This window comes from Geobacillus zalihae (assembly GCF_030414215.1).
In the GTDB taxonomy this organism is placed as follows: Bacteria; Bacillota; Bacilli; order Bacillales; family Anoxybacillaceae; genus Geobacillus; species Geobacillus zalihae.
This window is the reverse complement of the sequence record NZ_CP129217.1, coordinates 1,088,922-1,145,572: the sequence shown is the minus strand read 5'-3', so window position 1 is coordinate 1,145,572 and position 56,651 is coordinate 1,088,922. Positions and strand designations below refer to the sequence as shown.

Sequence of the window (56,651 nt, the reverse complement as noted above, 5' to 3'; positions counted from 1 at the left end):
TGTTATTCGCCTATTGATTCGTTTTTTGCGCAAATTTGAGCCATAGCTCGACTTCCGTTTTCCCTTTGCCGAGCTGTTTGGCAATTTCCTCGACTGTCTCTCCTTCCGCATATAGGCGGCGAGCAAGCTCACTCGCGTCGGCCGGTCGGGCGTGTGAAAGTTCGAGCACATCCTTGACCGCTTCGATGTCTGGGAAATAGCCCGGAGCGGCGCTTGGACGGCTTGTTTTGGCGCGTTTTTCGGTTTCTCCCCGCTCCGCCGGCTCGTTTTCCCCCTTTTTTGCTTCCGCTGTTCGCTTTTCGAACCCCGCTCCGATTTCACCGCCTCCTGCCCCCGGCATGGACGCCGTCTCTTTCCCGTTCGCGCCCCGTTGCCCACTGGGCGCATCGTTCGTTTCCGGTGCAGAAACGAATGGAGCCGCTCCGCTGCCAAGCAACGAGTCAAGTTCAGCCAAAAAGCGCTCGTTTTCTTCCTTCCAGGCAGCGAGATAAGCGGTCATGGCTTCCTCGAGCTCCTCGGCCCGCCTCTCCGCCTCGCCAAGCCGCGACAGGCGAAGGAAAAGCACAATGATCAACCAAAACGACAAGGCGTGCAGCAGCAAACTGATCGTTAGCCAAAATGCCATCATGATGTTCACTATCCTTGAATGTCGATCGTTTTTCCTTTATAAGGGTGTCCTCCAAAACGGGACGCCTCCTGCTCAAGACGGGCGCTCGTTCGTTTATCCGTCACCCGACGGCGCGCACGCTCCGCCCGCTTTTGGCCGGCAGTTGCCATTTGCGCCTGCACGGCATAGGAATGTTGTTGCGTCGAAGCTTGAAGCCTTTCCGCGTCGGGCGCTTTCGGCATGACGCTTTGCAACGCTGGAAGCTGGATGTCCATCGCTTTTTCTCTCCCCTCATGGCTCTTTTTCAAAAAAGCGGCGCAGTTTCCAAAGCGCTTTCGCATGAATTTGCGAAATTCTTGATGTCGACAAATGCAAAAGGCTCCCGATTTCTGTAAACGTCAGCTCCTCTTTATAAAACAAACTGATGACGAGCTGCTCTTTTTCATTCAGCTGTCCGATGGCTTCAGCCAGCTTTTCGATCATTTCCTGCTTAACGATTTGCTCCTCGGGAAGCGGAGCGCGGTCGTCGCGAACCGAAAGCAGTCCTTCATCTTCGTCGACGGTCGTCTGCCCGAGCGGCAGCCAATGGGAAAAAAACGTTTCACTCGCCGCCGCCTGCACTTCCTCTTCCGTCATCCCGAGCTCAGCGGCGATCTCTTTCGCCGTCACCGATCGCATGTGCCGCTGTTCAAGCCGCTCGATCGCTTCCTCAATTTTTTTTGCCTTATCGCGCATGCTGCGCGGCAGCCAGTCTTCTTTGCGCAAACCGTCTAAGATGGCGCCGCGGATGCGGAACGAGGCGTACGTGTCGAACTTCAAATCACGCGATGGGTCAAATTTCTCCAACGCATCGTATAAGCCGACGAGTCCAAGGCTGACGAGCTCATCCTTCGGCACGGAGCTCGGCAGCGTCGCCGAAAGCCGCTGCACGTGGTAGAAAACAAGCGGCATATAGCGCTGCACCAGCTCCTCGGCCGCGTGACGGTCGCGGCCATGGATCCATTCATCCCAGTATTTCCGTTCTTCTCCTTTTAGCGCGCTTCCCATTATTCTCCCCCTTGCCTTGCGGAAACGGCGCATCCCGGTCATATATCCTTGATTTCTTGAGCGGCGGTGCGGATGGAGAGCACGCCCGTCTGCGGATTAAATTCGATCGTGCGGCCGCTATGGCCCCCGACATCTTCGGCGACGACCGGAATGTGAAGCCGCTCGAGCTGCTTTTTCACTTCCTCCACATTGCGCGCGCCAATGCGCATCATATCGCCGCCAACTGTCGAAAACGAAAACATTTGCGCCCCGCCGGCCAGCTTCGCTTTCAGCATCCCTTTCCGCCCGCCAGCGGCAATGACAAGCTGAACGAGCGCCTCGACCGCCGTATCAGCGTATTTGGCCGCATTGATGACTCCGCCGCGCGCCATCGAGGAATGCGGAAGCATGACATGCGCCATGCCGGCAACCGCCTTGCCTGCATCGTAAATGACGACACCGACGCACGACCCAAGCCCGCACGTGCGGATGACATTCGGCGCTATGACGACCTCCATTTCCGCAATGCCGATTTTGACAGCCTGCGCTGTGCTCATAGACCATCCACACCTAACGCTCGAAAGATGGTGGAAAACGACTCGGGGTCAGGTAGAAGAAAGAAATGGCCGTTGATGCTTTCGTCCGGGCGCCGTTCATCGTAAATGGCAGTGTCAATCAAAATGGCGTAATCGCCAACACGCGACAGCTCAAGCAATCCGAACGACAGCACAGCTCCAATCATGTCGATGGCCAATGCCGGCACGGACGGGTGCAAGTTGAGCCGCGTAAAGTCAGCCAATGCCGACAAATACGAACCGGCTAAAATATTGCCGAGCTCCTGAAGCGCCGAGCAGCCAAGCTCATGGGCTTCTCCTTGAAACGAAAATGAGTCATCGCCAATCATCCGGCGGACAAACCGCTCAGCCTGTTCCGGCGGCAGCACGAAAAACATGTTTCCCGGCGCTTCTCCTTCGATGCGCAAATAGACGCACGCCACTACTTGTTCCGGTCCACCGATTGATTCCATCATTTCGGCAAACGTCGCAATTTGAACGCGCGGCACCGCCATTTCAATTTTTTTGTTTAGCAACGTCGACAAAGCCGTCGCCGCGTTGCCGGCGCCAATGTTGCCGATTTCGCGCAAAATGTCAATATGCATCCCCGTCAAGTTGCGAATATCGTCCAAGGTCAATGCTCCTCTCTACAGGTTATCGGTCGAGCACTTTCGCCAAATCGAGCAAAATGAGGAGCCGATTCTCCACTTTCGCCACGCCGTCGATGTAACTTGCCTCAACGGAGCCAATTGCCTCTGGCGGCGGTTCGATGCTTTCCGCCGGCAGATCAAGGACATCATTCGCGGCATCGACGATGAGCCCAACTTCCATATCCTCAAGAGCAACGATAATGATCCGCGTCTGTTCCCCATATGGTTCGGGGGCAAACCCGAACCGCTCGCGCAAATCGATGATCGGCGTCACAACACCGCGCAAGTTGATGACCCCTTTTACATAATGGGCCGTCCCCGGCACGCGCGTGATCGGCTGCATTTTCTCGATGGAACGGACATGCTGCACCGGCAGAGCATATTCTTCTTCTTTCAGGCGAAACGCAATCACTTTCCAGTCTGCTTGCACGCTGGCCGTCATCCAATCCTCCCCCTTTTTTTCGACATGCCACTGAAAACGGCAGATCAACGCCATAGGCGCCCCCGCACCGACACGGCCATCTCCTACTTCACGAGCGCGTTGCAGTCGATAATCAGCGCCACTCGGCCGTCTCCCAAAATCGTCGCCCCCGAGATGGCGAAAACCGAAGATAAATAGTTTCCTAGCGATTTCAACACGACTTCTTGCTGCCCGATAAACGAGTCGACCGCCAGCGCCGCCAGTTTTTCCCCTTTCCGGACGATCACGACCGCCACCGCATCTCCGTCATCGGCCGCTCCGGGAACAGCAAAGACGTCTTTCAGGCGGACGAGCGGCACAATTTTGCCGCGAAAATCGATGACCGGCTGGTTGTGGGCGGAAAAAATCTCTTCTTTTTTCACCAGCGCCGTCTCAATGATCGATGACAGCGGAATCGCGTACGTTTCCTCAGCGATTTGAACGAGCAACACCGAAATGATCGACAATGTGAGCGGCAGCTGAATGGAAAAGAGCGACCCTTTTCCAGGCTGCGAATCGACCGAAACGGTGCCGCCGAGCGATTCAATCGTGCTTTTGACGACATCCAAACCGACGCCGCGGCCGGAAATGTCCGAAACTTTTTCAGCGGTCGAAAAGCCGGGAGCGAAAATAAGCTCGTAAATTTGCTGATCGTTCAAATGCTCCGCCGCCTGCGGCGAGACAATGCCGCGGCTTTTCGCCTTTTGCAGCACCTTCTCCCGGGAAATGCCGGCGCCGTCATCTTCGATTTCAATAAAGACATGGTTGCCGCTATGGTACGCTCGCAATTGAATGATCCCTTCTTCTGGCTTTCCGCGCGCCGCCCGGACGTCCGGCGCTTCGATGCCGTGGTCGAGCGCATTGCGGATCAAATGGACAAGCGGGTCGCCGATTTCATCGATCACCGTCCGGTCAAGCTCGGTATCCGCGCCGATGATGTCAAGACGCACCTTTTTGCCGAGCTCGCGGGCGAGTTGGCGCACCATGCGCGGAAAGCGGTTGAACACCGTTTCGACCGGCACCATGCGCATATTTAAAATGATCGTCTGCAAATCGCTCGAGATGCGAGACATCCGCTCGACCGTTTCCGTCAATTCGGCATGGTTCAGCTCGCGGGAAATTTGCTCAAGCCGACCGCGATCAACAACCAATTCTTCAAATAAGTTCATCAACCGATCGAGCCGTTCAATGTTGACGCGGATCGTTTTCGTCGCCTGTTTTACTGTTTGTTTTTCCGGCGCCTCTGCTTCGGCTTGAACGGCCGCGGCCTGCTCCATAGCGGCCGGTTGTTGGGGCGCAGCCGCTTTCTCACTTTCTGCCGACGGTTCATCGCTCGATAGCCTAGACACCTTGACGTCATCAATTTCCGAAATGCCCATCAGCCGCTTTTGCAACTCATCGGCTGGCGCTTTGGATACGACCGTAACGAGAAACTCCCGGTCAAACTGTTCTTCCTCCAGCATCTCGACCGGCGGCGTTGCTTTCACAATTTCTCCGACTTCATTCAGCTGTTCAAACACCATATAGACGCGCGCTGCTTTCAACAAGCAGTCATCGCGAAGCCGAACGCGGATTTCGTAGACGGAAAATCCCTGCTCCTTCGCCTGCTCGAGCACATGGTATTCAAATTCCCCATACGCATGTTCAAGGGGCGGTTCTTCCCTTGCTGCCTGCTTGTTGGGCATCTCCCCTTGCTCGATTCGTTTCAGCTGTTCGACTGTTCTCCTTACATCGCGCGTTCCGTCGCCGCCTGCAGCGATGGAACTGATCATCGCCTCCAAATGGTCGACGGCCTCAAAAATGACGTCAAGCAATTCCGGGGTAACGGAAAGCCGCCGATTGCGTATGCCATCGAGCACGTTTTCCATTTGGTGCGTCAAATTGGCCAAATCTTCAAACCCCATCGTGGCGGACATGCCTTTCAACGTATGGGCCGAACGGAAAATATCATTCACCACAGACATGTCCTCCGGCGTTTTTTCAAGTTCCAACAGCCGCTCGTTGATCGCCTGCAAATGCTCTTTGCTTTCATCAATAAATAAATCCAAATATTGGCTCATGTCCATGCCGTTTCCCCCTCACTCCCCGATCGATTGGACGATGGCAGCGGCGATGCTGTCAAGCGGTGCGATGACATCAACGACGCCAGCCTCGATCGCCGCTCTTGGCATCCCAAAGACAACGGCTGTCTCGCGCGCTTCCGCGATCGCTTTTGTGTTCCCGCTTTCCTTCAGGATTTTCAACCCTACTGTTCCGTCGCTTCCCATGCCGGTCATAATCACCGCGATTTTCCGACAGCGGCGAATGGCAGCAAGCGACTCAAATAATACGTCAACAGCCGGACGATGGCCGGCGCGCGGCGGCGATTCGTCGAAACGGGCTTTAAGCGCGCCGCCTTCTTCACGAACGATGAGATGGACGCCGCCTGGCGCGATATAGGCGGTGCCATTTTGCAGCACTTCCCCGTCTTCCGCCTCCTTGACCGTGATCGCGGCAAGCGCATCAAGCCGATTGGCGAGCGACGCCGTAAACCCTTTGGGCATATGCTGGACAGCGACGACCGGAGCGGCTAGATCGGGCGGAAGCTGCGTCAGCACCGTCTCGAGCGCGCGCGGGCCGCCGGTGGAAGTGCCGATCGCAACGATGGCCTGTTGCGGGCGCGCCGCCGCTTTGAACGATGGGCGCCAAGACGGACGTTGGCGGCGCGGAGCAGTCAAGGCAGCCACGTTCGCTTCGCTCGCGTGCAGCACTTTGCCAATCAGCTCGTCTTTCACTTTGTACAAATCGAGCGAAATCGGTCCGGACGGCTTGGCGACAAAGTCGACCGCCCCGTACTGCATGGCGGCGATCGTGTTTTCCGCCCCTTCGGTCGTCGTGCTTGACACCATGACGACCGGCACGGGATGATCCCGCATGATGCGCTGCAACGTTTCGAGCCCGTTCATGACCGGCATTTCCACATCAAGCGTCACGACATCCGGCCTTAGGGCAGCGATTTTCTCGAGCGCCTCCCGGCCGTTGCGAGCTGTTCCGATGACTTCGAGGCGCGGATGCTCGGACAAAAAATCACTGATCCATTTGCGCATAAACGCCGAGTCATCGACGACAAGCACCTTGATCGTCTTCATGTTCCGTCTCTACCTTTCTAGCAAAAGTTGACGCAGCTTCGCAAAAAAGCGGGGAGCCCGCTCCGGCTCTTTTTCTCCTCCCGCCGCATAGCGGCACGCCATTTGACGCACTGCCCGGCTCGCCTTCGCCGCCGGATCAAAGAGAACAAACGGCGTTTGCCGGACGACACAGCGCGCCACAGTCCGGTCTTCAGGAACGACGCCAAGCAAGGCGATGTCTTTATGGAAAAACCGACTGGCGGCATGCTGCAGGCGCGAAAAGACGCCATATCCTTCCCGCTCGCTGCCGGCGCGGTTGACGATGACGGAAAACGGAGCCTCGCTGCCGGCGGTGTGCATATATTTCATCATGGCGTACGCATCCATCATCGCGGTCGGCTCCGGCGTCGTGACAATAAACACATCGTCGACGGACTTTAAAAAATACAATCGTTCTTCTGAGGCACCCGCCCCCATATCGAAAATGAGATAATCATATCGCGACGCCACCGTCTGCAGCTCGGCCAACAAATAGTCGATAGCGGATCGATCGACACTCAACCATTGCGCGGCGCCCGTCCCCCCAGCAATATACGATAGATGCTCCGGTCCGCTTTTTACCAGCTCGGAAAGCGGCAACCGCGCGGAAAACCAATCCGAAAGCGTCATTGGCGACGACTGGCCGAGCAAAATGTCGATGTTGCCCATGCCGATGTCCATATCAAGCAGCAAGACGCGAAACCCGAGCTTCGAGAGCGACAGCGAAAAATTGAGCGAAAGGTTTGACTTGCCGACTCCGCCTTTCCCGCTCGTCACCGCGATGGTCCGCGGCCCCGCCGCCGGCGTCAGCCGGCGGCCCAGCTCATAGCGCAGCCGTTCTGCTTGATCGCTCACCATCGCTCCGCCCCAAACAGCAGATGAACGAGCCGGTCTGCGGACGCTTCCACCATGTCGTCCGGCACATTTTGCCCGTTCGTGAAATAGGCGGCGGCAAGCCGGCTGTCAAGCAACACATTGACGATCGTTCCAAACGAGTCCGTCTCATCGAGCTTCGTCACGATCAGCCGATCGATCGGCAGGTGGGAAAAGTGGTTGTAAATCGTTTTCATATCGTCATACTTTCCCGTGGCGGCGAATACAAGAAACGTTTCCGTTTCGCTGTCAAACTCGAGCGTTTGCTGCAGTTCATCCACGTATTGCGGATTGCGGAAGTTGCGGCCAGCCGTATCGACGAACACGAGATCGCAGCCGGCCAATTTCCGCTTCGCCGTCCGAAAATCGTCGGCATTGTAGCATACTTCCAACGGAGCGTGCAAAATGTCGGCATACGTCTTCAGTTGGTCGATGGCGGCGATCCGGTACGTGTCGGCCGTGATGAACCCGACTTTTTTCCCTTGCTCGAGGACGGCGCGCCCTGCCATTTTGGCGAGCGTCGTCGTTTTTCCAACCCCGGTCGGACCAAGCAAAATCATATACTTTTTTTGCTCCGCCGTTTTGACAAACGGAAGCGTCGACAATAGATCGCGCACCGCTTCTTTCGTCCAGGCGGAGACCGCAGCGGGCGACCGGCCGTCTTTGTCGGCATACCACCGTTCAAGCAGGCGATCCATCACTTGGCGGACGTACACATCCGCCATCCCTTGCCGAACGAGGCGCCGTTCCGCTTCCGCAAGCGGTGGAGGATACAAAAGCGAAGACGAGCGGGCGTTGAACTGACGGATGAGCGCCTTGACTTCCTCGATCTCACGGGCAAGCGAGCCGTCTTCCTCCCGCTCGGCCGCCGGCAAAGGGGCAAAGGACGCAGCAGCACTCAGCTGACGCGTCAAAGACGCGGCGGCACTCGGCTGACGCGTCAAAGACGCGGCGGCATCCGGCTGACGCGTCAAAGACGCGGCGGCATCCGGCTGACGCAGCGGCAGTGGATCCGGATCAACGCCGGCCAACACTTCGATCTTTTTTTTCGCAAACAGACCGAAAAATCCGCCGGTCTGCACGACTTTCGAGTGCAAAATGACGGCGTCGCGGCCAAGTTCGGCGCGAACCATTTTCATCGCTTCGTTCATGGACGGGGCGACAAATTTTTTCACTTTCATTCGATTTCCACCATCCCCACGCTTTGAACTTCGACATCCGTTTCAAGCTCGTTGTACGACAGCACCGGAACAGTCGGAAAATGGCGCTCGGTCAGCTGTCGGACGTACATGCGCACCGCCGGGGAGCAGAGCAAAATCGGCGTCTGGCCGGCGAACGGATAGCGTTCAAGCGCCGCGGCGACCGCTTCCACAAATGCCTGCGCCCGCGCCGGCTCGAGCGCCAAATAGCGGCCGTGTTCGGTTTGCTGCACGGCGTCGGCGATCGTTTTTTCCGCCCTGCCCGACAGCGTAATGACGCGCAGCGGCTCGCCCGGCACGGCGTACTGCGAGGTGATTTGCCGCGCCAACGCTTGGCGGACGTATTCCGTCAACAAATCGGTGTCGCTGGTCAGGCGGGCAAAATCGGCAAGCGCCTCAAAAATGAGCGGCAAGTTGCGGATCGACACTTTCTCTTTCAGCAGCTTGGCGAGCACTTTTTGCACGTCGCCGACAGACAACGGATTCGGCGTCACATCGTCGACAAGCACCGGATACGATTCTTTTAAATGATCGATCAGCTGTTTTGTTTCCTGACGCCCCAGCAGTTCGTGGGCATGGGCTTTCAGCACCTCCGTTAAGTGTGTCGAGACGACCGATGGCGGGTCGACGACTGTATAGCCAAGCATTTCCGCCCGGTCTTTGACGGTCTCGGAAATCCATTTCGCCGGCAGACCAAACGCCGGCTCGATGGTGTCAATGCCATCAATCGAATCATCGTCAACTCCGGGGCTCATCGCCAAATAATGGTCAAGCAGCAGCTCGCCGCGCGCCACTTCCTCTCCTTTCACTTTGATCCGGTATTCATTCGGCTGCAACTGGATGTTGTCGCGAATGCGCACAACCGGGATGACAATGCCAAGCTCGAGCGCGAGCTGACGGCGAATCATGACGATCCGGTCAAGCAAATCCCCGCCTTGATTGGCATCAGCGAGCGGAATGAGCGCATAGCCGAACTCAAATTCAATCGGATCAATATGCAGCAGTTGGATGACGCTTTCCGGGCTTTTCAATTCGTCGGCGGCCGCCGCCTCCTCTTCCGGAGCGGCCAATGCCGCTTCTTCTTGCTTTTGCCGCTCGATAAATCGGTAGCCGCCAAGCGCCAGCAGCCCGGCAATCGGCATCGTCAACAAGTCGTTGATCGGCGTAAACAAGCCGAGCAGGAAAATCGTTCCTGCCGTGACGTACAACATTTTCGGAAACGCGAACAGCTGGCGCATAATATCGCCGCTCAAGTTGCTGTCCGACGCCGCCCGGGTGACGATGATGCCGGTCGCCGTGGAAATCAACAGCGCCGGAATTTGGCTGACGATGCCGTCGCCGACCGTCAAAAGCGTGTAGCGCTTTGCCGCCTCCCCTATATCCATTCCTTTCTCCACAACGCCGATCACCATGCCAAACAACATGTTGATGACGACGATAATGATGCCGGCGATGGCGTCGCCTTTCACAAATTTGCTTGCCCCGTCCATCGCTCCGTAAAAGTCGGCTTCTTGCGCCACTTTTTCCCGCCGCTTTCGGGCTTCTTGCTCCGAAATCATGCCGGCGTTCAAATCGGCGTCAATGCTCATCTGTTTGCCGGGCATCGCATCGAGCGTAAAGCGGGCCGCCACTTCCGAGACGCGCTCCGCCCCTTTGGTGATGACAACAAACTGGATGATGACCAAAATCAAAAACACGACAAACCCAACGACAACATCGCCGCCAACGACGAACGTTCCGAACGTTTCAACGACGCCGCCCGCCTCCCCTTTGCTTAAAATCGAGCGGGTGGTTGACACATTCAGCCCGAGCCGAAACAGCGTCAGCACTAAAAGCAATGACGGAAAAATGGAAAACTCAAGCGGCTCTTTCGTGTTCATCGCCGTCAGCAATACAAGCAAGGCAAGGGAAATATTGATGATGATCAAGACGCTCAACAGCCATGTCTGCAGCGGGATGACGAGCATGGCGACGATGAGCACGACAAGAAACAATACGGATAAATCTTTGATTTGCGCTTGCATGGTTTTCTCTCCTTGTTGCTACACGTTTCCTTTGAGCCGATAGACGTACGCCAAAATTTCCGCCACTGCCTTAAAAAACGCCTCTGGAATCATGTCGCCGACTTCCGTCTGGCGGTAGAGCGCCTGCGCAAGCGGGCGATTTTCGACCGTCACGACGCCATGGGTTTTCGCCACTTCCTTGATTTTCAACGCCATATAATCCGCCCCTTTCGCGACGACGACTGGCGCTTCCATCTTGCCGTCTTCATACTTGAGGGCAACGGCGTAATGCGTCGGGTTGGTAATGACGACATCCGCGTTCGGCACTTCCTGCATCATCCGCCTCATCGCCATCTCACGCTGTTTTTGCTTGATGCGCGATTTGATGAGTGGATCGCCTTCCGTCTTTTTGTATTCATCTTTAATGTCCTGTTTGGACATGCGGATGCTTTTTTCAAATTCAAACCGCTGATACAAGTAATCAAACAGCGCTAAAAACAAGAGCGCCCCCGCGGCGTACAGCCCCATTTTCACCGTCAAGCCGCCGACGACAGTCAAAGCCTCACCCGGCGTCTTGGAAACGAGCGCCGCAAGCTCGCTTCGTTCGGCCAACAGCGCCGCAAACACGACCGCACCGATGATTCCAGCTTTTAACACGGATTTCAACAGCTCGACCAAGGCGCGCAACGAAAACAGCCGTTTCATTCCTTGCACGGGATTGAGGCGGTTCCCATCCATTTTTAACGGTTCAACGGTGAACAAGGCGCCGATTTGCAAAAAGTTGGCCAACCCAGCCGCCAGCACTGCGGCGGCGAACAGCGGCGCCAAAAGCAAGGATGCATGGGAAAGCCAGTCAAGAAACAGCCGGTGAAGCGAGTCAACCGTCAACGAAGGGGAGGCAGAATCGGACAAGGCGCGGGCGAACAACCGCAGCAGACCGTCCCGCTCGTACGCCCCCGCCAAGGACAAAGCAAGAAATGAAGCAAGCAACACGGAAGCGGAGACGACATCACCGCTTTTGGCCACCTGTCCTTTTTCCCGCACTTCTTGCCGTTTGCGAGGCGTCGCCTTTTCCGTTTTTTCCCCAGCGAAAAATTGCAAATCGAGCCGCCACTCGCCCATCTTATCCGCCCCCCAACAGCCGCATCAACTCGCGCAACGAGGCAAACATGAAGTGAAATACACTGCGCGCCGCAAGCAATATCGTCCCAATCCCCGCCAACAGGAGCAAAAACGCCGCTGCCGTTTTGGCGGAAAAGCCGACCGCAAAAATGTTCATTTGCGGCACCGCGCGGGCGATGATGCCAAGCGCCACGTCGACTAAAAAGAGCGATCCGACAAGCGGGGCCGCCATTTGGAAAGCGGCGGCGAACATCGCAGCAAACGCCCGCACCGCGTATTCCACCGCCCGACCGTCAGCAACGTGCGGCAGGCGGTCAAGCGGCAACCAATGATAGCTGTAAAACATGCCGTCAAGCAGCAAATGGTGGCCATCGAGAGCGAGCAAAAGCAGCAGGGCGAGCAAATGAAGATATTCGCCAAGCAGCGGGCTTTGCGCTCCAGTTTGCGGGTCGATGACGTTGGCGATGGCAAACCCGATTTGAAAATCGATCAAGCCGCCGGCGATTTGCATCGCCGCCATGAGGATCGCTGCCAGCAGCCCGAGCGCCAATCCGACGAGCGCTTCTTTTACGACAAGCAATACATACACACCGTCAAGCGCCAACACCGGTTTGGGCATCGCCAAAAACAACAGCCAGCTGAACAAAAACGCCAATCCGGCTTTATACGAAGCCGGCACGGTCCGATAGGAAAACAACGGCATCGCCGCGAAAAACGAAGCGGCGCGGACAAAGACGAGCAAAAACGCCGGAAAATAAGTCCATGCTTGTTCCATCGCCGATCAGCCTATAAACGAAGCAAGATTGTTGAAAATATCGTGCGCGTACGACACCATTTTCGAGAGCATCCACGGCCCAAAAAACACAAGTCCAAGCAAGACGGCGACGATTTTCGGCACAAACGCGAGCGTCTGCTCTTGAATTTGCGTCGCCGCCTGGAAAATGCTGACGACAAGCCCGACGGCAAGGGACAACAACAAGAGCGGCCCGCAGACGACAAGCACGATATACACGCCTTGTTCAGCAAGGCGGATGATGAAATCGGCACTCATAAACGCCACCTATCTTTATTGAAAACTTTGCAACAATGATTTGACGACCAAATGCCAGCCATCAACAAGGACAAACAATAAAATTTTAAACGGCAGCGAAATCATCACGGGCGGCAGCATCATCATCCCCATCGACATTAAGACGCTGGCGACGATCATGTCGATGACTAAAAACGGAATAAAAATCATAAAGCCCATTTGAAACGCCGTTTTCAACTCACTGATGGCAAACGCCGGCACGAGCGCGGTCATCGGGATGTCGTTGACCGTTTTCGGCTGTTTGGCGCCGCTGTATGATAAAAACAGCGCCAAATCTTCCTGCCTGGTGTATTGGCTCATAAACTGCTTCAGCGGAACAGCCGCCCGTTCATACGCCTCCTCCAAGTCAATTTTGTCGGCAAACAGCGGCTGCAATGCCTGATCGTTGATGTCTTTCCAAGTCGGCGCCATAATGAAAAACGTTAAAAACAAGGCGAGCCCGACGAGCACTTGGTTCGGCGGCATCTGCTGTGTGCCGAGCGCCGTGCGCACAAACGACAAAACGATGACGATGCGGGTAAAACATGTCATCATAATGAGAATGCCGGGTGCGATCGACAACACGGTGAGCAACAGAAGAAGCTTCACCGCTGTCGACACGTGCTCGGGAGCCATCGAATCAAACATATGGACAAATTCACTCATCGTCCGCCGTCCCTTTCTTCTTCAACCGATTGAGCCACTCGTTTCGCTTTTCGGCCATTTGCTTCATCTCCTCCGCCAACAGCGCCGAAAACGACGGCGGCAAACCGTTTTTCCGCTTTGATTTCCCCGTCCACTCGCCTCGAAGGAAGGAGCCAAGCCGGCCCAACTCCGCCATTCGCTCCAACCGTGCGCGATGTTGCTCCAACAGTTCATTCATTTCTTGTTCGTCTTCAATTTCTTTCAGAAGCTGAATCGAATCACCGACACCGATGACGAGCAGCCGACGGCCGACTTTAATGAGCTGTACAGAGCGGTTCGTCCCGACGCTCGTCCCGCCGAGATGCTCGATGACGCCCTTTTGGCTTGAAACAAACGACTGACGGCGGGACATCCACCTTAACACCGCATAAAGGAGAATGAGGACAAAGGCAGTCGCGCCGATGAGCCGAAGCACATCGGAAGCGGAAACCGCATCAGCGGCTTGATTCGCTGTTTGGTTTGTCTGCTGCCCGGAAGGAGCTGACGGCCCGCATGAATCGGGATGCTGCAGGCAGTCGGCGACCGTGGGGCTTTGGGCGGCCGATGCCGGCGTCGGCCCCAAAGCAATGGCTGCTGCCAGCAAAACGGCCGCCCAGCGCCAAATTGCCATCGTTTCCACCTCTGATCGCTCACCCGATCGTTTTGTTGATCGCTTCGATGACGCGGTCCGCTTGGAACGGCTTGACCACAAAATCTTTCGCTCCGGCTTGAATGGCATCAATCACCATTGCCTGCTGCCCCATCGCGGAGCACATAATGACTTTGGCATTGCTGTCGATTTTTTTAATTTCCTTGAGCGCCGCAATCCCATCCATCTCCGGCATCGTAATATCCATTGTCACGACATCGGGCCGCGTTTCCTTGTATTTCTCGATCGCCTGCCGTCCATCGGCCGCTTCGGCGACGACTTCATGTCCGTTTTTCGTCAAAATGTCTTTAATCATCATGCGCATAAATGCCGCATCATCAACGACAAGCACTCTTGCCATGTCCCCTAACCTCCCAAACGCCTGTTTATTTTAACTTTGTCAGCCGATCGCTTTGGCTGATGATGTCCGTGATGCGGACGCCGAAATTTTCATCGATGACGACAACCTCGCCTTTCGCGATCAGCTTGTTGTTGACAAACACATCGACCGGTTCGCCGGCCAGTTTATCGAGCTCAATGATCGATCCAGTCGACAGCTGCAAAATTTCCTGCACCGACCGCTTCGTCCGCCCGAGTTCAACCGTCACCTGCAGCGGCACATCAAACAGCAGCTCCAAATTGCGCGCCTCCGTTGCCGCAAGCGGCGGGGCATCGAACTCGACGAAATCGGCGGTTTGAATATGCCGAGCGGCTGCACCCTCCCTCTCCTTGTCCGCCCGCCCAGCCGGCGGTCCATCCGTCGAGCGGCTCGCCGCTTCTGAAGCGGCCGCACCGCCGTTTGCCTGAACGTCAATTGGAACAGGCTGCGGCTCGCGAAACGGCCGGTCGTCCGCCGACGACTTAAGGCTCACTTCCGCTGCCCCCGGCTCCTCAAGCGGCGAGCCGAGCAATTGGGCAACCAATTCTTTCGCGAAATCGATCGGCAACAGCTGCATAATGCTTGAGTCGATCAACTCGCCAATTTTGAGCCGAAATGACACTTTAATGAAAAAGTCTTCGTCCGGCAAATATTCCATCCCTTTTCCTTCCGCTAAATCAAGCAGATGGAGCGTCGGCGGGGAAATATCAACCCGCTTGCCAAAGACGGTCGACATCGACGTCGCCGCTGAACCCATCATTTGGTTCATCGCTTCTTGAACAGCGCTCAGCTGAATCTCTCCGAGCGGACCATCGGCCGCCGTTCCGTCGCCGCCAAGCATTAAATCAGCGATAATCGCCGCGTCTTGCTGTTTAATGACCAACAAGTTTGTCCCGAGCAGCCCTTCCGTATAGTTGACTTGGATGGCGACATATGGCTGCGGAAATTCATCCGCGACGCTTGTGCGCTCGATAATGGACACGCTTGGCGTCGTAATTTCCACCTTTTGGTTCAATAACATCGACAGGGCAGTGGCCGAACTGCCGAAAGAAATATTGCCGATTTCCCCAAGGGCGTCCTGCTCAAGCGGAGAGAGAAGATCATGAAGCGCCGGAATAGGTCCGTCGCTGTCCATTCCGCGCAACAAAGCATCAATTTCATCCTGCGACAACATTCCATCATTCATCATGGTCGTCTTCGTCCCCCTCGATCATCGCTAAAATTTGCACCGCCAGCTTTTTGTTCCGCTTCCCCGGCTGGCCGATAAACTTTGGAATATGGCCGATTTTGACCACGAGCGGCTCATGAATCGACTGCTCGAGCTGAATGACATCGCCGGCCTCGAGTTGAAGAAATTCATTGACCGTGATGACCGCCGTTCCCAGTTCAGCGATAATCGGCAATTTTGCCGCGCGGATGCGCTGTTCGATCCGTTTCGCTTCCTCGGGGGAACGCTCCTTTTTTTGCGCCTGCATCCAGTAATGCACCGACAGCCGCGGCATAATCGGCTCCAAGACGACATGCGGAATGCACACATTCATCATGCCGCGCGCTTCGCCGATTTGCGTGTTGAGCGAAATGACGACAACGGTGTCGTTCGGCGCAATCATGCGCAAAAACTGCGGATTGACTTCAAAATCGACAAAGAGCGGGTCGACTTCCGCCACCGATTCCCAAGCGTCGCGCCAATGGACAAACGCCTTGTCAAACAAATTGGACATGATGCGTGTTTCAATCTCCGTCAAATGCTCCACTTTATCCATCCCGACGCCGCGCCCGCCCATCACCCGGTCAAGCATGGCGTAAGCGATGTTCGGGTTGACTTCCAAAAGGACATGCCCGCCGAGCGGCGGCACCTCAAAGACATTGATGATCGTCATTTTTGGGATGGAGCGGACAAATTCTTCGTATGGAATTTGGTCGGCCGATGCGACCGAAATTTGCACATATGTTCGCAGCTGGGCGGAAAAAAACGTTGTCAGCAGACGGGCGAAATTTTCATGAATGCGCGTCAGGCTGCGGATTTGATCTTTGGAAAACCGGAGCGCCCGCCGAAAATCATACGTTTTGACGCGTCGGCCTTCCTCCTCTTTTTTCAGCTCCTCCGCGCTCATCTCCCCTGCAGAAAGCGCCGCGAGCAACGCGTCAATTTCGCTTTGCGACAATACTTCCCCGGCCGTCATTTCATCTTCCCCCCTTCCAATGACAGGGCTACTGGAGGATAAAAGAGGTAATGTAGACGTTCTCCACTCTCCCTTCTTGCATCAATCCGTTGATCTCGCGCTTCAGCCTCTCTTTCAGCGCCGTCAGCCCTTCTTTTCCTTTAAAGTCGGCCGCTTTCATCTGCGAAAGTTGCTCGATGATCACGTCTTTCATCTGAAAATCGCGTTTCTCCGCCTCTTCTTTTCCTTGATCGCTGTCTGTTTCAATTTTAAATGAGATTTTAATATAACGTCCGTCTGCTAAATTGGTGGTCATTTCCGGAATGTCGATCGATCGTTCCGCCAGTTCGTCAGCGCTTGGCGCCCCTTGTTTTTCCGCATGCCCCATCTTCATCACCGCGACAAGCGCCGCCGTTCCAGCCAAAGCGATGACCGCCAGCACAATGATCATCGTTTTGATTGCTTTATTCCCTTTCACGGTCCAATCCTCCTGCTTTCGGTAAGCGAAACACACCAAGCTGCTGGTAAAATTCGCTCGCTCGCGCCGCCACTTGCTCGACCGTTTCGCGAACGACGAATTTTTTTCCGTTCGTCAGCGTCACGGTCGTATCAGGAAACGCTTCAATTTGTTCGATGTACAACGCATTGAGCACAAACCGTTTGCCGTTGAGCTTCGTTAACGAAATCATCGGGCAACAGGCGCAAGACGCCGCTCACGCCCTACCTCCTATTCTATTTTTTCAAGTTGACAAGCTCTTGCAAAATTTCATCCGATGTCGTAATGATGCGCGTATTCGCCTGGAAGCCGCGCTGGGCGACGATCATCTCCGTGAATTCCTCGGCAAGGTCGACGTTGGACATCTCAAGCGCGCAGGAGACGATCGTTCCGGTTCCGTTCGCTCCCGGCGCCCCTATCGTTGGCGCTCCAGAGTTGGTCGTTTCGCGGAACAAGTTGTTGCCGGCTTTTTCTAATCCGTCATTGTTGGCAAATTTCGCGAGCTGAATCGTGCCGATTGTCTGCAAGTTGCCGGATGCGTTCACAATAGTCACTTGGCCGTCCGCTCCGATGCTTAAGCTTTTCGCATCTGTCAGAACTTGAAGGCGGCTATTTCCAACACCGAGCAAATATTGGCCATCGGCATTGACAATATAGCCTTGCGAATCGAGATAAAAATTCCCGGCTCTCGTATACATGCGATTGTTGCCGGACGCATCGCCGACGACGAAAAACCCGTCGCCGGAAATGGCCAAATCGAGCACGCGGCCGGTCGTTTGCAAACTGCCTTGCGTATGGACGGTGTCGATCGCCGCCAGCTGCGAACCGAGCCCGACCTGCTTTGGATTCGTCCCGCCGCGGCCGGCAGTGCCAGGAGCGCTGGCGCCGGAAATCGTCTGGCTCATCAAATCTTTGAAAATCGTTCGTCCTTTTTTAAACCCGTACGTATTGACATTGGCAATGTTGTTGCCGATGACATCCAACTTCGTTTGAAAGTTGCGCATGGCGCCGATTCCGGAATACATGGAACGAAGCATCGGTTTCCTCTCCCCTTTTTATCCTTTTTGTTCGACTTTCACGACCGCATCCGCGGCAATCGTTGTCCCGTTATCAAGCCCAAGAGTCACTTGGCCGTCTTTTTGCATGACCGATTGAACGACGGCGCTCATCGTCGTCTCGCCGTCTTGCCAGTGCACCGTTTTGCCGATCCATTCGCTGTAGCGCAAAAGCGCATCGCGGCTTGACGCTTGCATCCATTGCTGCATCAAATTGGCGATGTTCATCATTTGCTCAAGCGAAGAGAAGCTCGCCATTTGCGCGATAAAGTCTTTATCTTCCATCGGATTGAGCGGGTCTTGGTTTTCGAGCTGAGCGAGCAAAATTTTGAGAAAATCGTCTTTTCCTAAAATTTGATTGCCCGTTTTCCGTTCCGGCTGAACCGCGTTTGTCAGCCATAAGCTCCCGTCAATCGCATTCGTTGTCATCCTCGTTCTTTTCCCCCTTATGCGTCAGCTTCGATCCCGTCTAGCGCAAACGGGAAGGAAGATGATGGCTCCCGCTTTTGTTTTTGCCGCGATTCGCCCTGCTGCTGTCCTCCTTGGCGGTTCCCGGAATACGGCGGCATAGCGGAGCGGTCATAATCCGACCAAACGGTCCATTTTTCGACCGTGATGGAACTCGCATCAAGCTGCTGAGCAAGCTGCGGCAAATGAGCGTAGAGCAACTCTTTCACCGCGTCGTTCGCCACGAGCAGCTTGGCGGCGAGCTTTCCACCTTCCTCTGTCATTTTCACCGTCACCGTCCCGAGATGTTCCGGATGCAGACGGATGACAAGCTGCATGACACCGTTTGGCAACTTCATCCACCGCGCCGACCTTAGCGCGTGGGCGACTTGATCAGCGACGCTTCCGCCAGCTGACGCCGGCATCTCGCCGATCAGCCCGACAGATGAAGAGGAGGGTGATAAAAGCGCAGGGGGAGTGGTGAATGAAGGAGCGGCCTCGCCGCCATGTCCCTTGTCCCCCCTTTTTGGCAGCGAAATGTCTTTTTCGCCAGCCGGACGGACGGAAGAAGCTCCGTTAGGCAGCGCGACAACCGGCCTGTTGCCTCCCTGCTCACGGAACGGGCGCTGGTCGCCGTCGCTCAGGAGCGGTGGAAACATCCCTGTTTTTCCGCTGGAAGACGAAAAAGATTCAGCATCGATATGACCACTTTTCCGTCCGTCGGTTATGAACGCACGTTCCAATCCCGCTTCATCGGCCGCCGGCTGAGCGGCAATCTTTTCTTCACCATTCATCGCACCGACAAACGGAAATGTCCCATGATCATTCGTTTTCCCTTCCGCCTGCTGATCCGCCGCTAAAAGCGGCGCGCCTGCAGCTGCCGAAATTGGAGCGACAGCCCAAGCAGCCACGAGGGAAGGGGCAAGCCACAATGATTCGATTTGCGCCGGCTTCTTTTCCGCTGAAGATGGTTGTCCGGCTGCGCCCGTTTCCATTCCGCCATTTTGCCAATCTGGCTCTTTGTTTTTGCTCGACTCCTCTTGAAGCAAGCTAGTCTCTGCCCCAGCGGGCAATAACTCTTGTTGCTTATCAGCAAGCAACGCCGCAAACACGTTTGCGTTTTCCGCCTCTTTTTTCACCGCCATAGCGCCTGCCGATAGCGGCGCGTTTGCTGTGATCGTTACTTTCATTCGGCCGCCTCCTTCCCCATCGCCCTTTTACTTAACGATGCCAACAGTTTCGCCGCCTGCCCAGCCGGCATTTGTTCCAAAATGGCTGCCGCTTTGTCGCCGTCAATCTGGCTCAGTACACGGAGCGCTTCGCTCTCAGGCAGTTCCGCTAAAATCGCCGCCGCCTGTTTTTCCGACATGGCGTCATACATGCCGGCGACATCTTCTTCCGTCAAGGCCGGCTCGTCAACAGGCTCAGCCTGAGCGTCCGTTTTCCCGCTTGGCGCAGACAGCTGGGCGATTTCCTTTTCCTTTGCCGCCAATTCGTTTTTCAACTGCTTGATTTGCTTTTGTTGGTCGGCGATCGTTCGTTTTTGCTGGTTGATCGTCTGCTGCTGAGCTTCAATCGTTTTTTGCAAAGCTTTCTCCCTTTTGCTCCAGTTGATCCACTCGGAGACAAACGGCGCCTTTATGGTCCACTGCTTTGCCGCCTTGGCCACATCAACGCCGGCAATGTTTAAAATCAACAACAGAAAGGAGGCGGCAAACGCACTCGGAATGACAATGACAAACAACAGCCATTGCCACCAACTCGCCTGCATTTCCTGTTCAACTTTGCTCTCCGCCATCTATACCTCTCCTTGCCTTGCAAAACGTTGAACCGCCATTTCATCGAGCAGGCGGCGTTCCGCTTCCCTCTCAAGCTGCTCGGCCCACCGCTTCATGCGCTCGCGCATTTTTTCGTATTTTTTCACTTCGATATTCAATTCCATCAAACGCTGCTGCCGGCGCTGCATCTGCTCGCGCGCCTGCATGACGACGAGCTGATAATGGTCGATCATCCGCTCTAAATTCGCCATATATTGCAGCCTAAGGCGAATGTCTCCAACGGACAGGCCGGCTTGAAGCTGTTCATCCCGAGCCGCCGCGCATTCTTCTTTTTCCTTGAGCAGGCGGTAAAGCGTTTCGGCTGCCTGCTCAAACCGGCGGACCGCCTCCTCGTATTCGCCAAGCGCCTTTTCTTTTTCTTTTTCTTTCATCGCCAGCACTTTTTGCAGCCGAAACGTCGGCGTCACATTTGTTCACCCTTTCATCGTCTGAACATGGCGCGCGATTTCTCACCGAACCGACAGCAAGCGCAACAACCTATCAATGCTTTCGGCGCGCGTCGTTTTTTCATCGATGTTTTGGCGGCAAAACGCCATCATTTGCGGATAAAATTCGATCGCCTCATCAATTTCTTGGGACGACCCCCGTTTGTACGCCCCGATTTGAATCAAATCCTCCGAATCGATATAAGTGGACAGAAGGCGGCGGAACCGGTTTGCCGCTTCGCGGTGCTCTGCGCTGATCATGTGGGGCATGACGCGGCTGACGCTTTTGAGCACGTTGATCGCCGGGTAATGCCCTTTGTTCGCCAGCTGGCGTTCCAACACAAAATGGCCATCCAAAATGCCGCGCACCGCATCAGCGATCGGCTCATTCATGTCATCGCCGTCAACAAGCACCGTATAAAACGCGGTGATCGTGCCGGAAGCGTTCGTTCCAGCCCGTTCAAGCAGCTTTGGCAGGAGGGCGAAGACCGATGGCGTATAGCCTTTCGTCGTCGGCGGCTCACCGACGGCAAGGCCAATCTCCCGCTGCGCCATCGCGACGCGGGTGACCGAGTCCATCATGAGCATGACATCCGCCCCTTGGTCGCGAAAATATTCGGCGATCGCCGTTGCCGTATAGGCGCCTTTGACGCGCATCAGCGCCGGCTGGTCGGACGTGGCGACGACGACGACCGAGCGGGCCAAGCCGTCTGGGCCAAGGTCGCGCTCTAAAAACTCGCGCACTTCGCGGCCACGCTCGCCGATTAAGGCGATGACGTTCACATCAGCCGACGTATGGCGGGCAATCATTCCCATGAGCGTGCTTTTGCCGACGCCCGAGCCAGCAAAAATGCCGACGCGCTGCCCCTTGCCGACGGCAAGCAGGCTGTCGATGACGCGGATGCCGACTTCAAGCGGTTCGACAATCGGCGGCCGAACGAGCGGATTGGGCGGATCGCGTTCGACCGAAACCGGCTTCAGCCCGGGCGGCAACGGGCTCCCGTCAAGCGGTTGGCCGAGCGGATCCAGAACCATGCCAATGAGCGCATCGCCGACGTGCACTTCAAGCGGTCGGCCGGTCGCTTCGACAAAACAGCCGGGAGCGATATGGGTCGTGGCGGAAAACGGCATAAGCAAGACGTGCTGTTCATGAAAGCCGACGACTTCGGCGGGAATTTTCCGGCATCCGCTCTGTTCATGGATGTAACAAAGATCCCCAATCGAGCTTTTCGGTCCTTTCGATTCCATCATCAAGCCGATGACGCGCGACACTTTGCCAAACCGTTTATACAAGTCGACAGCGTTGATTTCATCAAGAAGCGCCTGCCAGTTCAGAAAACGCCCCCTCCTTCAATCGCCGGTAGAGCGCCTCGCGCAGCCGCTCAAGCTGTACATCGACGCCCGCCTCGATGCGTCCAAACGGCGTCTCCACGACACATCCATATTCAGGAAGCGCATCGTCCGGGTAGATGAATAGATCAACGCGATGCGGAAACAGAGATTTCAGCAGCTCTTTTTGTTCTGCCACGATTTCGTAGCCGTGCGGATGCACATAAACGGCCACTTCCGTTTGCTGGCGCACTTCCTGCAACGCTTGGTGCACGAGCGGCAAAAAAGCGTTTCGATCGCCCTCAAGCGCGGCGCCGAGAATGCGTTCGGCCGCTTTTAACGCCACCTCCAGCATCGCCTCAGCCGTCGATTCGATGCGAGCGTAAAATTCGGTGTTCGCTCGCTCCGCCAAGCGGCGGGCTTGCTCAATCAACGCGCGGTGCTCGCTCAAAGCCTCCTCGCGCCCAGCCGCATAGCCGTCTTCATACCCGCGGGCGCGCGCTTCCTCGATGAGGCGCTCTTTCTCACGCTGCCATTCCTCTTTGTCGCGGGCCAACTGCTCGCGCACCGATTCGTAATATTGCTCTGCCTGGCGGCGAAGCTCGGCTGCTTCTTCCTTGGCGGCGGCGACCGCTTCCATCTCCCGTTGCCGATCGTCGCCGGACGATGGAAGATCGGAAACATGGCGCTGCACGACGATCGTCTTTTTCCCAGAGCGCACCGCCAATTTTGGCGCTTTAATGACGTTAGACAATAATATCATCTCCTCCCCCGCGCGCGATGACGATTTCTCCAGCCTCTTCGAGACGTCGGATCACGGCGACGATGCGCGATTGCGCCTCCTCGACATCACGCAGCCGGACTGGCCCCATATATTCCATTTCTTCTTTGAACGTCTCCGCCATTCTTGTCGACATGTTGCGGAAGACGATGTCTTTCACTTCATCGCTCGCCACCTTAAGCGCCAGCATCAAGTCATTGTTATCCACTTCGCGGATGACGCGCTGAATGGCGCGGTGATCGAGCGTCACGATATCTTCAAAGACAAACATCCGTTTTTTGATTTCCTCGGCCAGTTCCGGATCTTGGATTTCCAAGGCATCCAAAATCGTCCGCTCCGTGCTCCGATCGACTTGGTTCAGCACTTCCACGACCGCCTCAATGCCGCCGGCTTGCGTGTAATCTTGCACGACGGTCGCAGACAGCCGCCGCTCCAAAATTTGCTCGACTTCGTTGATAATCTCCGGCGATGTGCTGTCCATCAGCGCGATGCGCCGGGCGACATCCGCCTGCATTTCCTGCGGCAGCGCCGATAAAATTTGCCCTGCCTGCGCCGGCTCCAAATACGAAAGAATCAGAGCGATCGTTTGTGGATGTTCATTTTGGATGAAGTTTAACAGCTGCATCGGGTCGGCTTTGCGGGCGAAATCAAACGGCCGCACCATCAGCGCTGATGTCAGGCGGTTGATGATCTGCATTGCCTTATCCGGGCCGAGCGCTTTTTCAAGCACTTCTTTCGCATAGGCGATGCCGCCTTGGGCGATGTAATCTTGCGCCAGGGCGAGCTGTCGAAACTCTTCAAGCACTTCCTCTTTTTGTTCCGTCGTCACTTGACGGACGTTGGAAATTTCCAGCGTCAGCTTCTCGATCTCTTCCTCGGATAAATGTTTATAGACAGAGGCCGACACATCCGGGCCGAGGGAGATAAGCAGGATGGCTGCTTTTTGCCTGCCCGACAGCCCGCCTTTTCGTTCGCGCTTTGCCATACGCCGTTCCCCCTACTCTTCCGATAGCCACGTTTTTAATAGTTTGGCAAACTCATCCGGCTTTTCTTTCGCCAGACGCTCAAGCTGTCGACGGCGCAACGCTGCCTCCGTCTCCGGCGGCTCCGGCAAATCCGGCTCCGTCGAAAGCGGCGGAGCAAACAAGCGTTCTTCTTCCTCTTCCTCGTCTTCACGGCGGCGGCGCAGCCAGAGGAACAACAGCAAGGCGACGAGCAACAGCGCTCCTGCGCCGGCCGCATACCACCACCACACCGGCCGGTCCGGCGTCGATTGGGTGAATGTCGGCTTGCCGTTGAATTTTTGCACCGAAACGACGATGCGGTTGTTGATGTCTTGATCCGTGAGCGTTTGCGCCTCGCTTTTGTCAATTGACGTCCGAACGATTGTGCCTAGCAGTTTTTGAATATCATTGACCGTCTCGGGCGGCAGCGAGTTCGGATCATTAGGGTCAGGCGGCTCGACCATCACTTGGATGCCTAGGTCGCGGATTTTATATGGGCTTTCGACGATTTGCTTTTTGATTTTGTTTACCTCGTTGTTGATCGTCTCTTCGGTTCGTTCATAGTTGCCGTTTGTTGCGCCGTTTGCGTTTTGGTAGCCCGGCACTTCGTTCGCGCCTGTTCCAGCGGCGCCTCCGGGCGGCGCACCGCTCCCGGAGTACGTCTCTTTAATGCGCTGAACGCTGACGGCAATACCTTGCTTCGTTTTCTCGTCCACTGGAGAAACCAAATTTTCTTCTCGTTTCTCCTGCGTAAAGTCGACATCCGCCGTCACGGAGACGACGACTTTATCCTGCCCCATCATCGTGCCGAGCAGTTGCTGCACTTGGCGTTGAATGTCGCGCTCGATCTGCTTTTTGATTTGCTGCTGTGAGGCGAATGTCGCCCCTGTCGAATTTTCCCCATCATTTTTTAGGTCATAATACTCAAAAAACTGATTCATAATGACGATATTATCTGTAGAGAGATTCGGAACACTTTTGGCGACGAGATGATAGAGCGCTTTGATTTGCTCGTCGCTGAATTGATAGCCCGGCTTCGTCTTCAGCACGATCGAAGCCGAGGCTTCCCCTTTCTCATCGGAAACGAATACGCTCGGCTGCGGAAGGTTGATCATGACTTTGGCGTCCTCGACGCCGTCGATCGTCTTGATCAAGTTGGCGAGCTCCGTTTGCATCGCCTTCAGCTTCACCATATTGAACTCGTTATCCGTCATGCCGAAGCTCGCGTTTTGGCCGAAAAATGAATAGTCAATGACTCCACTGTTCGGGATGCCTTCAGCAGCGAGCTCGACTTTCAGCGCGTCCACTTGCTCTTTCGGCACTTTAATCGTCGTCCCGCCGTCCGCCACTTCGGCCGGAACGCCGCGCTGGTCAAGCGTTGCTTTAATTTGCCCCGCTTCTTGCGGCGACAAATTGCTGTAGAGGGGCACCATTTCCGTCCTTGTGGCGAAAAAGACGCCGACGCCAACGGCCAAAAGCACGGCCGCTGCCGCAGTGAGCACGAGCCATTTCTGCTTTTTTGTCCGTTCCTGCCAAAACGCGCGAGCGCGGCTCCACCACTCTTTCCATTTCCTTCTCATACAATTCCCCCGATGATCCAATACCTGCCGCCATAGCGCAACAATGGCGGCGGCTTCCGTATGTATTGCGATTCATTGCTGCTACAATGGCATGCGCATCATTTCCTGATACGCTTCGATCGCTTTGTTGCGGATCTCCAGCGTCAGCTGCAACGTGATGCTCGCTTTTTGCGTGGCGATCATCACATCATGCAACTGAACGTTCTCCCCGCGAACGAGCTTTTCCGTCAGCGCATCGGCTTGAATTTGCGCTTCGTTCACGCGGTTGAGCGCCTCTTTGAAAAATGCGGCGAATTGCTTTTGCGCCTCAGCCGGCTTCGCTGGGGGCGAAACGGCGGAAGACATCGTCAGCCCAATGCGGCTTGCTCCATCAATCATCGTTTATCCCCCTCGCATGCTATTTCCCGATCTCGAGCGCCTTCATGAGCATTCCTTTCGAAGCATTCAACACCGTAACGTTCGCCTCATACGAACGCGTCGCCCCGATCAAGTCCACCATTTCTTTCAGCGGGTCGACGTTTGGCAGACGCACATAGCCGTCGGCGCCCGCATCCGGGTGATTCGGGTCGTAGACGAGTTTAAACGGCGCCGGATCATCGACAATTTCGCGCACCCGCACTCCGCCGTCCACCGCGTCGGCACGGCCGAGCGCAGCCTGCAAATAGCCCGAAAACGACCCGCTCTGCGGTTCGATGATGACCATTTTGCGACGGTACGGCTCCCATTCGCCGTTGACAAGGCGGGCGCGCGTCGTATCGACGTTAGCGATGTTGGAGGCAATCACGTCCATGCGCAACCGTTGGGCGGTCAACGCCGAAGCCGAAATGTTTAGACTTTGAAACAAAGACACCCGTTATTTCCCTCCTTTAATCACGGTTTTCAACGTGGTAAATTTGCCGTTGAGCCGCTCGATTAAGGCATTGTAATAAATTTGGTTTTCTGCTAGTTTTGACATTTCTTGATCAATATCGACACTGTTTCCATTATGATTGTAACTCACCGTTGTGTCCGTCGTCACGATGATTTTTCCATTTTGTTCGTTTGGAAACGAAAAATGCTTCGGATTCGTCCGTTTGGCCTCAAGCCGAAACGCCCGTTCCAATTCAGCCTGAAAGCGCACATCTTTCGCCTTATAGCCCGGCGTATCGGCGTTGGCGATGTTGTCGGCGATCGCCTGTTGGCGAAGCGCAGCGTAGCGAAGCCCTTGTTCAAGCCAACCGATCGTCGCTGAAAAGAGCGCCAATGGAATCCCCTCTTTTCTCCTATTTTTCGACAATTTCTGCTAGTTTTCATTTTACGGGAAAGAAAACCTAATGTATAGACGGAACTTGGTACTATTTTTCGACGATGCCATGACAGAAAAACGATGCCAAAGATGTTTGCCAACAACAAAAAACCCGCCGGGCCAAAATACCCAGCGGGCTTAGGCGGCTACGCCGTTCAGCTCGATTTCAATTTTTCCAGTTCGCTTAAAAACTTGTCGTTCAATACTTTAATGTACGTTCCTTTCATGCCGAGCGAGCGCGATTCGATCACGCCGGCGCTTTCTAGTTTGCGCAGAGCATTGACAATGACCGAGCGGGTGATGCCGACGCGGTCGGCGATTTTGCTCGCGACAAGCAGCCCTTCCGTTCCGTCAAGCTCCTCAAAAATATGTTCGATCGCCTCAAGCTCGCTGTAAGAAAGGGAGCTGATCGCCATTTGCACGACCGCCTTGCTGCGCGCTTCCTCTTCAATTTCTTCCGCCTTTTCACGCAGAATTTCCATGCCGACGACCGTCGCACCGTATTCAGCCAAAATGAGATCGTCATTGTCAAACTCGCGGTCAAGGCGCGATAAAATGAGCGTGCCGAGCCGCTCGCCTCCGCCGTTGATCGGAACAATCGTCGTCAAGCCGGTTTTGAACAAGTCACGATTTTCCACTGGAAACGCCGTATATTCGCTATTAATATCAATATTAGGAGACGTTTCCGTAATGTTGAACAAGTTTTTCGTGTATTCTTCCGGAAACTGGCGCTCCTCCAGCATCCGCTTCATCCGTTCGTTTTCAATCGATTGTTTAATGGCGAATCCAAGCAGTTTGCCGCGGCGGCTGACGACAAACACATTGGCTTCAATCACTTCGCAAAGCGTTTCTGCCATTTCTTTAAAATTGACCGGCCGCCCGGCCGCCTTTTGCAACATGGCGTTGATTTTCCGCGTTTTCTCTAGCAAGTTCATGGATTTCATCTCCTCCTCATAAAATAAACTCGCTTAAATCTTTGTTTTTGACGATGCTGCCGAGTTTTTGCTCGACATATTGCGGTGTGATGACGACCTTGTCGATTCCGATGTCCGGCGCCTCAAACAGCAAGTCTTCCAGCAGTTTTTCCAAAATCGTGTGCAACCGGCGCGCACCGATGTTGTCGGTCGTCTGGTTTACTTCAAACGCCACCTCGGCAATCTTACGAATAGCATCGTCAGAAAATTCAAGACTTATACCTTCTGTTGCCAAAAGAGCTTGATATTGTTTAATGAGCGCGTTATTCGGCTCGACTAATATTCTTACGAAATCGTCGACCGAAAGTTTCGCAAGCTCGACGCGGATCGGGAAACGGCCTTGCAGCTCAGGGATCAAATCCGACGGCTTCGCCATATGGAACGCGCCGGCGGCGATGAATAAAATATGGTCTGTTTTCACCGGTCCGTACTTCGTCATGACGGTCGACCCTTCGACAATTGGCAAAATGTCGCGCTGCACCCCTTCGCGCGAGACGTCGGCCGAGCCGGACACCGCTCCGCTGCGGGCGATTTTGTCGATTTCATCGATAAAAATGATGCCGGACTGCTCAGCCAGGCGGACGGCCTCTTGCGTCACTTCATCCATGTCGATCAGCTTTTGCGCTTCCTCGTTGATGAGCACTTTGCGCGCTTCACTCACTTTGAGACGCCGCTTTTTGCGCCGCTTCGGCATGAGGCTGCTCAAGGCGTCCTGCATGTTCATCCCCATCTGCTCAATGCCTGCCCCTTGCAAAAAGTCAAACCATAACGGCGTCTGTTCCTCGATTTCAATCGTCACCATCTCGTTTTCCAACTGCCCGTTTGCCAGCTGCCAAGCAACTTGGCGCCGCTTTTGTTCCACCTGTTCATCCTCATGGCTGTAGCTGTTGTCCGCTTGGGCTCCTTGGCCGCCAAACAGCAGCTCAAGCGGATTTTTGATTGTCTGCTTTGGCTTGCCCGGAACGAGCAGTTCAACAAGCCGCTTGTTCGCCTGCTGTTCAGCCCTGTCTTTCACTTCGTTCATTTTTCGTTCTTTCACGATCCGAACTGACGTTTCCACCAAATCGCGCACCATCGATTCGACGTCGCGCCCGACATAACCGACTTCGGTGAATTTCGTCGCTTCGACTTTGATGAACGGGGCGCCGACGAGTTTGGCGAGCCGGCGGGCGATCTCCGTCTTCCCGACCCCGGTCGGGCCGATCATTAAAATGTTTTTCGGCATCACTTCATCGCGCAATTTTTCATCGAGCAAACTGCGGCGGTACCGGTTGCGAAGCGCGATCGCCACCGCCTTTTTTGCCTCTTTTTGCCCGACGATGAACTGATCGAGCTTTTCGACAATCTGCCGTGGAGTCAACGTTTCCGCCATCATCGGCCTCCTCCTTTTTACAGCTCTTCAACAATAATATGGCCGTTCGTATAAACGCAAATGTCAGCGGCGATCTCGAGCGCCGCCTTGGCAATCTCTTTCGCGGTCATCGAGCCGCCGGCGTACTTCTTCAACGCACGCCCAGCAGCCAACGCATACTGACCGCCCGAGCCGATGGCAAGCATGCCATCATCCGGCTCAATCACTTCGCCCGTGCCGGAGACAAGCAACAAATGCTGTTTGTCCATAACAATGAGCATCGCCTCGAGGCGGCGCAACACTTTATCGCTCCGCCACTCTTTCGCCAGCTCAACCGCCGCGCGCGGCAAGTTGCCATTCCATTGTTCGAGCTTGCCTTCAAACATTTCAAACAGCGTAAACGCGTCAGCGACGGAGCCGGCAAAACCGGCGAGCACGTTTCCTTGGAACAGCCGCCGCACTTTTTTCGCTGTATGCTTCATGACGACCGCATTGCCGAACGTCACTTGGCCGTCTCCAGCCATGGCGGATGCGCCGTTATGGCGGATGGCAAAAATTGTCGTCGCATGAAAGGCTCCCATCATTTCCCCTCCTTGCCTGCGGGTTACGCCCGCGGATGCGCCTGCAAATAAATATGCCGCAGCCGGTCTTTCGTTACATGTGTATACACTTGCGTCGATGACAAATGCGCATGACCGAGCAGTTCCTGCACCGAACGGAGATCGGCCCCTTCGTTGAGCAAATGAGTCGCAAACGTATGCCGAAGCACGTGCGGGCTGATGTTTTGCGTCAGCGCAGCGGCTTCGACAATCCGATCCAAAATATGGCGCACTCCCCGAGGCGTGAGCGGATTGCCTCGGGCGTTGACAAATAAATAGCGGTGGTCCGCCGGCAGCTTTCTTGTCAGTTCGCGTCGGCCCCTATGGATATACCGTTCAAGCGCTTCGCGGGCCGGACGGCCGAACGGAACGTAGCGCTGCTTGTTTCCTTTGCCGTGAATGAGCACGGTTTCCGCAACAAAATCGACATCAGACAGCTGTATGTGACAACATTCACTAACCCGAGCGCCAGTCGCGTACAACAACTCAAGCAGCGCCGCATTGCGCTGGCCTAGGGCCGTATTTTCATCATTGACAAGAAACAATGCTTCTAATTCTTTTGGGTATAAAAAATTAGGAATTTTTTGCTCTTTTTTCGGCAGTGTCGCGAGCGCAAACGGATTTTCGGCCGCCCGCCCTTCGCGCAACAAAAACTTGTAAAAGCTGCGCAGACTCGAAATTTTGCGGGCGACCGAACGGCTGGCCAACTGTTGCTCGTATAGTTTCGTCAAATATAAACGAACGTCGCTGTAGGACACTTCATTGAGCGCGCCGATTCCTTCCTCATCCATAAACCGGAAAAACTGCTCAATGTCACGCCGGTAACACACAATAGTATATTGTGAATAATTTTTCTCGATTTGTAAATATTCCATGAATAATTGTAACGCAAGTTTCGAATTCTCCATCGCCTCACCCCGCAACGGCTACTACATCGTACCATATTCATCCGCATGAACGCAACTGTTTTTTTATAAAATTCTGAATTGTATCCGATGCCTTTTCAAGCTTCTAGCCGCTCTTCATAGTCGCACGCCGTGCATTGCACTTGCACACCTTTTTTCAGCTCTTTCTCCACAAGCAGCCCCGCGCATTTCGGACACGGGCGGGCGAGCGGTTTATCCCACGAGACGAAGTCGCAATCCGGGAAACGGTCGCAGCCGTAAAACACCCGCTTTCTTTTCGTGCTGCGCTCGACGATGTTGCCCTCGCGGCATTTCGGGCACTTGACGCCGATTTCTTTGACAATCGGCTTCGTATGGCGGCATTCCGGAAAATTCGAGCAGGCGATAAACTTGCCGAAACGGCCCATTTTGTACACCATCGGACTGCCGCACACCTCGCAGTCAATGCCGGCCGGCTCATCCTTAATCTCAACTGCGCGCATTTCTTTTTCCGCCACTTTCAACCGTTTTTCAAATTCGCGGTAAAACTCGTCGACGACTTTGATCCATTCCACTTTCCCTTCTTCAATTTCGTCCAATTCTTTTTCCATTTTCGCCGTAAACTCGACATCGATAATTTCCGGGAAAAATTCGAGCATCAGCTCGACAACGATTTCGCCGAGCTCGGTCGGGACAAACCGCTTGTTCTCAAGGACGACATAGTTGCGTTTTTGGATCGTATCAAGCGTCGGAGCATACGTCGACGGGCGGCCGATGCCGAGTTCCTCCAACGTTTTGACGAGGCGGGCTTCCGTGTAGCGCGGCGGCGGCTGCGTAAAGTGCTGCTTCGATTCGATCGTTTCGCTCTCAACTGTTTCCTCTTCTTCCAAATCCGGGAGGATACGGTCCTGCTCTTCCGCTTGATCGTCCGTTCCTTCAATATACACTTTCATAAACCCTGGAAATTTCACCTTCGAGCCGCTGGCGCGGAACACGACACCGTTGTTTTCCAACTCGACGCTCATGGTGTCAAGCACGGCGGCCGCCATTTGACTGGCGATGAACCGTTCCCAAATGAGTTTATACAACCGAAACTGGTCGCGCGTCAAATACGGTTTCACTTTGTCCGGATCGCGAAATGCCGATGTCGGGCGGATCGCTTCATGGGCGTCTTGGGCGTTCGTGCTTTTCTTCTCTTTCCGCTTTTCCTGGTTGACATACATAGCGCCGAACGTCGCCTCGATATATGCCGCCGCCTCTTGCTGCGCCGTCTCGGCGACGCGCGTTGAATCGGTGCGCATATACGTGATCAAACCGACCGTCCCTTCGCTGCCAAGATCGATTCCTTCGTACAGCTGCTGGGCGATCATCATCGTCTTTTTCGTCCGGAAATTCAGTTTGCGCGCCGCTTCCTGCTGAAGCGACGACGTCGTAAACGGCGGCACGGGGCTGCGCTTGCGCTCTCGTTTTGTCACCGTTTTCACCGCAAATGCCGTTCCGTTTAAGCGGTCCAGCACGGCTTTCACATCCGCCTCCGTCTTTAAATCGCGCTTTTGTCCGTCAATACTGTAAAACGAGGCGGCAAACGTCTCTCCTTCTTTTTGAAACGTCGCTTGAATCGTCCAATATTCTTCCGGCTGAAATTCGCGAATTTCTCGTTCCCGATCGATGATGAGGCGCAGCGCCACCGATTGGACGCGGCCGGCGCTTAATCCTTTTTTCACCTTTTTCCATAAGAGCGGGCTGATGTTATAGCCGACGAGGCGGTCGAGCACGCGCCGCGCCTGCTGGGCGTCAACAAGATTCATATTGATCGCGCGCGGCTTTTGAAACGATTGCTGAATCGCATCCTTCGTGATCTCATGAAAGACAACGCGGCAATCAGAGTGAATGTCCAGATCGAGCATGTGGGCCAAATGCCAGGCAATCGCCTCTCCTTCGCGATCGGGGTCGGCGGCAAGAAACACTTTTTTCGCTTTTTTCGCCGCCGTTTTCAACTCTTTGATCACCTGGCCTTTGCCGCGGATCGTAATGTATTTCGGCTCGTAGCCGTGGTCTATATCAACGCCCATTTGGCTTTTTGGCAAATCGCGGACGTGGCCCATCGACGCTTTGACTGTATATTTTTTTCCCAAGTATCGTTCGATCGTCTTCGCTTTCGTTGGCGATTCGACGATAACTAAGTAGTCTGACATCCATCTTCCACCCCTAGGAGGTAAATTGAAATCTTCATTATTATTAATGATTATTGCCGCATTTGTCAAACATGTGCATTACACGTACGGGAATTCATCCAAAATGTCCGCCGCTTCTTGCACTAGTTTTGCCCCGTGCTGAATGAGCGTATTCGGCCCAGCGGATTCCGCCAAACCGATCGGGCCGGGGACGGCGAACACTTCCCGCCCTTGCTCAAGCGCATACGCGGCGGTAATGAGCGAACCGCTTTTTCGCTTCGCCTGCACGACAAGCGTGCCGAGCGACAGCCCGCTGATGATGCGATTGCGCGCGGGAAACTGCCATGCCTGTGGGCGCGTTGCCGGCGGATGCTCAGCGATGACCAACTGTTCGTTCATCAGCAGGGCGGCGAACGGTCGATGTTCTTTCGGATAAATGTGGTCAAGTCCCCCAGCGATGACGGCGATCGTCGACCCGCCATGCTGGACGGCGAGTTGGTGGGCGCACACGTCAATCCCAAACGCGAGCCCGCTGACGATCGTAAAGCCGGCGGCAACAAGCGGCGGCACCAATTTGTTCAACGCTTCGATTCCTTCTTTCGTCGGCCGCCTCGTGCCGACGATGCTGATCAGTTTCCGCTCCTGAAGCAAAGCGGGGGCCCCCTTTGCATACAGCACCCACGGCGGGGCATAAATATGCCGAAGCAACGGCGGATAGTCATGATCAAACACGGTGACCACATGAATGCACCGGTCCATATATGTTTTTATCACACGTTGCACATCGATGGAATGCAAATCATGGAAAAAAGCGGTCCATTGAGCGTCGGAAAGCGGAACGAGCGGGCGGAGATCATGAGGAGGCAGAGAAAATGGAGCGGTGAGCGTCGGATCAACCTTCAGCAAGGAATGAATCGTCTTCCATCCTGCCCCGCGGCAATGATGGAGATGGATAAGTCGGTCGCGGACCGTATCGTACATACTGATCCCCTTTCTTTTTTCACTTTCAGCATGGATCGATCGGTGCAACGAAAACGTTTAACATATCCTTGACGGAAAAGTCGCCTGTCTATTTTTTCGACTGTCGGAGGCAAGCCGCAGGCTTCCCCGTCACGCCTTGGCGTGACGGAAGACCGAACAGCCACCCGCTTCACAGACCCATACATGGGTCTTTAAGCGGCGTTGTTCGGTCGCCCGACAGCCGATCCAATTGCTCTGTAAAAGCGGCAAATGGGAAAGCTTCAAATTGCATCTATAGACATGATATGCAACACCCCGCACGGCAACGTGCGGGGCCAAACCATTAGTGCGTTTTGCATTTCTCGTACAAGCCGCGTTCTTTCAGCACAGAAATGAGCGTTTCGCCGATCACGGCCGGCGTTTCCGCCACTTTAATGCCGCATTCGGTCATTTTTTTGATTTTCTCTGCGGCCGTGCCTTTGCCGCCGGAAATGATCGCGCCCGCATGGCCCATCCGTTTGCCCGGAGGCGCCGTTTGCCCGCCGATAAAGCCGACGACCGGCTTCGTCATGTTCGCTTTCACCCATTCGGCCGCTTCTTCTTCCGCCGTGCCGCCGATTTCGCCGATCATAATGACCGCGTACGTCTCCTCGTCTTCGTTAAACGCCTTCAGTACATCGATGAAGTTCGTGCCGTTGACCGGGTCGCCGCCAATGCCGACCGCCGTCGATTGGCCGATGCCGGCTTGCGTCAATTGGTGAACCGCTTCATACGTCAGCGTGCCGGAGCGCGAGACGATGCCGACGTGCCCTTTTTTATGGATGTAGCCCGGCATAATGCCGATTTTGCACTCTTCCGGCGTAATGACGCCCGGGCAGTTCGGACCGATGAGGCGCGTCTTTTTGCCCTCCATGTACCGTTTCACTTTCACCATATCAAGCACCGGAATGCCTTCGGTGATGCAAACAACAAGGTCGAGTCCCGCGTCGACCGCTTCCATGATGGCATCCGCAGCGAAGGCCGGCGGAACGTAAATGACCGAGGCGTTCGCGCCTGTTTTTTCGACCGCTTCGGAAACGGTGTCAAACACCGGCACGCCTTCGACTTCCGTGCCGCCTTTGCCCGGCGTGACGCCGCCGACGATGTTCGTCCCGTACTCGATCATCTGCTTTGTATGGAACAGCCCTTGCGAACCGGTAATCCCTTGTACGATCACTTTCGTATCTTTATTGACAAAAACGCTCACGTGTCTCCCTCGCTTTCTTAACGTACTAGCTCGACGATTTTTTGTGCTCCGTCCGCCATCGATTCGGCCGCAATAATGTTTAAGCCCGACTCTTGCAAAATCTTTTTCCCAAGCTCAACGTTCGTTCCTTCAAGTCGGACGACAAGCGGAAGCGTCAAACCGACTTGCTTCGTCGCCGCGACGATGCCGCTCGCGATGACATCGCATTTCATAATGCCGCCGAAAATGTTGACGAAAATGCCTTTGACGTTCGGGTCGGACAAAATGATTTTGAACGCTTCCCTTACTTTTTCCTCGCTGGCGCCGCCGCCGACATCGAGGAAGTTGGCCGGCTCGCCTCCGTAATATTTGATGATGTCCATTGTCGCCATCGCCAAGCCGGCGCCGTTGACCATGCAGCCGATGTTGCCGTCAAGAGCGATGTAGTTCAAGTCGTATTTCGACGCTTCGACTTCTTTCGGGTCTTCTTCATCCAAGTCGCGGTATTCAAGGATGTCCGGATGGCGGTATAAGGCGTTTGAATCGAAATTCAGCTTCGCATCAAGCGCCATCACTTTGCCGTCGCCGGTGACGACAAGCGGGTTGATTTCGGCGATCGAGCAGTCTTTATCGACAAACACTTGGTACAAGCCCATCATAAATTTGACCGCTTGGTTGACGAGATGCTTCGGAATGTTGATGTTGAAAGCCAATCGGCGCGCTTGGAACGCTTGGAGCCCGACGGCTGGATCAATGTATTCTTTAAAAATTTTCTCCGGCGTTTTCGCCGCCACTTCTTCGATTTCCGTTCCGCCTTCTTCCGACCCCATTAACACGACGCGCGAGGTGGCGCGGTCGACGACAAGGCCGATGTAGTATTCTTTTTGGATGTCGCACCCTTCTTCAATCAACAGCCGTTTCACTTCTTTTCCTTCCGGGCCGGTTTGATGGGTGACGAGCACTTTGCCGAGCAATTCGCTGGCGTATGTACGGACTTCCTCGAGGCTTTTTGCCACTTTCACCCCGCCCGCTTTGCCGCGCCCGCCGGCATGAATTTGCGCTTTGACGACACACACCGGCGCGCCGAGCTCTTTCGCCGCTTCGACCGCTTCATCCACCGTGAACGCGACGCGGCCGTTCGGCACGCTCACACCATAGCTTCGCAAAATTTCTTTTGCTTGGTATTCATGAATGTTCATGCGCCAACCTCCTATGTATAAAATCAAAAAAGTCTTAGCGCTTTCATTTTATACCTAACATTTCGCGCTTGTCCACCGTTTCGCCGCAAAATTAAGAAAGCGGGGAATAGGAAAATTACCCCTTCCCCGCTCTTTCTCCTTTCGCTTCCTGATCAAGCTGATACAAAAACGCGAACAATTCAGCCACTAAGGCGTACAGCTCCTCCGGGATCATTTCGTTGATCTCCACTTTCCCCAGCAGCTCAACAAGCGTCGGATCTTGGCGAATCGGCACGCCGTGCTGCCGGGCGGCGGCGATGATCGCTTCGGCGACCTTGCCAACCCCTTTCGCCTTGGCGATCGGAGCTGCGTCAAGTGCCGCATCGTAAGACAAGGCGACTGCTTTTTTCCGCTCCTCGTTCATGCTTGGCAATCCACCTCGCTGCAACTGTCGGCAAACAGAAAAACGGAAGGCGGAGGAGGGGCGGAACGCGTTGCCTTTACATCAATGCCTGAAAGCGCATAGCCGTGCGCCTGAAACCGCTCTTTGACAAGCGGAGCCATCCGAGCGGCAGCAACCGCCAACCGCGGATCATCGTGAAAAATGGAGATGTGGACGATCCGTCGTTGCACGCGCATATCAACGATCACCTCTCCCAGCTCTTCAAGCGTCAGGCAACAAACAATGCGGTTGTAATCGGCATCAAGCGGCCCGCCTTGTTTCCTCCTTCCTTGCCAGCACACAGCAAAATCGCTGCTGCGGCCGCCAAGCGGCAATGGAAACGAAATCCATACGTGCTCAATGAGCCCATCGCCGCCAGCAGCGATGGCCATGCCATCGAGCTGGTCGAGAATCGCTTCGGCCGCCCTCTTGGCCCCTTCGCTCCCCGATTCATGAAGAAAGCGAAGAAGCAGCCGTTTCAACGACGGGGCGGAAGGCAAATCCTCGATTTTCCCGACACGGACGAGCGCCGCCTCGTCCTCAAGCCCAAGCCGCACGGCCGCTCGCCTCAGCCAGCAAAACAGCGACAGCGCCGGATCTCTCGTCGCTCGAGCGGCCGCCCACAACTTCGCTTCCGCGGCGGGCAGCGCTCCGCTTTGATAGGCAGCATCGAGAGCGGCCCACCGTTCCAAAAACGCCTCCTCGTCCGTCAAGCCGAGCTGCCGAATGATATCGGCAAACCGGCGGCATTGCACCGCCTCCCGAAGCGCCAAGCGGCGGTCCTCCGGCAACGGGGCGAGCCCAAGGCGGGCAAGAAGCGCGCGGGCCGTTTCGGCCTCTTCCTCCCCTGACAGCAACAAACGCACGGCCGCCTCGTAAGCGGACAGCGGCGGTGAAAGAAACTTCTCCATCGCCCGGATGAGCTTAAGCGCCGCCGGATGGGCGGAAAGGGCGGCAATGGCCGCTTTCAGTTTCCCCAAACCCTCAGCGAGCGGCACCCCGGTTTTGGCTGCCCATAGCGCGCGAAACACGGCTGAAGAGAACGGCAGCCGGCGGCGAAACAAATGGGCGAGCACGTCTTCGGCCGCGTCCGGCTGGCCGGTCTCTTTCACCGCTTCAGTCAGTGCGGCAATTTCCTCTTTCGTTGCAGCCGCGCCAGCTTTCAGCGCTTGGCGGAGCACCGGCAGCGCCGCATCCGGCAGTTTCCACGCTTTTTGCCACCGGCGCACCGCCTCTTCACCTGACGGAGCAGACGCCGGTTCGGAAAGGGGAATGGCTTTCCAATAAATTGTTCCTTGTCGTTCGTGAATTTCAAACAAATACAAACGTCCGACGGCAAGCGGCGCCTCCAAACGGGCGCGCACAAGCTGTCCGCCAGCGCGGACGAGCGCCGCCCGCTCCCCGGTTTCCATCTCCTCGACCCGCTCCACTCGGCCGACGACGGCCTGCCCCGGCTGAAACCGCCGGCTGGATGTCGCGTCGCGGACAGCGGTCGTTGGCATTGTCCGCTCCATGCGCTCGACCATTTCGTCCCATCCCTTCTTCTAGAGCTGCTCGCTCGCCTTCAGCACCTCCCTCACCGGTGCGAACGAACGACGGTGCTCAGGCGTAACGCCGTAGCGGCGGATCGCCTCGAAATGTTCCGGCGTTCCGTAGCCCATATGGCGCGCGAACCCGTATTGTGGATAGCGGCGATCCAGTTCTTTCATCCACCGGTCGCGCGTCACTTTGGCGATGACCGACGCAGCGGCGATTGAAGCGCTGTTGGCGTCTCCTTTTATGAGGCGCTGTTGCGGCAGTGGGCACGGCACCGCCATCGCATCAACAAGCAAATGTTCAGGCGGCGGGGAAAGGGCGTTCACCGCTTTCGCCATCGCTTGCCTTGTCGCTTCGTAAATATTCCTTTCATCGATCTCCGCCGCGCTGACGATGCCGATGCCGATGGCGACGGCGCACGCTTCAATTTGCGCAAACAATGCCTCGCGCTTTTCCGGCGTCAGCCGCTTCGAGTCGTCAAGCCCCGGCAAATAGGCGTCTTTCGGCAAGATGACCGCGGCGGCGACGACCGGGCCGGCCAGCGGGCCGCGCCCGGCCTCATCAATGCCGGCGATCCGTCTAACGCCAGCGGCGTATAGTTCCCTCTCATAACGCATTAGTTCTTCCCACCGCTGCTCGATGGCGTGCCGGCGCGCTTTCTGCCTTTCAAAACGGGCAAGAAGCGCCTGCACGCTTTTTCGCTCATCCTGCCGCAGCATCTCCCAGCGCGGGTCGTCCGCGCCAAGCTTCGGAAGCAGCGCTTCAATGTCTTTCACCGTATACCGCTTCATGCTCCTCTCCCTCTTCTACTTATTACTATCGGCTCTGTTTGGCCGACCGTAAAGCACCGCCGGCAAAAAACGCCCGCCGGACGCGCTACGTCCGTGAAGCGGGCGTTTCAAAGCTTAAGCGGCCTAATTTTTCCGTGCGGATGTCATACAAAACGATGTCAGCCACTTTATCGTAGTCAACAGCGCCGCCTGACGTCAAGCAGCCGCGCCGCCTTCCGATGGTGTCAAACAAGGCGACGATGTCATCAGGAATGTCATCAAGGCCGTAGCGCTCCGCAAGCCGGTTGGGATAGTGAGTCGACAAAAAGCGGAGCGCATAGACGGCGACATCCTGCAAGTTTAAAATTTCGTCCTTAATGGCGCCGGTCACCGCCAACTTGTAGCCCACGTCCTCATCCTCAAATTTCGGCCATAGGATGCCTGGGGTATCAAGCAGCTCCATTTCTTTGCCCACTTTGATCCATTGCTGCGCTTTTGTCACCCCCGGCTTGTCGCCGGTTTTCGCGATATGGCGGCCGGCGAGCCGGTTGATCAGCGTCGACTTGCCGACGTTCGGGATGCCGACGATGAGCGCCCGAACCGGGCGCGGGTTTTTAATCCCTTTCGCCCGCATTTTCTCGAATTTGTCTTTCACCATCTCTTTCGCTGCCGCCGCGATTTGCCGGACTCCTGTTCCGCTTTGAGCATCGATGGGCAAAGCCAGCCGCCCTTGATCGTGGAAATAGCGGATCCACTGTTCGGTCACCGCCTCATCGGCCATATCAGCCTTATTGAGCAAAATGAGGCGCGGCTTTTGTCCGAGAATCTCGTCGATCATCGGGTTGCGCGAGGACATCGGCACACGGGCGTCAAGCAGCTCAAACGCTACGTCGATCAACTTTAATTTTTCTTGCACTTCCCGCTTGGCCTTCGCCATATGGCCGGGGAACCATTGAATCACTGTCATTGGCATCACCTGCCTCGTTTATTTCACAATCCGGGCGTCAGCCAACGGCCAATACACAAGATTCGCCTTGCCAACGACTTTGGACATCGGAATGAAGCCGATATGGCGGCTGTCTTTGCTGAAACGGCGATTGTCGCCCATGACAAACAAATGCCCCGGCGGCACCGTGCTTCGCCCGGTCAGTTCCTCCAAAGTGAACGATTCCGTCAGTGGACCGCCGTCGGACAACTGCTTTTTATACTCGTCCAAATACGGCTCTTCATACGGCTTGCCATTGATATAGAGCGTATCATTTTTGTATTCAATTCGGTCGCCCGGCAGGCCGATGACTCGCTTAATATAGTCTCTCCCTTCTTCGGCGTGAAAAACAATGATATCGAAACGGTGCGGCATGCCGATTTTATACGCCAGTTTATTGACGATCATCCGCTCATGGTTATGTAATGTCGGCATCATCGAATAACCGTCGACGATGATCGGAGCGAAAATAAAGTAGCGGATGCCCCCGGCGAGCAAGACGGCAACGACGATCGCTTTCATCCATTCACGCCATTCGCTTTTTTTCTGTTCCATTGTCCACCCACCTAAATCAAAGTTTGCAGTCGTGGATCACTACCGTAATCATCATTGGCGGTAGTGAAAAAAGGAGCTTGAAAGCAAGCTCCTTTTCCGCTGTGATCCACCGTTGTCCATTATTGCGCTGCGTTCGTATTTTCCTTGATGCGCGCCGCTTTGCCGCGAAGTTCGCGCAAGTAGTACAATTTCGCGCGGCGGACTTTCCCGCGGCGGATGACTTCCAGCTTGGCGATTTTCGGCGTATGCACCGGGAATGTGCGCTCAACGCCGACGCCATAGGACACTTTGCGGACCGTGAACGTTTCGCTGATGCCCGCTCCGCGCCGTTTAATGACGACACCTTCAAACACTTGGATGCGTTCGCGGTTGCCTTCGACGACTTTCACATGAACGCGCACCGTGTCGCCCGGGCGGAAATCCGGCAAATCCGTCCGCAGTTGTTCTTTCGTAATCTCTTGGATTAAATGATGCATCATGATCCACTCCTTCCACAGATGTTCATGCCAATGATCTCTTCATTGCAGCGGAACATCGTTTTCCATCCTCAAGCCAATCGCTTAAGGTCACACAAAAGACATGATAGCATAAACTGTTGACTCAGGCAATAGCTATTCGCGCTCCTTTTCCCACTCTTTCAGCCATTGCTTTTGCTTGTCTGTAAGCGGATATTCATCGAGCAAGTCCGGACGGCGCAAAAACGTGCGCCGGAGCGATTCCTTCTCGCGCCACTCGGCGATGAGCTGATGGTTGCCAGAAAGCAGAATATCCGGCACTTTCATGCCGCGGAAATCGGCCGGTCTTGTGTATTGCGGATACTCAAGCAGCCCGGAGCTGAACGAGTCATCGACCGGCGACGCCTCATTGCCGAGCACCCCGGGGAGAAGACGGACGACGCTGTCGACAATGACCATGGCGCCGAGTTCCCCGCCTGTTAAAATATAGTCGCCGATCGAAATTTCATCGGTTGCTAAATATTGGCGGATGCGTTCGTCATACCCTTCGTAATGGCCGCAAATGAGCACCAAATGCGTTTCTTTCGCCAGCTCTTCCGCCTTTTTTTGCGTGTAGCGCTCGCCTTGCGGGCAAAGCAAAATGATGCGGGCGCCAGGCGATCCAGCCGTCACGTGTTCCACCGCGTCAAAAATCGGCTGCGGCTTGAGCACCATGCCGGCGCCGCCGCCATACGGATAATCGTCGACCGTTTTATGCTTGTTGTCGGCAAACTCGCGAAAATCAATAAGGCGGATGTCGACGGCCCCTTTTTCTTGCGCCTTCTTTAAAATCGACTCGCTCAACACCCCGGAAAACATGCCGGGAAACAACGTTAAAATATCGATCCGCATCACTCGAGCAGCCCTTCCATCGGCCGGATGATGATCGTTTTCCGCTCCGGATCGACGTGCAAAACGACCTCGTCAATGTACGGAATGAGCGCTTCCGATCCGTCTTCGCGCCGGACGACCCAGACGTCGTTCGCCCCTGGAGTCAAAATTTCCTTTACCGCGCCGATGGTCTCCCCGCCTTCTGTCACGACAGTGCAGCCGATGATCTCATGGAAATAATATTCCCCTTCCGCGAGTTCGCCGAGCTGGCTTTCCGGCACCTTCAGCATCGCTCCCTTAAACCGTTCCACATCGTTGATGCTGTCATAGCCTTCAAACGACAACAAGTCAAACGATTTATGGACGCGGTGGCTTTTCACCGTGACTTCAATCGGTTCCGTGTCCCGTTCGCGGAAAATGTACAGCTTGTTTCCTTTTTTATACCGTTCTTCAGGAAAGTCGGTGCGCGAAATGACGCGCACTTCGCCGCGAATGCCGTGCGTATTGACAATTTTTCCGACATTAAACCATCGTTCCATCGCTTTCATCCCTTCTTAGCGAATCTCTTTGACGACGCCGTCTTCAATGATGATGGCGCGCGTTTTTGTCACCTCTTCCCAACGGTCGCCGACGTTCACCTCAACGAGCGCCTCGACTTCCCGCTCTTTCAATTCGCTCCCTAACGGTAGCATATGTAATTGTTCGAGCTGAAACTCAAGCAGTTTCATTTTCTCCATCCGCTCGTCGATCTCTTTGGCAAAATATTGTTTCACTAAAGCGGGCGGATAGTTTCCGCTTTTCTCCATTCGTTTCTGTTCAAAACGAAGCTGGTCGCACTCGCGCTCGAGCTGCTGCTTGCGCGCCAAAAACGCGGCGGCAAGCTCTTGTTTGCTCCGTTCGGTGACGATTTGCCGCACCTCAACCGTTTGAATGAGCTTCATCCTCTTCCCCCTTTTGACACGGAATGAACGGCACCCGGGCCATTTTTGCGCCCTTTGGCCTCATATCAAAAAAGGGAGAGGAACATCCTCACCCTTTGTCTTTCACTTGCACAACAACCCGCTTTGGCGATCCGGCCGCGGCGGCGGCAACGACCGTGCGAATCGCCTGGATCGTCCGCCCTTGTTTGCCGATCACTTTGCCAGTGTCGTCTTCATGCACGGACAGCTCATAGATGACGGCCGTCTCTTCTTCGCGGCGCTCAACCGCCACCGCCTCCGGATGATCGACAAGCGCCTTGACGATCGTTTCAATGAGCGGCTTCATGTGCATCTCGCTTATTTGCCGTATTTCAAGTTATGGAACTTCTCTAAAATGCCTTGCTTCGACAGCAAGCTGCGCACCGTATCCGATGGTTTGGCGCCGTTTTGCAGCCATTTGAGCGCCAATTCCTCATCAATTTTCACTTGCGCCGGCTCAGCGACCGGATCGTACGTGCCGATCGTTTCGATAAAACGACCGTCGCGCGGTGAGCGCGAATCAGCAACCACGATGCGATAGAATGGTTTTTTCTTTGTCCCCATGCGTTTTAAACGAATTTTTACTGCCATAGTCAGTACGCACCTCCGTATAGAGTTCACACAAGATAGTATATTAACAATTCTTTTTCCGTTTGTAAAGGTTTTTCGCTTAACAGATCTTCATTTACATAAATGGAAAACGGAATCCTTTCTTTTTCCCTTTTGGCATATTCGTCATCATTTTCATCATTTTTTTCATCTCGTCAAATTGCTTCAAAAGCCGGTTCACTTCCTGCACCGTCGTGCCGCTTCCTTTGGCGATCCGCTTTTTGCGGCTAGCGTTGATGATTTCCGGATGCGTTTTCTCTTCTTTCGTCATCGAGCGGATGATCGCCTCAACGCGGGCGATTTGCTTTTCATCGACTTGGATGTTGGCGAGCCCTTTGATTTTGTTGGCGCCCGGCAGCATTTTAATCAGTTCGTCAAGCGGTCCGAGCTTGCGCACTTGGCCGAGCTGCTCCAAAAAGTCGTCAAGCGTGAAGGTGGCCGTGCGCATTTTTTGTTCGAGCTCCTTCGCCTTCTCTTCGTCGACGGCCGCCTGCGCTTTTTCGATGAGCGTCAGGACATCGCCCATGCCTAAAATGCGCGACGCCATTCGCTCCGGATGGAACGGCTCCAAAGCGTCAAGTTTTTCGCCCATCCCAGCAAACTTGATCGGCGCTCCGGTGACGGCGCGAATCGACAGCGCCGCCCCGCCGCGCGTGTCGCCGTCCAGCTTCGTCAAAATCACCCCGGTGATGCCGAGCTGCTCATGGAAGCTTTGTGCGACATTGACGGCATCTTGCCCGGTCATGGCGTCAACGACGAGGAAAATTTCATCCGGCTTGACCGCTTCTTTCATTTGCTTCAGTTCATCCATGAGCGCTTCATCAATGTGGAGGCGGCCGGCTGTGTCGATGAGCACGTAATCATAATGCTCTTCTTTCGCCCGCTCGAGCGCCTGTTTCGCGATTTCAACCGGATTGGCGTGCTCGCCTAACGAAAAGACAGGCATGTCGAGCTGCTTGCCAAGCGTCTCAAGCTGTTTGATCGCCGCCGGGCGGTAAACGTCGGCAGCCACCAGAAGCGGCTTCCGGTTATGCCGTTTGCGCAGCAAGTTGGCCAGCTTCCCGGTGGTCGTCGTTTTCCCGGCCCCTTGCAACCCGACCATCATCACAACGGTCGGCGGTTTCTTCGCGACAGCGATTTGGCTTTGCTCACCGCCCATTAACGCCGTCAGCTCTTCCTTGACGATTTTGATCACTTGCTGGCCCGGCGTTAAGCTTTTCATCACTTCCTGCCCGACAGCCCGCTCGCTCACCTGTCTGATGAAATCTTTGACGACTTTAAAGTTGACGTCAGCTTCCAAAAGCGCAAGGCGCACTTCGCGCATCATCTCTTTGACATCCGCTTCGGTGACTTTCCCTTTGCCGCGGATGCGGTTCATCACCTGCTGCAAACGTTCAGACAGTCCTTCAAACGCCATGGCGGCCACCCCCTTTTTTAATCAAGTTCGTCAAGCTCGCGGACTAGCGCCGCCAATTCGGCGTCAGCGCCGTAGCGCCGGCTGATGTAGTCTTTCAGCCGCTCGATGATCTGCCGCCGCCGTTCATATTTTCGCAGCAGCCCGAGCTTCTCTTCATACTGCTCCAGCATCGCTTCTGTACGCCGGATGTTATCGTACACCGCCTGGCGGCTCACCTCATATTGTTCGGCAATTTCCCCGAGGGAGTAGTCGTCCAAGTAGTAAAGCGCCATATAGTTGCGCTGTTTCGGCGTCAACAGCGCTTGGTAAAAATCGTATAAATAGTTCATGCGCATCGTTTTTTCCAGCACCGGACTCTCCCTCCCTCATTGTTAAGTAAAATACCTTTACAAAAATGTAGTGTACCGTCTTTTCGGCAAGGTGTCAAGGGATGGAACGGACAAAGGGCTTATCGGTTACACCCCCGTGGACGTAACAACAAAGGGCGCTCCATTGTTTTGGGAGCACCCTCTGTTGGCTTGTTTATGATTCCAGCAAATCAGCAAACAATCCGTAGACGTACTGTTCTGGATCGAACACTTGCAAATCGTCCATCTTCTCGCCGAGGCCGACGAGTTTCACTGGGATGGCCATCTCGTTGCGAATGGCAAGCACGATGCCGCCTTTCGCCGTGCCGTCAAGCTTCGTCAACACGATGCCGGTCACATCGGTCGCTTCTTTAAACAGCTTGGCTTGGCTCATCGCGTTTTGCCCGGTCGTCGCATCCAACACAAGCAGTACTTCATGCGGAGCGCCCGGAATTTCGCGGCTGATGACGCGTTTCACTTTTTCGAGCTCTTTCATTAAATTCACTTTGTTTTGCAGCCGCCCGGCCGTGTCGCATAACAATACGTCAACGCCGCGCGCTTTCGCCGCTTGAATCGCATCATACATGACCGCCGCTGGATCGGAGCCGGCCGCCTGCTTAATGACGTCGACCCCAACGCGCTCGCCCCACGCTTCGAGCTGCTCGATCGCCCCGGCGCGGAACGTGTCGCCAGCTGCCAACAAGACGGATTTCCCTTCCGATTTCAGCTTATGGGCGAGCTTGCCGATCGTTGTCGTTTTGCCGACGCCGTTGACACCGACGAACAAAATGACCGTCAGCCCGCCTTCTTGTATATTCAAAGCGGAAAGTTCTTTGTCATCGGCGCCGGCGCGGTAAATGTCAACGAGCTTTTCGGCGATGACGTCGCGCATTTGCGCCGGGTCTTGAATGTTGCGGCGCTTCACTTCCATTTTCAGCTCATCGACAAGTTCCATGACGGTCGTGACGCCCACATCCGCGGCGATCAAAATTTCCTCAAGCTCTTCAAAAAACTCTTCATCCACTTTCCGATAACGGGCGATGAGGTCGTTCACTTTCCCGGCGAGCGAATTTCGCGTTTTTGACAGCCCTTCTTTAAACTTTTCGGTTACGGCATCCGCTTGCTTTGTCCATTTTTCTTTCCATTTTTGAAAAAAACCCATCCAAAGCGCCTCCTTTCCATTATGACCGCACGAGCTCCTTCGAATCTTCCAAACGGACAGAAACAAGCTTTGAGACGCCCGATTCTTGCATCGTGACGCCGTACAGCACGTCCGCTTCTTCCATCGTCCCTTTTCGATGGGTGATGACGATAAACTGCGTGTCGCGGCTGAACCGTTTTAAATATTGGGCATACCGCTGCACGTTCGCTTCATCAAGCGCCGCTTCGACTTCATCAAGGACGCAAAACGGCACCGGGCGCACCTTTAAAATCGAAAACAAGAGGGCGATCGCCGTCAGCGCCCGTTCGCCGCCGGAAAGCAAGCTTAAATGTTGCAGCTTTTTCCCCGGAGGCTGAGCGACGATGTCGATCCCAGTCTCAAGCAAGTCGTTCGGATCGGTCAGCCGCAAATCGGCGCGCCCGCCGCCGAACAGCTCGCCAAATACCTCGCCAAAATGGGCGCGGATTTGTTCAAACGTCGCGAAAAATCGTTTTTTCATTTCATCGTCCATTTCATCAATGACTTGGTGGAGCGTCGCCTTCGCCTCTTCCAAATCGGTTTTTTGCTCGCTTAAAAAGCGGTGCCGTTCGGAAACTCGTTCGTATTCATCGATCGCCCCCAAGTTGACGGTGCCGAGCTCCTCCATGGCGCGCTTGATCAGCTTCACCCGCTTGCGCGCCTCATCGGCGCCGATCTCAAGCGGGTACGCGGAGCGAGCCGCTTCAAACGACAGCCCATACTCTTCGCGCAGACGGACAAGCAAATTCTCAAGCTCCACATCAAGCCGGTTCAACTTTACTTCTTCGTCTTTCACGACATCGGCGAGCTGTTTATGCTGCCGCTTCGTCTCTTTCCATTCCTGTTCCAAATGTTCAAGACGGCGTTGGAAATCGAGCCGCTGTTCGCGACGGCTCGCGATCAGCTCCAATGTCTTTTGCTTGTCCTCAAGCTTTTGCTCTCGCAGCTGCTCAATCTCTTCCTCGTTCCATTCCGGCGCCTCCATTTCCGCATCCAAAGCGGCTCGTTCGCGCTCTGCTTCTTTGAGCCCACGGATCGTTTCGGCAAGCTCCGCTTCCCATTCTTCCACTTTCCGGCGTGCATGTTTCACGCGCTCTTTCGTTTCCGCCAAGGCGATTTTTTGCTCCGTGATCGCTGCCTGGAGCGCCTCTTTCGTCGTTTGCTCCGTCTGTTTTTGCGCCTGCAGCCGGCTGATGTCGTCATCGATCGCCTGCAGTTTCTCGGCAAGCTGCTCAAGCTGCCTGTCAATGGCGCCGAGGCGGCGGTTGAGCTCTGCCATTTCGCGCTCGTCGTTCGCCTTTTCTTCATCATACAGTGCAAGCCGCTCGTCGATCCGTTTTTTCTGCCATTCGAGCTCGCGTTGCTCGTCCTTTTGTCTTTGCAGGGCCTCCCGAAGCGCCGCAACCTCTTCTTGCAGCGCGTCCGCCTGCGCTTCCTGCTCCGCCAGCTCGTGTCGTTTTGCGGCAACAGCCCGCTCAAGCCGAGCGATCGTTTCATCCATTTCCTGCAGTTTGGCCGAAAGCGTCTCAAGCTCGCGGTTTCGACTTAATAGCGACGCGGTCTTTTTCGCCGCCCCGCCGCCGGTCATCGCCCCGCCAGGGCTGACGACATCACCGTCCAATGTCACGAGGCGATAGCGATAGTGAAGAAGCTTGGCCAGCTCATTCGCGCCTTTTAAATCGGCTGTCACGATGACATGGCCGAGCAAATGGGCGATCGCCGCCCTATAGGCGCGGTCGTATTCGACGAGCTCGCTTGCGATGCCGACAAACGCCGGATGGCGGTCAATCGCCGCCCGCTCCCGTTCGGAAAGCGCGCGCGCTTGGATGACGTCAAGCGGCAAAAACGTCGCGCGCCCGTAGCCGTTCGTTTTCAAATAGTGAATCGCTTGCCGCGCCGCCTGTTCGCTGTCAACGACGATATGCTGCATCGCCCCGCCGAGCGCCGTTTCAATCGCCGTCTCATAGCGGTCCGGCACGCGGATGAGCTCAACAATGGCGCCATGAATGCCGGGCAGAAGGTCGCGCGCCTTTAATACTTCCTTTACTCCTTGGACAAAACCGGAATAATCATGTTGCATCTCTTCCAACCATTGCTGGCGCGCTTTGGTTTGCTGCCGGTATTGGCGCGCCTGATGCAGCAACGCTTCATGCTGCTCGAGCTCCGTTTTTTGCGCTGCGAGCGCCGCGGCGAGAGCGGCTTGTCTGTTATGCGCTTCCGTCAGCGCCTGTTCGAGGCGGGTCTGCTCGGCCCATAAGGCCGCCCGCTTCTGCTCGAGCTGTTCACGTTCGGCGAGATGGCGGCGGTTCGCTTCATCGAGCGCCGTCCGTTTGGCATGCAGCTTGCTGATGGCCTGCTCCACATGTGCGCGTTCGTTTTTCAACGCCGCCTGTTCATGAACAAGGTCGATGTAATCACCTTTTCGCCGCTCGATTTCTTCTTCAATGTCGGCTTCATGCGCCGAAAACAAAGCCTGTTTTTCTTTCAGCTCCCGCTCGAGCGCTGCGGCGCCCGCCTCAAGACGGGCGAGTTCCTCCCGCTCGGCATGCAGCTGCTCCGTCAAGCGGCGCCGTTTCGCAGCCAGTGCAGCCGTTATGTCGTCCAGCTGCGCTTTTCGCCTCGCGGCATGCTTTTTTCTCTCTTTCAATACTTCTTTCCGCCCTTCGAGCTTCTCAAGCTCTTCGCTGGCTAAAAGCAGCACTTGCTGCAAACCGTCGATCGATTCGTCAATGGCGGTCATTTGATCGCGGAGCTGTTCGATTTGGGCTTCCATTTTCTGCAACGCCGCCGCCAGCGCCACTTCGTCCCGCTGGTGCCCATCAAGCGCTTCCTTCAACTCATTCCATTGCCCGCGCAGCTGCTCGATGTCGTGAACCATCAGCGCCACTTCAAATCGCTCGAGCTCTTCGCGTTTTTCCAAAAACTCTTTGGCGAGCGACGCCTGCATGCGGAGCGGCTCAAGCTGCTGTTCGAGCTCGTGCAAAATATCGTTGACGCGGTGCAAGTTGTCTTGCGTCTCCGCTAGCTTCGCCTCCGCCTTTTTTTTCCGCAGCTTGTACTTCAACACGCCGGCCGCTTCTTCAAAAATCGTGCGCCGCTCTTCCGGTTTGCTGCTTAAAATCTCTTCGACCCGGCCTTGGCCGATGATGGAAAACGCCTCCTTGCCGAGCCCGGAATCGAGAAACAAATCGACGATGTCTTTCAAACGGCACGGCTGGCGGTTGATGAAAAACTCGCTCTCCCCCGAGCGATAAACGCGCCGGGTCACGCTCACTTCCTGGTACTCAAGCGGCAAAAAGCCGTCTTCATTGTCGAGTGTGATCGTCACTTCAGCCACATTGAGCGGCTTGCGCGATTCGCTGCCGGCGAAGATGACGTCTTCCATTTTCGCCCCGCGCAACGATTTTGCTGATTGCTCACCGAGCACCCAACGGATCGCATCGGTAATGTTGCTTTTGCCGCTCCCGTTCGGACCGACGACCGCCGTCACACCAGGGACAAACTCGATCGATACACGGTCGGCGAACGATTTAAAGCCGATCACATCCAATCGTTTCAGGAACATGGTATGACGCCTCACCATCTTTCCACTGTGATCCACCACAAACACCCCGGAGCCCTTTTTGGAAACCGAGACGTTCGATCTTTTCATCCTACCATATGAGCTATCGAAAAAAACGCCTTTCTTCCCCCGCTCAAGGCGCGCATGTTCATCGAAACACCCATGAGCAGCGTTTGCTCTCCATCCCTTCGCACGTTCACAGAAAAAAGACTGACGTAACAGCGCCAGCCTTCACTGCTGATCGGCAGCCCGCAACGTTTCGAGCGCCATTTGCGCCGCATGTTGTTCGGCTTCCTTTTTCGAGCGGCCGACGCCGATGCCAAGCTCTTGGCCGTTTAACGCTACGCGGGCGACAAACTCCTTGTTGTGGGCCGGACCTTTTTCCTCCAAAATGGCGTATTCAAGCGTTCCGCTGCCGTCCCGCTGCACCAATTCCTGCAGCTGGCTTTTAAAATCCATCACATGAGAAAAAGCACCTTCATCAATTTTCGGAAACATCGTTTTCTCCAAAAAGCGGATGACCGCGTCCATTCCTTGATCCAAATACAAAGCGCCGATGAACGCCTCAAAGACGTCTGCCAAGAGCGCCGGACGCGTCCGCCCGCCGGTCAGCTCCTCGCCTTTGCCGAGCAAGACGAGCTCGCCGAACGACAGGGCGTTGGCAAATTTCACAAGCGACGGCTCGCAGACGATGGCCGCCCTCAGCTTCGTCAATTGCCCCTCGCTCATATGCGGGAACTTTTGAAATAAATATTGAGAAACGGTCAGCTCCAGCACGGCATCGCCTAAAAACTCAAGCCGTTCATTGTCTTCGTGAAGCCGCCGCCGATGCTCATTCACATACGATGAATGGGTGAACGCTTGAATCAACAGCTTTTCGTTTCGAAAGGTGATGCCGATTTTTTTTTGCAGCTCTTGAAACTTCGCCCGCCTCTTTTCATGGATGCGCTCTTTATCTTTTTGTTTTGACATAAAAATGCCCTCCGACTTCGTTCCAGAACAAAATGGCCGTGTCTTCTTCTATTATATCCGTTCTCCGGTCCGCTACGCGAGCGGGAATCGTGCGCTTTTTTCCGCAAGGCCCGCCGAGCATCCCTGAAAAAGCAGAGAAAGCCCCGTTCGAAGCAACGGGACTTTGCAAAAAAGCAGCATTACAGACGACTTTTTATGTAGTTCACAGCGTCTCCGACTGTGACGATTTTTTCCGCCTCTTCATCGGAAATTTCCATGTTGAATTCGTCTTCAAGTTCCATGACGAGTTCGACGATGTCGAGCGAGTCAGCGCCCAGGTCGTCCTTAAACGACGCCTCGAGCGTCACTTGCGATTCGTCAACCCCCAGCCGGTCAACGATGATTTTCGTTACACGTTCCAATACATCGGCCATTGCGTTCACCTCCCTTCATGATTATAGTCGATTGGCAGAAAAAATACTAGCACTGTTTTTCTTACGGCATCACCATGCCGCCGTCAACATGAAGCGTCTGTCCAGTCATGTAGCTCGCGGCGTCGGAAGCGAGGAAAGCGACGACGCGGGCGACATCATCCGGCTCGCCAAAGCGGGCGAGCGGAATTTGCTTTAACATTTCCGCCTTCAGCTCCGGGCTGAGCGCTTCGGTCATATCGGTCGTAATGAATCCTGGTGCGACGGCGTTAACGGTGATGTTGCGGCTGGCGAATTCGCGCGCCGCCGTCTTCGTCAGCCCGATGACGCCGGCCTTGGCGGCGACATAGTTCGCCTGCCCCGGATTGCCGATCACGCCGACGACCGAAGCAATGTTGACGATCCGCCCATAGCGCTGCTTCATCATCGGGCGCGTTGCCGCCTTCGTACAAAGAAATACTCCTTTTAAGTTCGTGTTAATCACGGCATCCCATTCTTCTTCTTTCATCCGCATCAATAAATTGTCGCGTGTAATGCCGGCGTTGTTGACCAAAATATCGAGGCGGCCAAAATGGTCAATCGTCGTTTTCACCATGCGCTCAACATCTTCAGCGCGGGCGACGTCCGCCTGCACGGCGATCGCTTCGCGGCCGAGCGAGCGGATGGCCTCGACAACTTCATTCGCTTTCGCCTCGCTGCCGGCGTAATTGACGGCAACGTTCGCCCCTTGGCGGGCAAGTTCCAGAGCAACCGCCCGGCCAATGCCGCGCGACGCCCCGGTCACAAGAGCAATTTTTCCTTCGAGCATCGCTTTATTCCCCTTTCAGCGCCGCAACGGTCGCTTCGAAGGAAGCAAGATCGTTCACCGCATAAACGCGGGCGTTGCGGTCGATTTTTTTCACAAGGCCGGACAACACTTTTCCCGGACCGATTTCGACAAACGTGTCGACGCCAAGCGAAAGAAGCGTGCGCACCGACTGCTCCCAACGCACCGGCGAATACAGTTGTTCAATGAGAAGGCGGGCGATGTCCTCTTTTTTCGTCACCGGCTCAGCAGTCACATTGGCGACGACCGGAATGACGGCGTCACGAATCACCAAACTGTCAAGAACCGCTTTCAGTTTTTCTGCCGCCGGCTTCATGAGAGCGGAGTGGAACGGACCGCTCACCTCAAGCGGAATGACGCGTTTGGCGCCGCGTTCTTTCAAAAGCTGAGCCGCTTTTTCCACTCCGGCTTTCGAGCCGGAGATGACAATTTGCCCCGGGCAGTTGAAGTTGGCCGGCTCGACCGGATCGCCTTGGGCGGCGATTTCATTTGTCACTGCTTCAAGCGCATCAGCGTCCATCCCAAGCACCGCCGCCATCGTCCCTTCACCGGCCGGCACCGCTTCATCCATCAGCTCACCGCGGCGGCGCACCGCGTAGACGGCATCGGCAAACGACATGGCGCCGGCGGCGACAAGCGCCGTATATTCGCCTAAGCTGTGGCCGGCGACATAGTCCGCTTTCAGCCCAGCGCCGTCGACAAGCTGGAGCAAGGCGATGCTGGCGGTCAAGAGCGCCGGCTGGGCGTTATATGTCAACGTCAGCTCTTCTTGCGGTCCGTTGAACATGAGCTTGGAAAGCGCGAATCCAAGCCGCTCGTCAGCCTCCGCGATGACGGCACGGGCGCGGTCGTCATGCTCGGCAGCGTCTTTCGCCATGCCGACCGTCTGCGATCCTTGGCCAGGAAATAAAAAGGCGATTTTCCCCATTTTTGATTCCTCCTTTACCGATTATGCCCGTTCCAGCTCCGCTCTGATCGTGCCGATGACATCATGAACCACCATCTCTCGCGCCTGGCGGATGGCGTGGAAGATGGCGTTCGCATCGGACGACCCGTGCGCTTTAATGACCGGAGCATTTAAGCCAAACAGCGCCGCGCCGCCATACTCCGAGTAGTCCATCATTTTTTTCAGCCCGGCGAGCTTTGGCTTGAGGACGGCGGCGGCCAGCTTCGCCGCGACGCCGCTTGTCAGCGTCTGCTTGAGCAAGGAAAAGAGCGCCATCGCCGTCCCTTCAATCGTTTTTAACGCAACATTGCCGGCAAAGCCGTCGGCGACAACAACATCAGCCACTCCTTGCAGCAGATCGCGCGCTTCGACATTGCCGATGAAATGAAGGTTCGTTTCCTTGAGCAAGGCAAACGCCCGTTTCGTTGTTTCGTTTCCTTTTTGGTCTTCCGTTCCGACGTTCAGCAAGCCGATGCGCGGTTTTTCGACGCCGCGCACGTTCTTTGCGTACACATGTCCCATCAAAGCGTATTGCTGCAAATGTTCCGGCTTTGCATCGACGTTGGCGCCGACATCCAGAAAGACAAAGCCGCGCCCATCCAACGTCGGCAGCGTCGGGGCGAGCGCCGGGCGGTCGATGCCGGCTGCCCGCCCGACGACAAACAGTCCGGCTGCCATGAGCGCCCCGGTATTGCCGGCGGAAATGCAGGCAGCGGCGCGCCCTTCTTTCACTTCTTCCGCCATGCGCACCATCGACGAGTTCTTTTTGCGCCGCACTGCCCGCACCGGCTCATCATCTGCTTCGATCACTTCGTCGGTGTGGATGATCGAAATGCGCTCTTCACCCGTCACATGCGGGCGAATTTTCTCTTCATCGCCAATCAGCGTAATCTCGATGTCAGGGAAATGGGCGGCGGCCATAAGCGCCCCGCGCACGATTTCGCCCGGGGCATGGTCTCCACCCATGGCATCAACCGCGATATTCATTGCTGTCCCCATCCTTTTTCTCTATGTTTGAACGATACATTTCAAACGTACCAGAAAAGACGAGCTCCTGGCCGACGTAGCTGTTCACCTCGACGATTGTGCGCCCGTGCGCCGTTTTTCCGGTCACTTTCGCTTTGGCTACGACCCGCTCCCCTTCTTTCACTTGGCGCACAAAACGAATGGTCGCTTTCGCTGTCAGCGCCAGTTCATCATGGATGACAGCGACGGCAAGCGAGTTGGCCTGAGCGAACAAATGATGGCCGCGGGCGATGCGGGTGCGCCGAAAGACGTGCTCCTCTTTCACATCGAAAATCGAAATGGCGCTCGCATCCGGCTCGATGTCAATAATGTCGCCGATCACTTCTTCAAGCGGCAACGCCCGCACTTTATCAGCGAACGACTGGCGGGCGACATTCTTGATGCGCTCACGCAGTTCGGGAATCGACAGCTCAAGCCGATCAAGGCGGATCGTCTGCACGCTGACCGAAAATTTTTCGGCGAGCTCTTCATCGGTGATAAACGGGTTTTCCCGGATCGTCTCCTGCAACAACCGTTGCCGTTCGCGTTTGCTTTTTCTCATCGATTCGTGACACCGTCCGATTTTATGACTAGGTACTAAAAGTAATATATAATATCAAAAAACGAAATGCAAGCACAAAAAATGAACAGCGCCACATGCTGTCGGCCGCTGTGGATCCGACGCCCCCCTCGCCAAACGGCTTTCTGCTCCATCCTCGAGGCCCACAAACGAAATAGTGGGACAGGCATCTCCTGCCTCCTCCGTCCGAGCAATAAAAATATAGGCTTCCACTGGCCAAAAAATCAATTACCATCTGTAGATGAGCATTTTTCATTACAATAATTTCCATGATTAGAGAGACAAACAGGGTACCCCTTATGCGATACGGAGCTGTTTTTTGATCACATCAATAGGAATCTCTTGCTTTGCAGCGTCATAAATGAACTCTATGACGCTATGGCCTTTCCGCGACCGAAGAAGCTCCAGCCCGGTGGAGAGGTTTTGTCGGGATTCGGAGATGCTGTACACGCAAGCCAATAAAACGGTCACCCAATACCGTTTTACCGCCCGAACGTGACGGACCTGGTATCCATCCAGCTTCAGTTGATCTTTCGCCTGCCGGAAAAAGCACTCGATCGTCCAACGCTGAGCATAGTAACGCAAGATGTCTTCGTCCCCGAGTTCCCGGTCGGTGCTCAAGATGCAATGAAGATGTTCCGGCGCCATCGGCTGATCCGCCTTCCAAGCCAGCAGCACCACCGCGTCATCGAGGCCATGGATGGCCCCCTCATAGCGATACACGCGATAACGCTCCTTCCCCACCGTGACGAGGCGGGTGTCTTTGGACTCGATATAGCGGGCAAACTGCTTGGCTTGGATGGCGATGCCTTTTGGGTAGAGAATCCGGTTCGTCTTGAGCATCGCGATGACATGGAATCCCTGTTTCAAGCAGGCTTCAATGAGCTTTTTGGACGGATACCACGAATCCATGAGCACATACACCGGCTGAGCCCGCTTCACCTTGAGCGAGGAAAGCATCTCGATCGCCAGGTCGATTTTGCTTCTTCCCTCCTTCTTGTCATACAGGCGGAACGCAAATGGGAACGCCTGCGTGAAGGTGTGCACCATCAGCCAAACGAGCGAATGCCCCCAGATCGATTGATGATCTTTATGCGAGTAGTGCCAGTCGCACCCTTGAATGGCGTGCGCAGCCCGTGACGAAGGCTTTGTTTTTTGGCAAATCGTATCATCAATCGAAACAAAAAGGGGTTGATTCTTCCGTTTGGCCAGTCGTTCGACCTGGGAAAGGATCCACTCTTGAAGCTTCCCAAGCAGCCTTTCCTCGTTCCAAGGGCTTTTCGTGAAAAAGTGACTGAGCGTCGTTCGATGATTCGGATGAAAGCTCCAGTAATGAATATCAGTCAATGTTCCCGAGAATCCCTTGGTGGTCAAGGCATCGACAATATGAATGAGATGCTTGATGACCGGTTTGGAAAGCTGCAGCGTCAACCCCAGCGTGAAGAAAAACTTGTGGATTCCTTGGTGATGTGCTAATCTATTCATGAGACATGAACCTCCTTGTGGATAGTTGGTGGTACATCTATTCTAACCAAGGAATCGGGTTCATGTCTCCTTTTTTGTTTAGTTGTCAATTTATGTCAGTGAATTTGCTCATCTACAGTTACCATAAAAAACAGCGGGGCGCGAATGCGCCGGCCGCCTCCTCCCTGTCTATTAATCTAGCTTTTCCCCGTCGAGTAGGCCGGACGCTTCCAGCTCGGCGCGCAGCCCGGCGTACGCCTCATCGCGCCAAAACGCGGCCGAGGAAACGAGCTTGGCGGCATCGCGGCGGGCGACTTCCAAAATGCGGTAATCATGCACTGGATCGCCGTAGCGGAATTCCGGGAGCCCGCTTTGTTTTGTACCGAAAAAATCGCCCGGACCGCGCAGCTCCAAATCTTTTTCGGCCAACACAAACCCATCGGCCGTTTCCGTCATGATGCGCATTCGTTCTTTGCCGACTTCCGATTTCGGGTCGGCGATCAAAATGCAGTACGACTGGGCGTCGCCGCGCCCGACCCGCCCGCGCAGCTGATGGAGCTGGGCGAGGCCAAACCGTTCGGCGTCGTAAATGA

Annotated in this window: 64 protein-coding genes (1 of these 64 only partly in view); all 64 read right to left on the bottom strand. The window is 55.2% G+C overall.

Annotated features, from left to right (window positions below):
- Positions 1–10: 10 nt before the first annotated feature.
- Positions 11–628: a hypothetical protein gene (locus QWV57_RS05955; RefSeq protein WP_033005292.1), complete on the bottom strand. Its 618-nt coding sequence runs from the start codon at positions 626–628 to the stop codon at positions 11–13.
- An 8-nt stretch (positions 629–636) separates the two neighbouring features.
- Positions 637–882, bottom strand: coding sequence for a hypothetical protein (locus QWV57_RS05950; RefSeq protein ID WP_011230747.1), 246 nt, complete (start codon positions 880–882; stop codon positions 637–639).
- Between the two features lie 16 nt (positions 883–898).
- On the bottom strand, positions 899–1,654 hold the full coding sequence (locus QWV57_RS05945; RefSeq protein ID WP_013145739.1) for a FliA/WhiG family RNA polymerase sigma factor: 756 nt from the start codon (positions 1,652–1,654) through the stop codon (positions 899–901).
- Between the two features lie 38 nt (positions 1,655–1,692).
- Positions 1,693–2,190: a chemotaxis protein CheD gene (locus QWV57_RS05940; RefSeq protein ID WP_081212541.1), complete on the bottom strand. Its 498-nt coding sequence runs from the start codon at positions 2,188–2,190 to the stop codon at positions 1,693–1,695.
- Positions 2,187–2,819, bottom strand: coding sequence for a chemotaxis protein CheC (locus tag QWV57_RS05935; protein ID WP_011230744.1), 633 nt, complete (start codon positions 2,817–2,819; stop codon positions 2,187–2,189). The genes QWV57_RS05940 and QWV57_RS05935 overlap by 4 nt, the downstream gene beginning before the upstream one ends.
- A 22-nt stretch (positions 2,820–2,841) precedes the next feature.
- Positions 2,842–3,279, bottom strand: a complete 438-nt coding sequence (locus QWV57_RS05930; RefSeq protein ID WP_011230743.1) for a chemotaxis protein CheW — start codon at positions 3,277–3,279, stop codon at positions 2,842–2,844.
- A gap of 83 nt (positions 3,280–3,362) precedes the next feature.
- Positions 3,363–5,363: a chemotaxis protein CheA gene (locus QWV57_RS05925; protein WP_015374419.1), complete on the bottom strand. Its 2,001-nt coding sequence runs from the start codon at positions 5,361–5,363 to the stop codon at positions 3,363–3,365.
- Between the two features lie 12 nt (positions 5,364–5,375).
- Positions 5,376–6,425, bottom strand: coding sequence for a protein-glutamate methylesterase/protein-glutamine glutaminase (locus QWV57_RS05920; RefSeq protein WP_015374418.1), 1,050 nt, complete (start codon positions 6,423–6,425; stop codon positions 5,376–5,378).
- A gap of 9 nt (positions 6,426–6,434) precedes the next feature.
- Positions 6,435–7,301 (bottom strand): MinD/ParA family protein, encoded by an 867-nt coding sequence (locus tag QWV57_RS05915; protein ID WP_060787823.1) that lies wholly within the window; start codon positions 7,299–7,301, stop codon positions 6,435–6,437.
- Positions 7,295–8,497: a flagellar biosynthesis GTPase FlhF gene (gene flhF / locus QWV57_RS05910; protein WP_060787824.1), complete on the bottom strand. Its 1,203-nt coding sequence runs from the start codon at positions 8,495–8,497 to the stop codon at positions 7,295–7,297. Before flhF ends, QWV57_RS05915 begins: the two co-directional genes overlap by 7 nt.
- Complete coding sequence (gene flhA / locus QWV57_RS05905) at positions 8,494–10,539, bottom strand: flagellar biosynthesis protein FlhA (RefSeq protein ID WP_015374415.1); 2,046 nt, start codon at positions 10,537–10,539, stop codon at positions 8,494–8,496. Before flhA ends, flhF begins: the two co-directional genes overlap by 4 nt.
- A gap of 18 nt (positions 10,540–10,557) precedes the next feature.
- Positions 10,558–11,640, bottom strand: coding sequence for a flagellar biosynthesis protein FlhB (gene flhB / locus QWV57_RS05900; protein WP_013523406.1), 1,083 nt, complete (start codon positions 11,638–11,640; stop codon positions 10,558–10,560).
- A 1-nt stretch (position 11,641) separates the two neighbouring features.
- Positions 11,642–12,415 carry a flagellar biosynthetic protein FliR gene (gene fliR, locus QWV57_RS05895; protein ID WP_013523405.1) on the bottom strand — a complete coding sequence of 258 codons (774 nt, stop codon included), beginning with the start codon at positions 12,413–12,415 and terminating at the stop codon, positions 11,642–11,644.
- Positions 12,416–12,421: 6 nt separating this feature from the next.
- Positions 12,422–12,691, bottom strand: coding sequence for a flagellar biosynthesis protein FliQ (gene fliQ / locus QWV57_RS05890; RefSeq protein ID WP_011230735.1), 270 nt, complete (start codon positions 12,689–12,691; stop codon positions 12,422–12,424).
- A gap of 15 nt (positions 12,692–12,706) precedes the next feature.
- Entirely contained in the window at positions 12,707–13,375 is a 669-nt protein-coding gene (fliP, locus tag QWV57_RS05885; RefSeq protein WP_020754637.1) for a flagellar type III secretion system pore protein FliP, read from the bottom strand.
- On the bottom strand, positions 13,368–14,024 hold the full coding sequence (gene fliZ, locus QWV57_RS05880; protein WP_015374413.1) for a flagella biosynthesis regulatory protein FliZ: 657 nt from the start codon (positions 14,022–14,024) through the stop codon (positions 13,368–13,370). The genes fliP and fliZ overlap by 8 nt, the downstream gene beginning before the upstream one ends.
- A 19-nt stretch (positions 14,025–14,043) precedes the next feature.
- A complete protein-coding gene (locus QWV57_RS05875) occupies positions 14,044–14,403 on the bottom strand; it encodes a response regulator (protein WP_013145750.1) in 360 nt (119 codons plus the stop codon).
- A gap of 25 nt (positions 14,404–14,428) precedes the next feature.
- Positions 14,429–15,610 carry a flagellar motor switch phosphatase FliY gene (fliY, locus tag QWV57_RS05870; protein WP_020754640.1) on the bottom strand — a complete coding sequence of 394 codons (1,182 nt, stop codon included), beginning with the start codon at positions 15,608–15,610 and terminating at the stop codon, positions 14,429–14,431.
- Positions 15,600–16,604 carry a flagellar motor switch protein FliM gene (fliM, locus tag QWV57_RS05865; protein ID WP_011230730.1) on the bottom strand — a complete coding sequence of 335 codons (1,005 nt, stop codon included), beginning with the start codon at positions 16,602–16,604 and terminating at the stop codon, positions 15,600–15,602. The genes fliY and fliM overlap by 11 nt, the downstream gene beginning before the upstream one ends.
- Positions 16,605–16,632: 28 nt before the next feature.
- On the bottom strand, positions 16,633–17,061 hold the full coding sequence (fliL, locus tag QWV57_RS05860; RefSeq protein WP_011230729.1) for a flagellar basal body-associated protein FliL: 429 nt from the start codon (positions 17,059–17,061) through the stop codon (positions 16,633–16,635).
- Complete coding sequence (locus QWV57_RS05855; protein WP_014195456.1) at positions 17,048–17,272, bottom strand: flagellar FlbD family protein; 225 nt, start codon at positions 17,270–17,272, stop codon at positions 17,048–17,050. Before QWV57_RS05855 ends, fliL begins: the two co-directional genes overlap by 14 nt.
- Positions 17,273–17,315: 43 nt before the next feature.
- Positions 17,316–18,116 (bottom strand): flagellar basal body rod protein FlgG, encoded by an 801-nt coding sequence (gene flgG / locus QWV57_RS05850; RefSeq protein ID WP_081212545.1) that lies wholly within the window; start codon positions 18,114–18,116, stop codon positions 17,316–17,318.
- Positions 18,117–18,134: 18 nt separating this feature from the next.
- A complete protein-coding gene (gene flgD, locus QWV57_RS05845) occupies positions 18,135–18,563 on the bottom strand; it encodes a flagellar hook assembly protein FlgD (RefSeq protein ID WP_014195454.1) in 429 nt (142 codons plus the stop codon).
- Positions 18,564–18,580: 17 nt separating this feature from the next.
- Positions 18,581–19,771: a flagellar hook-length control protein FliK gene (locus QWV57_RS05840; RefSeq protein WP_301101242.1), complete on the bottom strand. Its 1,191-nt coding sequence runs from the start codon at positions 19,769–19,771 to the stop codon at positions 18,581–18,583.
- Complete coding sequence (locus tag QWV57_RS05835; protein ID WP_011230724.1) at positions 19,768–20,379, bottom strand: MotE family protein; 612 nt, start codon at positions 20,377–20,379, stop codon at positions 19,768–19,770. The genes QWV57_RS05840 and QWV57_RS05835 overlap by 4 nt, the downstream gene beginning before the upstream one ends.
- Positions 20,380–20,826, bottom strand: coding sequence for a flagellar export protein FliJ (fliJ, locus tag QWV57_RS05830; protein WP_014195451.1), 447 nt, complete (start codon positions 20,824–20,826; stop codon positions 20,380–20,382).
- Between the two features lie 42 nt (positions 20,827–20,868).
- Positions 20,869–22,137: a flagellar protein export ATPase FliI gene (fliI, locus tag QWV57_RS05825; RefSeq protein WP_015374409.1), complete on the bottom strand. Its 1,269-nt coding sequence runs from the start codon at positions 22,135–22,137 to the stop codon at positions 20,869–20,871.
- A 19-nt stretch (positions 22,138–22,156) separates the two neighbouring features.
- The gene (gene fliH, locus QWV57_RS05820; protein WP_015374408.1) at positions 22,157–22,936 is read right to left on the bottom strand and encodes a flagellar assembly protein FliH; all 780 of its coding nucleotides are present in this window, start codon (positions 22,934–22,936) and stop codon (positions 22,157–22,159) included.
- Positions 22,920–23,939 carry a flagellar motor switch protein FliG gene (gene fliG, locus QWV57_RS05815; RefSeq protein ID WP_015374407.1) on the bottom strand — a complete coding sequence of 340 codons (1,020 nt, stop codon included), beginning with the start codon at positions 23,937–23,939 and terminating at the stop codon, positions 22,920–22,922. The genes fliH and fliG overlap by 17 nt, the downstream gene beginning before the upstream one ends.
- Positions 23,940–23,951: 12 nt before the next feature.
- Entirely contained in the window at positions 23,952–25,538 is a 1,587-nt protein-coding gene (gene fliF / locus QWV57_RS05810) for a flagellar basal-body MS-ring/collar protein FliF (RefSeq protein ID WP_033005281.1), read from the bottom strand.
- Between the two features lie 81 nt (positions 25,539–25,619).
- Positions 25,620–25,916 (bottom strand): flagellar hook-basal body complex protein FliE, encoded by a 297-nt coding sequence (gene fliE, locus QWV57_RS05805; protein ID WP_301101235.1) that lies wholly within the window; start codon positions 25,914–25,916, stop codon positions 25,620–25,622.
- 19 nt (positions 25,917–25,935) lie between these two features.
- Positions 25,936–26,388: a flagellar basal body rod protein FlgC gene (gene flgC / locus QWV57_RS05800; RefSeq protein WP_013145762.1), complete on the bottom strand. Its 453-nt coding sequence runs from the start codon at positions 26,386–26,388 to the stop codon at positions 25,936–25,938.
- A 3-nt stretch (positions 26,389–26,391) separates the two neighbouring features.
- Positions 26,392–26,781, bottom strand: coding sequence for a flagellar basal body rod protein FlgB (gene flgB / locus QWV57_RS05795; protein ID WP_011230716.1), 390 nt, complete (start codon positions 26,779–26,781; stop codon positions 26,392–26,394).
- Positions 26,782–26,978: 197 nt separating this feature from the next.
- The gene (gene codY / locus QWV57_RS05790; RefSeq protein ID WP_011230715.1) at positions 26,979–27,758 is read right to left on the bottom strand and encodes a GTP-sensing pleiotropic transcriptional regulator CodY; all 780 of its coding nucleotides are present in this window, start codon (positions 27,756–27,758) and stop codon (positions 26,979–26,981) included.
- A 16-nt stretch (positions 27,759–27,774) separates the two neighbouring features.
- The gene (gene hslU / locus QWV57_RS05785; RefSeq protein ID WP_015374405.1) at positions 27,775–29,169 is read right to left on the bottom strand and encodes an ATP-dependent protease ATPase subunit HslU; all 1,395 of its coding nucleotides are present in this window, start codon (positions 29,167–29,169) and stop codon (positions 27,775–27,777) included.
- 17 nt (positions 29,170–29,186) lie between these two features.
- Entirely contained in the window at positions 29,187–29,729 is a 543-nt protein-coding gene (hslV, locus tag QWV57_RS05780) for an ATP-dependent protease subunit HslV (protein ID WP_011230713.1), read from the bottom strand.
- 23 nt (positions 29,730–29,752) lie between these two features.
- Positions 29,753–30,655 (bottom strand): tyrosine recombinase XerC, encoded by a 903-nt coding sequence (gene xerC / locus QWV57_RS05775; protein ID WP_021321701.1) that lies wholly within the window; start codon positions 30,653–30,655, stop codon positions 29,753–29,755.
- A 95-nt stretch (positions 30,656–30,750) separates the two neighbouring features.
- Positions 30,751–32,826, bottom strand: coding sequence for a type I DNA topoisomerase (gene topA / locus QWV57_RS05770; RefSeq protein WP_015374403.1), 2,076 nt, complete (start codon positions 32,824–32,826; stop codon positions 30,751–30,753).
- Positions 32,827–32,904: 78 nt separating this feature from the next.
- Positions 32,905–33,786, bottom strand: coding sequence for a DNA-processing protein DprA (gene dprA / locus QWV57_RS05765; RefSeq protein ID WP_015374402.1), 882 nt, complete (start codon positions 33,784–33,786; stop codon positions 32,905–32,907).
- A 322-nt stretch (positions 33,787–34,108) separates the two neighbouring features.
- A complete protein-coding gene (sucD, locus tag QWV57_RS05760; protein ID WP_015374401.1) occupies positions 34,109–35,011 on the bottom strand; it encodes a succinate--CoA ligase subunit alpha in 903 nt (300 codons plus the stop codon).
- Positions 35,012–35,028: 17 nt separating this feature from the next.
- Positions 35,029–36,189 carry an ADP-forming succinate--CoA ligase subunit beta gene (gene sucC, locus QWV57_RS05755; RefSeq protein WP_011230708.1) on the bottom strand — a complete coding sequence of 387 codons (1,161 nt, stop codon included), beginning with the start codon at positions 36,187–36,189 and terminating at the stop codon, positions 35,029–35,031.
- A 115-nt stretch (positions 36,190–36,304) separates the two neighbouring features.
- Positions 36,305–36,592, bottom strand: a complete 288-nt coding sequence (locus QWV57_RS05750) for an EscU/YscU/HrcU family type III secretion system export apparatus switch protein (protein WP_301101214.1) — start codon at positions 36,590–36,592, stop codon at positions 36,305–36,307.
- A complete protein-coding gene (locus QWV57_RS05745; protein WP_025039274.1) occupies positions 36,589–38,136 on the bottom strand; it encodes a TP0910 N-terminal domain-containing protein in 1,548 nt (515 codons plus the stop codon). The genes QWV57_RS05750 and QWV57_RS05745 overlap by 4 nt, the downstream gene beginning before the upstream one ends.
- An 18-nt stretch (positions 38,137–38,154) precedes the next feature.
- On the bottom strand, positions 38,155–38,937 hold the full coding sequence (rnhB, locus tag QWV57_RS05740) for a ribonuclease HII (RefSeq protein ID WP_011230705.1): 783 nt from the start codon (positions 38,935–38,937) through the stop codon (positions 38,155–38,157).
- Positions 38,938–39,022: 85 nt separating this feature from the next.
- A complete protein-coding gene (gene ylqF / locus QWV57_RS05735) occupies positions 39,023–39,889 on the bottom strand; it encodes a ribosome biogenesis GTPase YlqF (RefSeq protein ID WP_021321697.1) in 867 nt (288 codons plus the stop codon).
- A 12-nt stretch (positions 39,890–39,901) separates the two neighbouring features.
- Entirely contained in the window at positions 39,902–40,456 is a 555-nt protein-coding gene (lepB, locus tag QWV57_RS05730; protein WP_011230703.1) for a signal peptidase I, read from the bottom strand.
- 119 nt (positions 40,457–40,575) lie between these two features.
- Positions 40,576–40,932 (bottom strand): 50S ribosomal protein L19, encoded by a 357-nt coding sequence (gene rplS, locus QWV57_RS05725; RefSeq protein ID WP_013145772.1) that lies wholly within the window; start codon positions 40,930–40,932, stop codon positions 40,576–40,578.
- 135 nt (positions 40,933–41,067) lie between these two features.
- On the bottom strand, positions 41,068–41,802 hold the full coding sequence (gene trmD / locus QWV57_RS05720) for a tRNA (guanosine(37)-N1)-methyltransferase TrmD (protein ID WP_011230701.1): 735 nt from the start codon (positions 41,800–41,802) through the stop codon (positions 41,068–41,070).
- Entirely contained in the window at positions 41,802–42,320 is a 519-nt protein-coding gene (gene rimM / locus QWV57_RS05715) for a ribosome maturation factor RimM (RefSeq protein ID WP_013145773.1), read from the bottom strand. The genes trmD and rimM overlap by 1 nt, the downstream gene beginning before the upstream one ends.
- A 15-nt stretch (positions 42,321–42,335) precedes the next feature.
- A complete protein-coding gene (locus QWV57_RS05710; protein WP_011230699.1) occupies positions 42,336–42,722 on the bottom strand; it encodes a YlqD family protein in 387 nt (128 codons plus the stop codon).
- An 88-nt stretch (positions 42,723–42,810) separates the two neighbouring features.
- The gene (locus QWV57_RS05705) at positions 42,811–43,047 is read right to left on the bottom strand and encodes a KH domain-containing protein (protein WP_011230698.1); all 237 of its coding nucleotides are present in this window, start codon (positions 43,045–43,047) and stop codon (positions 42,811–42,813) included.
- 11 nt (positions 43,048–43,058) lie between these two features.
- Positions 43,059–43,331 (bottom strand): 30S ribosomal protein S16, encoded by a 273-nt coding sequence (gene rpsP, locus QWV57_RS05700; protein ID WP_011230697.1) that lies wholly within the window; start codon positions 43,329–43,331, stop codon positions 43,059–43,061.
- A gap of 94 nt (positions 43,332–43,425) precedes the next feature.
- Complete coding sequence (gene ffh, locus QWV57_RS05695) at positions 43,426–44,766, bottom strand: signal recognition particle protein (protein ID WP_011230696.1); 1,341 nt, start codon at positions 44,764–44,766, stop codon at positions 43,426–43,428.
- A gap of 17 nt (positions 44,767–44,783) precedes the next feature.
- A complete protein-coding gene (locus tag QWV57_RS05690; protein ID WP_011230695.1) occupies positions 44,784–45,116 on the bottom strand; it encodes a putative DNA-binding protein in 333 nt (110 codons plus the stop codon).
- Positions 45,117–45,288: 172 nt separating this feature from the next.
- Positions 45,289–46,275 (bottom strand): signal recognition particle-docking protein FtsY, encoded by a 987-nt coding sequence (gene ftsY / locus QWV57_RS05685; RefSeq protein ID WP_013523383.1) that lies wholly within the window; start codon positions 46,273–46,275, stop codon positions 45,289–45,291.
- Positions 46,276–46,294: 19 nt separating this feature from the next.
- Positions 46,295–49,858, bottom strand: a complete 3,564-nt coding sequence (smc, locus tag QWV57_RS05680; protein ID WP_301101204.1) for a chromosome segregation protein SMC — start codon at positions 49,856–49,858, stop codon at positions 46,295–46,297.
- A 228-nt stretch (positions 49,859–50,086) separates the two neighbouring features.
- Entirely contained in the window at positions 50,087–50,827 is a 741-nt protein-coding gene (gene rnc / locus QWV57_RS05675; protein ID WP_013523381.1) for a ribonuclease III, read from the bottom strand.
- Between the two features lie 179 nt (positions 50,828–51,006).
- Positions 51,007–51,240, bottom strand: coding sequence for an acyl carrier protein (locus QWV57_RS05670; protein WP_011230691.1), 234 nt, complete (start codon positions 51,238–51,240; stop codon positions 51,007–51,009).
- A gap of 61 nt (positions 51,241–51,301) precedes the next feature.
- Complete coding sequence (gene fabG, locus QWV57_RS05665) at positions 51,302–52,045, bottom strand: 3-oxoacyl-[acyl-carrier-protein] reductase (RefSeq protein WP_011230690.1); 744 nt, start codon at positions 52,043–52,045, stop codon at positions 51,302–51,304.
- Between the two features lie 4 nt (positions 52,046–52,049).
- The gene (fabD, locus tag QWV57_RS05660) at positions 52,050–52,991 is read right to left on the bottom strand and encodes an ACP S-malonyltransferase (RefSeq protein WP_011230689.1); all 942 of its coding nucleotides are present in this window, start codon (positions 52,989–52,991) and stop codon (positions 52,050–52,052) included.
- A gap of 21 nt (positions 52,992–53,012) precedes the next feature.
- On the bottom strand, positions 53,013–53,996 hold the full coding sequence (gene plsX / locus QWV57_RS05655) for a phosphate acyltransferase PlsX (RefSeq protein ID WP_096225534.1): 984 nt from the start codon (positions 53,994–53,996) through the stop codon (positions 53,013–53,015).
- Positions 53,980–54,576, bottom strand: a complete 597-nt coding sequence (gene fapR, locus QWV57_RS05650; RefSeq protein ID WP_011230687.1) for a transcription factor FapR — start codon at positions 54,574–54,576, stop codon at positions 53,980–53,982. Before fapR ends, plsX begins: the two co-directional genes overlap by 17 nt.
- A gap of 315 nt (positions 54,577–54,891) precedes the next feature.
- Positions 54,892–56,079 carry an IS701 family transposase gene (locus tag QWV57_RS05645; protein WP_301101198.1) on the bottom strand — a complete coding sequence of 396 codons (1,188 nt, stop codon included), beginning with the start codon at positions 56,077–56,079 and terminating at the stop codon, positions 54,892–54,894.
- Positions 56,080–56,250: 171 nt separating this feature from the next.
- A protein-coding gene (gene recG / locus QWV57_RS05640; RefSeq protein WP_015374396.1) for an ATP-dependent DNA helicase RecG crosses the window boundary here: on the bottom strand, positions 56,251–56,651 show its 3' portion. Its footprint extends 1,648 nt past the window's final position; the window shows 401 of its 2,049 coding nt (coding positions 1,649–2,049); the start codon falls outside the window, past its right edge; the stop codon is at positions 56,251–56,253.

Coding starts and splice junctions, on each gene's coding strand:
- QWV57_RS05940 (WP_081212541.1), bottom strand. CDS start 2,190: ATGAGCACAGCGCAGGCTGTCAAAATCGGCATTGCGGAAATGGAGGTC.
- topA (WP_015374403.1), bottom strand. CDS start 32,826: ATGTCAGACTACTTAGTTATCGTCGAATCGCCAACGAAAGCGAAGACG.
- fliR (WP_013523405.1), bottom strand. CDS start 12,415: ATGGAACAAGCATGGACTTATTTTCCGGCGTTTTTGCTCGTCTTTGTC.
- QWV57_RS05705 (WP_011230698.1), bottom strand. CDS start 43,047: ATGAAGCCGCTCATTGAAACGATCGTCAAGGCGCTTGTCGATCATCCG.
- fliM (WP_011230730.1), bottom strand. CDS start 16,604: ATGACGGCCGGGGAAGTATTGTCGCAAAGCGAAATTGACGCGTTGCTC.
- QWV57_RS05645 (WP_301101198.1), bottom strand. CDS start 56,079: ATGAATAGATTAGCACATCACCAAGGAATCCACAAGTTTTTCTTCACG.
- QWV57_RS05745 (WP_025039274.1), bottom strand. CDS start 38,136: ATGGTCGAGCGCATGGAGCGGACAATGCCAACGACCGCTGTCCGCGAC.
- flhF (WP_060787824.1), bottom strand. CDS start 8,497: ATGAAAGTGAAAAAATTTGTCGCCCCGTCCATGAACGAAGCGATGAAA.
- lepB (WP_011230703.1), bottom strand. CDS start 40,456: ATGGAACAGAAAAAAAGCGAATGGCGTGAATGGATGAAAGCGATCGTC.
- QWV57_RS05930 (WP_011230743.1), bottom strand. CDS start 3,279: ATGACGGCCAGCGTGCAAGCAGACTGGAAAGTGATTGCGTTTCGCCTG.
- codY (WP_011230715.1), bottom strand. CDS start 27,758: ATGAACTTGCTAGAGAAAACGCGGAAAATCAACGCCATGTTGCAAAAG.
- QWV57_RS05915 (WP_060787823.1), bottom strand. CDS start 7,301: ATGGTGAGCGATCAAGCAGAACGGCTGCGCTATGAGCTGGGCCGCCGG.
- ftsY (WP_013523383.1), bottom strand. CDS start 46,275: ATGGGTTTTTTTCAAAAATGGAAAGAAAAATGGACAAAGCAAGCGGAT.
- QWV57_RS05875 (WP_013145750.1), bottom strand. CDS start 14,403: ATGGCAAGAGTGCTTGTCGTTGATGATGCGGCATTTATGCGCATGATG.
- ffh (WP_011230696.1), bottom strand. CDS start 44,766: ATGGCGTTTGAAGGACTGTCTGAACGTTTGCAGCAGGTGATGAACCGC.
- fliG (WP_015374407.1), bottom strand. CDS start 23,939: ATGGCAAAGCGCGAACGAAAAGGCGGGCTGTCGGGCAGGCAAAAAGCA.
- fliQ (WP_011230735.1), bottom strand. CDS start 12,691: ATGAGTGCCGATTTCATCATCCGCCTTGCTGAACAAGGCGTGTATATC.
- xerC (WP_021321701.1), bottom strand. CDS start 30,655: ATGGAGAATTCGAAACTTGCGTTACAATTATTCATGGAATATTTACAA.
- QWV57_RS05950 (WP_011230747.1), bottom strand. CDS start 882: ATGGACATCCAGCTTCCAGCGTTGCAAAGCGTCATGCCGAAAGCGCCC.
- QWV57_RS05945 (WP_013145739.1), bottom strand. CDS start 1,654: ATGGGAAGCGCGCTAAAAGGAGAAGAACGGAAATACTGGGATGAATGG.
- QWV57_RS05925 (WP_015374419.1), bottom strand. CDS start 5,363: ATGGACATGAGCCAATATTTGGATTTATTTATTGATGAAAGCAAAGAG.
- flhB (WP_013523406.1), bottom strand. CDS start 11,640: ATGGGCGAGTGGCGGCTCGATTTGCAATTTTTCGCTGGGGAAAAAACG.
- QWV57_RS05750 (WP_301101214.1), bottom strand. CDS start 36,592: ATGAACGAGGAGCGGAAAAAAGCAGTCGCCTTGTCTTACGATGCGGCA.
- QWV57_RS05920 (WP_015374418.1), bottom strand. CDS start 6,425: ATGAAGACGATCAAGGTGCTTGTCGTCGATGACTCGGCGTTTATGCGC.
- QWV57_RS05855 (WP_014195456.1), bottom strand. CDS start 17,272: ATGATTTCGTTAACGAAGCTCAACGGCAAACGGTTTGTGCTCAATGCG.
- smc (WP_301101204.1), bottom strand. CDS start 49,858: ATGTTCCTGAAACGATTGGATGTGATCGGCTTTAAATCGTTCGCCGAC.
- fabG (WP_011230690.1), bottom strand. CDS start 52,045: ATGCTCGAAGGAAAAATTGCTCTTGTGACCGGGGCGTCGCGCGGCATT.
- fliP (WP_020754637.1), bottom strand. CDS start 13,375: ATGAGTGAATTTGTCCATATGTTTGATTCGATGGCTCCCGAGCACGTG.
- rimM (WP_013145773.1), bottom strand. CDS start 42,320: ATGGAACGATGGTTTAATGTCGGAAAAATTGTCAATACGCACGGCATT.
- ylqF (WP_021321697.1), bottom strand. CDS start 39,889: ATGCCAATGACAGTGATTCAATGGTTCCCCGGCCATATGGCGAAGGCC.
- hslV (WP_011230713.1), bottom strand. CDS start 29,729: ATGGGAGCCTTTCATGCGACGACAATTTTTGCCATCCGCCATAACGGC.
- rpsP (WP_011230697.1), bottom strand. CDS start 43,331: ATGGCAGTAAAAATTCGTTTAAAACGCATGGGGACAAAGAAAAAACCA.
- QWV57_RS05835 (WP_011230724.1), bottom strand. CDS start 20,379: ATGGCGGAGAGCAAAGTTGAACAGGAAATGCAGGCGAGTTGGTGGCAA.
- flgG (WP_081212545.1), bottom strand. CDS start 18,116: ATGCTTCGTTCCATGTATTCCGGAATCGGCGCCATGCGCAACTTTCAA.
- dprA (WP_015374402.1), bottom strand. CDS start 33,786: ATGTACGATACGGTCCGCGACCGACTTATCCATCTCCATCATTGCCGC.
- hslU (WP_015374405.1), bottom strand. CDS start 29,169: ATGGCGGAAACGTTGACTCCACGGCAGATTGTCGAAAAGCTCGATCAG.
- rnhB (WP_011230705.1), bottom strand. CDS start 38,937: ATGAAGCGGTATACGGTGAAAGACATTGAAGCGCTGCTTCCGAAGCTT.
- trmD (WP_011230701.1), bottom strand. CDS start 41,802: ATGCGGATCGATATTTTAACGTTGTTTCCCGGCATGTTTTCCGGGGTG.
- QWV57_RS05955 (WP_033005292.1), bottom strand. CDS start 628: ATGATGGCATTTTGGCTAACGATCAGTTTGCTGCTGCACGCCTTGTCG.
- fliH (WP_015374408.1), bottom strand. CDS start 22,936: ATGATATTATTGTCTAACGTCATTAAAGCGCCAAAATTGGCGGTGCGC.
- plsX (WP_096225534.1), bottom strand. CDS start 53,996: ATGAATATCGCGGTTGATGCCATGGGTGGAGACCATGCCCCGGGCGAA.
- fliZ (WP_015374413.1), bottom strand. CDS start 14,024: ATGGCAATTTGGCGCTGGGCGGCCGTTTTGCTGGCAGCAGCCATTGCT.
- QWV57_RS05710 (WP_011230699.1), bottom strand. CDS start 42,722: ATGAAGCTCATTCAAACGGTTGAGGTGCGGCAAATCGTCACCGAACGG.
- fliF (WP_033005281.1), bottom strand. CDS start 25,538: ATGAGAAGGAAATGGAAAGAGTGGTGGAGCCGCGCTCGCGCGTTTTGG.
- QWV57_RS05840 (WP_301101242.1), bottom strand. CDS start 19,771: ATGAAAGTAACGATCACAGCAAACGCGCCGCTATCGGCAGGCGCTATG.
- flhA (WP_015374415.1), bottom strand. CDS start 10,539: ATGCAAGCGCAAATCAAAGATTTATCCGTATTGTTTCTTGTCGTGCTC.
- sucC (WP_011230708.1), bottom strand. CDS start 36,189: ATGAACATTCATGAATACCAAGCAAAAGAAATTTTGCGAAGCTATGGT.
- QWV57_RS05670 (WP_011230691.1), bottom strand. CDS start 51,240: ATGGCCGATGTATTGGAACGTGTAACGAAAATCATCGTTGACCGGCTG.
- fliE (WP_301101235.1), bottom strand. CDS start 25,916: ATGATTGATGGAGCAAGCCGCATTGGGCTGACGATGTCTTCCGCCGTT.
- fabD (WP_011230689.1), bottom strand. CDS start 52,991: ATGGGGAAAATCGCCTTTTTATTTCCTGGCCAAGGATCGCAGACGGTC.
- fliY (WP_020754640.1), bottom strand. CDS start 15,610: ATGATGAATGATGGAATGTTGTCGCAGGATGAAATTGATGCTTTGTTG.
- fapR (WP_011230687.1), bottom strand. CDS start 54,576: ATGAGAAAAAGCAAACGCGAACGGCAACGGTTGTTGCAGGAGACGATC.
- flgD (WP_014195454.1), bottom strand. CDS start 18,563: ATGACAACGAATGCGATTGACGGGAGCTTATGGCTGACAAACGCGGTT.
- rnc (WP_013523381.1), bottom strand. CDS start 50,827: ATGTCAAAACAAAAAGATAAAGAGCGCATCCATGAAAAGAGGCGGGCG.
- rplS (WP_013145772.1), bottom strand. CDS start 40,932: ATGCATCATTTAATCCAAGAGATTACGAAAGAACAACTGCGGACGGAT.